Origin of the sequence: Pseudomonas sp. GD04015, from assembly GCF_029837675.1 — a bacterium.
Lineage (GTDB): Bacteria > Pseudomonadota > Gammaproteobacteria > Pseudomonadales > Pseudomonadaceae > Aquipseudomonas > Aquipseudomonas paralcaligenes.
Genome location: NZ_JAOEEE010000028.1, coordinates 1 through 56,570, shown reverse-complemented (window position 1 = coordinate 56,570; position 56,570 = coordinate 1). Strand labels below are relative to the sequence as shown.

At 68.7% G+C, this 56,570-nt stretch carries 51 protein-coding genes (1 of these 51 running past the window's edge); 24 read left to right on the top strand and 27 right to left on the bottom strand.

The window, feature by feature from the left end; all coding sequences use genetic code 11:
• From N7640_RS19615 to N7640_RS19605, 3 genes are all read right to left on the bottom strand, one after another.
• Window positions 1–349: the 5' portion of a multidrug effflux MFS transporter gene (locus N7640_RS19615; protein ID WP_279905295.1), read on the bottom strand. 839 nt of this gene lie to the left of the window's left edge; only the first 349 of its 1,188 coding nucleotides appear in the window; its start codon is at window positions 347–349; its stop codon lies off the left edge, out of view.
• Between the two features lie 72 nt (window positions 350–421).
• On the bottom strand, window positions 422–3,553 hold the full coding sequence (locus N7640_RS19610) for an efflux RND transporter permease subunit (protein WP_279905296.1): 3,132 nt from the start codon (window positions 3,551–3,553) through the stop codon (window positions 422–424).
• A gap of 13 nt (window positions 3,554–3,566) precedes the next feature.
• Complete coding sequence (locus tag N7640_RS19605; protein WP_279905298.1) at window positions 3,567–4,721, bottom strand: efflux RND transporter periplasmic adaptor subunit; 1,155 nt, start codon at window positions 4,719–4,721, stop codon at window positions 3,567–3,569.
• A gap of 147 nt (window positions 4,722–4,868) precedes the next feature.
• On the opposite strand from N7640_RS19605, the gene N7640_RS19600 reads away from it, so the two are divergent.
• Window positions 4,869–5,504, top strand: coding sequence for a TetR family transcriptional regulator (locus tag N7640_RS19600; RefSeq protein ID WP_220811713.1), 636 nt, complete (start codon window positions 4,869–4,871; stop codon window positions 5,502–5,504).
• A gap of 771 nt (window positions 5,505–6,275) precedes the next feature.
• Here N7640_RS19600 and N7640_RS19595 read toward each other — a convergent pair.
• A complete protein-coding gene (locus N7640_RS19595; RefSeq protein ID WP_279905300.1) occupies window positions 6,276–6,473 on the bottom strand; it encodes a cation transporter in 198 nt (65 codons plus the stop codon).
• Between the two features lie 129 nt (window positions 6,474–6,602).
• On the opposite strand from N7640_RS19595, the gene N7640_RS19590 reads away from it, so the two are divergent.
• The 3 genes from N7640_RS19590 to cueR all read left to right on the top strand — a co-directional run bounded on the left by N7640_RS19590 (window position 6,603) and on the right by cueR (window position 9,944).
• Window positions 6,603–7,049 (top strand): hypothetical protein, encoded by a 447-nt coding sequence (locus N7640_RS19590; protein ID WP_262880188.1) that lies wholly within the window; start codon window positions 6,603–6,605, stop codon window positions 7,047–7,049.
• Window positions 7,050–7,122: 73 nt separating this feature from the next.
• On the top strand, window positions 7,123–9,507 hold the full coding sequence (locus N7640_RS19585) for a heavy metal translocating P-type ATPase (protein ID WP_279905302.1): 2,385 nt from the start codon (window positions 7,123–7,125) through the stop codon (window positions 9,505–9,507).
• Window positions 9,504–9,944 carry a Cu(I)-responsive transcriptional regulator gene (gene cueR / locus N7640_RS19580; protein WP_279905303.1) on the top strand — a complete coding sequence of 147 codons (441 nt, stop codon included), beginning with the start codon at window positions 9,504–9,506 and terminating at the stop codon, window positions 9,942–9,944. Before N7640_RS19585 ends, cueR begins: the two co-directional genes overlap by 4 nt.
• Before the next feature lie 82 nt (window positions 9,945–10,026).
• On the opposite strand, the gene N7640_RS19575 is transcribed toward cueR, so the two are convergent.
• Window positions 10,027–12,279: a TonB-dependent siderophore receptor gene (locus N7640_RS19575; RefSeq protein WP_279905305.1), complete on the bottom strand. Its 2,253-nt coding sequence runs from the start codon at window positions 12,277–12,279 to the stop codon at window positions 10,027–10,029.
• Window positions 12,280–12,555: 276 nt separating this feature from the next.
• On the opposite strand from N7640_RS19575, the gene N7640_RS19570 reads away from it, so the two are divergent.
• From N7640_RS19570 to N7640_RS19560, 3 genes are all read left to right on the top strand, one after another.
• Window positions 12,556–13,062: a sigma-70 family RNA polymerase sigma factor gene (locus N7640_RS19570; RefSeq protein ID WP_279905306.1), complete on the top strand. Its 507-nt coding sequence runs from the start codon at window positions 12,556–12,558 to the stop codon at window positions 13,060–13,062.
• Window positions 13,059–13,988, top strand: a complete 930-nt coding sequence (locus N7640_RS19565; RefSeq protein ID WP_279905307.1) for a FecR domain-containing protein — start codon at window positions 13,059–13,061, stop codon at window positions 13,986–13,988. The genes N7640_RS19570 and N7640_RS19565 overlap by 4 nt, the downstream gene beginning before the upstream one ends.
• A 127-nt stretch (window positions 13,989–14,115) precedes the next feature.
• Window positions 14,116–16,455: a TonB-dependent siderophore receptor gene (locus tag N7640_RS19560; RefSeq protein WP_279905308.1), complete on the top strand. Its 2,340-nt coding sequence runs from the start codon at window positions 14,116–14,118 to the stop codon at window positions 16,453–16,455.
• A gap of 277 nt (window positions 16,456–16,732) precedes the next feature.
• Here N7640_RS19560 and N7640_RS19555 read toward each other — a convergent pair whose 3' ends face one another.
• Window positions 16,733–17,470, bottom strand: coding sequence for a class II aldolase/adducin family protein (locus tag N7640_RS19555; protein ID WP_279905309.1), 738 nt, complete (start codon window positions 17,468–17,470; stop codon window positions 16,733–16,735).
• A gap of 323 nt (window positions 17,471–17,793) precedes the next feature.
• Here N7640_RS19555 and N7640_RS19550 point away from each other — a divergent pair, with 323 nt between their 5' ends.
• The 7 genes from N7640_RS19550 (at window position 17,794) to N7640_RS19520 (ending at window position 25,353) form a co-directional block, all read left to right on the top strand.
• Window positions 17,794–18,954: an LLM class flavin-dependent oxidoreductase gene (locus N7640_RS19550; protein ID WP_279905310.1), complete on the top strand. Its 1,161-nt coding sequence runs from the start codon at window positions 17,794–17,796 to the stop codon at window positions 18,952–18,954.
• 655 nt (window positions 18,955–19,609) lie between these two features.
• A complete protein-coding gene (locus N7640_RS19545; protein ID WP_279905311.1) occupies window positions 19,610–20,665 on the top strand; it encodes an ABC transporter substrate-binding protein in 1,056 nt (351 codons plus the stop codon).
• A 115-nt stretch (window positions 20,666–20,780) separates the two neighbouring features.
• Window positions 20,781–21,833: an ABC transporter substrate-binding protein gene (locus tag N7640_RS19540; protein ID WP_220811694.1), complete on the top strand. Its 1,053-nt coding sequence runs from the start codon at window positions 20,781–20,783 to the stop codon at window positions 21,831–21,833.
• Window positions 21,820–23,016: an MFS transporter gene (locus N7640_RS19535; RefSeq protein ID WP_279905312.1), complete on the top strand. Its 1,197-nt coding sequence runs from the start codon at window positions 21,820–21,822 to the stop codon at window positions 23,014–23,016. The genes N7640_RS19540 and N7640_RS19535 overlap by 14 nt, the downstream gene beginning before the upstream one ends.
• Window position 23,017: 1 nt before the next feature.
• The gene (locus N7640_RS19530) at window positions 23,018–23,779 is read left to right on the top strand and encodes an ABC transporter permease (RefSeq protein WP_220811690.1); all 762 of its coding nucleotides are present in this window, start codon (window positions 23,018–23,020) and stop codon (window positions 23,777–23,779) included.
• Window positions 23,776–24,540, top strand: coding sequence for an ABC transporter permease (locus N7640_RS19525; RefSeq protein WP_220811688.1), 765 nt, complete (start codon window positions 23,776–23,778; stop codon window positions 24,538–24,540). Before N7640_RS19530 ends, N7640_RS19525 begins: the two co-directional genes overlap by 4 nt.
• Before the next feature lie 9 nt (window positions 24,541–24,549).
• The gene (locus N7640_RS19520; RefSeq protein WP_220811686.1) at window positions 24,550–25,353 is read left to right on the top strand and encodes an ABC transporter ATP-binding protein; all 804 of its coding nucleotides are present in this window, start codon (window positions 24,550–24,552) and stop codon (window positions 25,351–25,353) included.
• A gap of 1 nt (window position 25,354) precedes the next feature.
• Here N7640_RS19520 and N7640_RS19515 read toward each other — a convergent pair whose 3' ends face one another.
• From N7640_RS19515 to N7640_RS19445, 15 genes are all read right to left on the bottom strand, one after another.
• Complete coding sequence (locus N7640_RS19515) at window positions 25,355–26,689, bottom strand: LLM class flavin-dependent oxidoreductase (RefSeq protein ID WP_279905313.1); 1,335 nt, start codon at window positions 26,687–26,689, stop codon at window positions 25,355–25,357.
• A 7-nt stretch (window positions 26,690–26,696) separates the two neighbouring features.
• Complete coding sequence (locus N7640_RS19510) at window positions 26,697–29,027, bottom strand: TonB-dependent receptor (RefSeq protein ID WP_279905314.1); 2,331 nt, start codon at window positions 29,025–29,027, stop codon at window positions 26,697–26,699.
• Between the two features lie 279 nt (window positions 29,028–29,306).
• Entirely contained in the window at window positions 29,307–30,374 is a 1,068-nt protein-coding gene (locus tag N7640_RS19505; protein WP_279905315.1) for an AraC family transcriptional regulator, read from the bottom strand.
• A 10-nt stretch (window positions 30,375–30,384) separates the two neighbouring features.
• A complete protein-coding gene (locus N7640_RS19500) occupies window positions 30,385–31,005 on the bottom strand; it encodes a glutathione S-transferase N-terminal domain-containing protein (RefSeq protein ID WP_279905316.1) in 621 nt (206 codons plus the stop codon).
• Between the two features lie 524 nt (window positions 31,006–31,529).
• Window positions 31,530–31,931, bottom strand: a complete 402-nt coding sequence (locus tag N7640_RS19495) for a biopolymer transporter ExbD (RefSeq protein ID WP_220811675.1) — start codon at window positions 31,929–31,931, stop codon at window positions 31,530–31,532.
• Between the two features lies 1 nt (window position 31,932).
• A complete protein-coding gene (locus N7640_RS19490) occupies window positions 31,933–32,649 on the bottom strand; it encodes a MotA/TolQ/ExbB proton channel family protein (RefSeq protein WP_220811673.1) in 717 nt (238 codons plus the stop codon).
• Between the two features lie 84 nt (window positions 32,650–32,733).
• Window positions 32,734–33,516 carry an energy transducer TonB gene (locus N7640_RS19485; protein ID WP_279905317.1) on the bottom strand — a complete coding sequence of 261 codons (783 nt, stop codon included), beginning with the start codon at window positions 33,514–33,516 and terminating at the stop codon, window positions 32,734–32,736.
• 598 nt (window positions 33,517–34,114) lie between these two features.
• A complete protein-coding gene (gene bfr, locus N7640_RS19480; protein ID WP_279905318.1) occupies window positions 34,115–34,579 on the bottom strand; it encodes a bacterioferritin in 465 nt (154 codons plus the stop codon).
• A 254-nt stretch (window positions 34,580–34,833) separates the two neighbouring features.
• Window positions 34,834–35,595, bottom strand: a complete 762-nt coding sequence (locus N7640_RS19475; protein ID WP_220811667.1) for an ABC transporter permease — start codon at window positions 35,593–35,595, stop codon at window positions 34,834–34,836.
• The gene (locus N7640_RS19470) at window positions 35,592–36,524 is read right to left on the bottom strand and encodes an ABC transporter ATP-binding protein (protein WP_279905320.1); all 933 of its coding nucleotides are present in this window, start codon (window positions 36,522–36,524) and stop codon (window positions 35,592–35,594) included. The genes N7640_RS19475 and N7640_RS19470 overlap by 4 nt, the downstream gene beginning before the upstream one ends.
• 50 nt (window positions 36,525–36,574) lie before the next feature.
• A complete protein-coding gene (locus tag N7640_RS19465; protein WP_279905321.1) occupies window positions 36,575–37,099 on the bottom strand; it encodes an SRPBCC family protein in 525 nt (174 codons plus the stop codon).
• Window positions 37,100–37,156: 57 nt separating this feature from the next.
• Entirely contained in the window at window positions 37,157–37,585 is a 429-nt protein-coding gene (locus N7640_RS19460; protein ID WP_279905322.1) for a nuclear transport factor 2 family protein, read from the bottom strand.
• A gap of 164 nt (window positions 37,586–37,749) precedes the next feature.
• Complete coding sequence (locus tag N7640_RS19455; RefSeq protein WP_279905323.1) at window positions 37,750–38,523, bottom strand: DUF899 domain-containing protein; 774 nt, start codon at window positions 38,521–38,523, stop codon at window positions 37,750–37,752.
• A 114-nt stretch (window positions 38,524–38,637) separates the two neighbouring features.
• A complete protein-coding gene (locus N7640_RS19450) occupies window positions 38,638–38,982 on the bottom strand; it encodes a YciI family protein (protein ID WP_279905324.1) in 345 nt (114 codons plus the stop codon).
• Between the two features lie 88 nt (window positions 38,983–39,070).
• Window positions 39,071–40,297: an RNA polymerase sigma factor gene (locus N7640_RS19445; protein ID WP_279905325.1), complete on the bottom strand. Its 1,227-nt coding sequence runs from the start codon at window positions 40,295–40,297 to the stop codon at window positions 39,071–39,073.
• Between the two features lie 281 nt (window positions 40,298–40,578).
• Here N7640_RS19445 and fdhD point away from each other — a divergent pair, with 281 nt between their 5' ends.
• The 4 genes from fdhD to N7640_RS19425 all read left to right on the top strand — a co-directional run bounded on the left by fdhD (window position 40,579) and on the right by N7640_RS19425 (window position 45,639).
• Entirely contained in the window at window positions 40,579–41,346 is a 768-nt protein-coding gene (gene fdhD / locus N7640_RS19440; protein ID WP_279905340.1) for a formate dehydrogenase accessory sulfurtransferase FdhD, read from the top strand.
• Window positions 41,343–43,643 (top strand): FdhF/YdeP family oxidoreductase, encoded by a 2,301-nt coding sequence (locus N7640_RS19435; RefSeq protein WP_279905326.1) that lies wholly within the window; start codon window positions 41,343–41,345, stop codon window positions 43,641–43,643. Before fdhD ends, N7640_RS19435 begins: the two co-directional genes overlap by 4 nt.
• 300 nt (window positions 43,644–43,943) lie before the next feature.
• The gene (locus N7640_RS19430) at window positions 43,944–44,885 is read left to right on the top strand and encodes a YbhN family protein (protein ID WP_220811651.1); all 942 of its coding nucleotides are present in this window, start codon (window positions 43,944–43,946) and stop codon (window positions 44,883–44,885) included.
• A gap of 1 nt (window position 44,886) precedes the next feature.
• Window positions 44,887–45,639, top strand: a complete 753-nt coding sequence (locus N7640_RS19425) for a class I SAM-dependent methyltransferase (protein ID WP_279905327.1) — start codon at window positions 44,887–44,889, stop codon at window positions 45,637–45,639.
• Window positions 45,640–45,714: 75 nt separating this feature from the next.
• Here the strand turns inward: N7640_RS19425 and N7640_RS19420 are convergent, their stop codons facing one another.
• Both N7640_RS19420 and N7640_RS19415 read right to left on the bottom strand, forming a co-directional pair.
• Window positions 45,715–46,827, bottom strand: coding sequence for a fatty acid desaturase (locus tag N7640_RS19420; RefSeq protein WP_279905328.1), 1,113 nt, complete (start codon window positions 46,825–46,827; stop codon window positions 45,715–45,717).
• A complete protein-coding gene (locus N7640_RS19415; protein ID WP_279905329.1) occupies window positions 46,808–47,896 on the bottom strand; it encodes an iron-sulfur cluster-binding domain-containing protein in 1,089 nt (362 codons plus the stop codon). Before N7640_RS19415 ends, N7640_RS19420 begins: the two co-directional genes overlap by 20 nt.
• Before the next feature lie 136 nt (window positions 47,897–48,032).
• Here N7640_RS19415 and fabR point away from each other — a divergent pair, with 136 nt between their 5' ends.
• The gene (fabR, locus tag N7640_RS19410; protein ID WP_279905330.1) at window positions 48,033–48,668 is read left to right on the top strand and encodes an HTH-type transcriptional repressor FabR; all 636 of its coding nucleotides are present in this window, start codon (window positions 48,033–48,035) and stop codon (window positions 48,666–48,668) included.
• Here the strand turns inward: fabR and N7640_RS19405 are convergent.
• Window positions 48,622–49,305 carry a hypothetical protein gene (locus N7640_RS19405; RefSeq protein ID WP_279905332.1) on the bottom strand — a complete coding sequence of 228 codons (684 nt, stop codon included), beginning with the start codon at window positions 49,303–49,305 and terminating at the stop codon, window positions 48,622–48,624. The two genes, fabR and N7640_RS19405, sit on opposite strands and share 47 nt — an antisense overlap.
• A gap of 10 nt (window positions 49,306–49,315) precedes the next feature.
• On the opposite strand from N7640_RS19405, the gene N7640_RS19400 reads away from it, so the two are divergent.
• From N7640_RS19400 to N7640_RS19380, 5 genes are all read left to right on the top strand, one after another.
• A complete protein-coding gene (locus tag N7640_RS19400) occupies window positions 49,316–49,651 on the top strand; it encodes a hypothetical protein (protein WP_279905333.1) in 336 nt (111 codons plus the stop codon).
• 289 nt (window positions 49,652–49,940) lie between these two features.
• A complete protein-coding gene (locus N7640_RS19395) occupies window positions 49,941–50,522 on the top strand; it encodes a TIGR00730 family Rossman fold protein (RefSeq protein ID WP_279905334.1) in 582 nt (193 codons plus the stop codon).
• A 73-nt stretch (window positions 50,523–50,595) separates the two neighbouring features.
• Complete coding sequence (locus N7640_RS19390) at window positions 50,596–51,363, top strand: tetratricopeptide repeat protein (RefSeq protein WP_279905335.1); 768 nt, start codon at window positions 50,596–50,598, stop codon at window positions 51,361–51,363.
• 43 nt (window positions 51,364–51,406) lie between these two features.
• Window positions 51,407–52,468, top strand: a complete 1,062-nt coding sequence (locus N7640_RS19385) for a response regulator (protein ID WP_279905336.1) — start codon at window positions 51,407–51,409, stop codon at window positions 52,466–52,468.
• 4 nt (window positions 52,469–52,472) lie between these two features.
• Complete coding sequence (locus N7640_RS19380) at window positions 52,473–52,916, top strand: PAS domain-containing protein (protein WP_220811636.1); 444 nt, start codon at window positions 52,473–52,475, stop codon at window positions 52,914–52,916.
• Window positions 52,917–52,925: 9 nt separating this feature from the next.
• Here the strand turns inward: N7640_RS19380 and N7640_RS19375 are convergent, their stop codons facing one another.
• The 3 genes from N7640_RS19375 to N7640_RS19365 all read right to left on the bottom strand — a co-directional run bounded on the left by N7640_RS19375 (window position 52,926) and on the right by N7640_RS19365 (window position 56,467).
• A complete protein-coding gene (locus tag N7640_RS19375; protein ID WP_279905337.1) occupies window positions 52,926–54,257 on the bottom strand; it encodes a DEAD/DEAH box helicase in 1,332 nt (443 codons plus the stop codon).
• Window positions 54,258–54,289: 32 nt separating this feature from the next.
• Window positions 54,290–55,333, bottom strand: a complete 1,044-nt coding sequence (locus tag N7640_RS19370) for an AAA family ATPase (protein WP_279905338.1) — start codon at window positions 55,331–55,333, stop codon at window positions 54,290–54,292.
• Window positions 55,334–55,426: 93 nt separating this feature from the next.
• Window positions 55,427–56,467 carry an aliphatic amidase gene (locus N7640_RS19365; protein ID WP_279905339.1) on the bottom strand — a complete coding sequence of 347 codons (1,041 nt, stop codon included), beginning with the start codon at window positions 56,465–56,467 and terminating at the stop codon, window positions 55,427–55,429.
• Window positions 56,468–56,570 lie beyond the last annotated feature (103 nt).

Genomic DNA, 56,570 nt, shown 5'->3' with positions numbered 1-56,570 from the left:
CCACCGCCCGCGAGATGACCATCCCGGCGCAGCCGCCGAGGGCCTGGACGAAGCGCGCCACGATCAGCCACTCCAGGCTCTGCGCCAGCGCGCAGGCCAGCGACGCCAGGGTGAACAGCACCAGCCCGGCCAGCAGCGGCCAGCGCCGGCCATAGCGGTCGGCCAGCGGGCCGTAGACCAGCTGGCCCAGGGCGGTGCCGGCGAAATACGAGGCCAGGGACAACTGCACATGCTCGACATCGGTGCCGAAGACCAGGGCCAGGGTCGGGAAGCTAGGCAGGTAGAAGTCGATTGCCATGGGCCCGAAGGCGCTGAGGGTGCCGAGGATCAGCAGGATGCGAAAGCTCATTGATTGTCCACCGGAAAACGAAAGGCGCCCCGAGGGGCGCCTTGAGATCATACAGGCCAGTCTCTGGTCAGGTCAGTGCGGCTCCGCCGCCACCTTCTTCCTGCGACCCAGTTTCTCGCCCAGGGACTCCACCAGTAAATAGAACATCGGGATCATGAATGTCGCCAGCACCGTCGCGGCGAGCATGCCGCCGATGACGCCGGTGCCGATCGAGTGGCGGCTGGCCGAGCCGGCGCCGGAGCTGATCGCCAGTGGCAGCACGCCGAGGATGAAGGCCAGCGAGGTCATCACGATCGGGCGGAAGCGCAACTTGGCCGCCTCGAAGGCGGCGTCGAAGATGCCCTTGCCTTCGGCGCGCAGGAGCACGGCGAACTCGACGATGAGGATGGCGTTCTTCGCCGCCAGGCCGATCAGGGTGAGCAGGCCGACCTGGAAGTAGACGTCGTTCTGGATGCCGCGCAGCCACACCGCCAGGATCGCGCCGAACACCGCGAAGGGCACGGCGGTGACCACCGCCAGCGGCAGGGTCCAGCGCTCGTACTGGGCGGCCAGGATCAGGAACACCATGATCAGGCCGAACACGAAGGCGACGCTGCCCGAGCCCTGGGTCGCCAGCTCCTGGTAGGCCGAGCCGATCCAGCCCAGGGTGTACTCACTGCCGAGCACCTCGTTGGCCACCTCCTGCATGGCGGCCAGGGCCTGGCCGGAGCTGTAGCCCGGAGCCGGGCCACCGAGGATCTTGGCCGCGGGGTAGACGTTGAAGCGGGCGAAGGTGTCCGGGCCGAGGATGCGCCGCACCTTGATCAGGCTGGTCAGCGGCACCAAGTCGCCGCCGCTGGCGCGCACGTAGACCTGGGACAGGTCCTCGGGCTTGCGGCGGAACTCCGACTCCGACTGCAGGCTGACCTGCCAGGTGCGGCCGTACAGGGTGAAGTCGTTGACGTAGTAGCTGCCGAAGGTGGACTGCATGGCGGTGAACACGTCGCTGATCGACACCCCCAGGGCGCGCGCCTTGGTGCGGTCGAGATCGATGTAGTACTGCGGCACGTTGGCGCTGAAGGTGCTCTGCACGCCGGCCAGCTCGGGGCGCTTCTGGGCGGCGCCGAGGAAGGCCTGGACCTTCTCCTGCAACTGCTCGACGCTGCCGCCGGCGCGGTCCTGGATGTAGCCCTCGAAACCGCCGGTGGTGCTCATGCCGGTGATCGGCGGCGGGTTGAAGCTCATCACCACGCCGTCCTTCTCCTTCAGCCCCATGCCCATGAAGGTGCGGGTCAGGTTGCGCGCGTCGGTCTCGTCCGTGGTGCGCTCGGACCAGTCCTTGAGCGGCACGAAGGAGACGCCCGCGTTGCTGCGCAGGCCGAAGGTCAGCACGTCGAAGCCGGCGAAGGTGACCACGTCCTGCACCGCCGGGTGCTGCATCAGCTGCTCGGTGAAGTCGTGGGTCAGCGCGTCGGTGCGGTTGACCGAGGCCGCCGGCGGCAGGAAGTAGGCGTTGATCACATAGCCCTGGTCCTCGTCCGGCACCAACGAGCCGGGCACCCGGCCGAACAGCACGACGATCAGCGCGATCATCCCGCCGAACAGCAGCAGGCCGATCAGCGAGCGCCGCAGGAAGAACGCCACGCCGGCGCCGTAGCCCTCGGTCATGCGCTCGAAGAAGCGGTTGAAGACGCGGAACGGCGCGGCCGGCTCGCGGTGCTCGTCCTTCAGCAGCAGGGCGCAGAGCGCCGGCGACAGGGTCAGCGCGACGATGCCGGAGATCACCACCGACACCGCGATGGTGATCGCGAACTGCTTGTACATCTCCCCGGCCAGGCCGCCAAGGAAGCCCACCGGCACGAACACCGCGCACAGCACCAGCACGATGGCGATGATCGGCCCGGTCACTTCCTCCATCGCCTCGATGGCCGCCTCGCGGGCGCCGAGCTTCTTGGTGCGCATCACCCGTTCGACGTTCTCGATCACCACGATGGCGTCGTCCACCACGATGCCGATCGCCAGCACCATGCCGAACAGGGTCAGCAGGTTGATCGAGAAGCCCAGCAGGTACATGCCGGCGAAGGTACCGACCAGCGACACCGGGATCGCCAGCACCGGGATCAGCGTGGCGCGCCAGTTCTGCAGGAAGATGAACACCACCAGCACCACCAGCACCAGAGCCTCGAAGAAGGTGTGGATCACCTCCTCGATGGAGACCTCGACGAACTTGGTGGTGTCGTAGGGAATCTTGTAGGCGATGCCCTCGGGGAAGCGCTTGGCCAGCCGCTCCATCGCGCTGCGCACCGCCTCGGCGGTGTCCAGGGCGTTGGCGCCGGGCTGCAGGTAGACGCCGAACGCGGCGTTCTGCTGGCCGTTGAGCGAGGTCACCAGGGAATAGTCCTGGGCGCCCAGCTCGATGCGCGCCACGTCGCGCAGCAGCAGGCTGGCGCCGGTGGCGTCGGAGCGCAGGATCACGCTCTCGAATTCCTTCGGGTCCTTGAAGCGGCCCTGGGTGGTCACCGTGTAGGTGAAGTCCTGGGGCGTCTGCAGCGGCTGCTGGCCGAAGCTGCCGGCGGCGAACTGGGAGTTCTGCTCGCGGATGGCGTTGACCACGTCGGTCGGCGTCAGGTCGTACTGGGCCAGCTTGTCCGGCCGCAGCCAGATGCGCATGGAGTAGTCCTTGGAGCCGAACTGGCTGACGTCGCCGACGCCGGGCAGGCGCTTGAGTTCGTCGATGACGTTGATCAGCGCGTAGTTGGAGATGAACACCGGGTCCTTGGAGTCGTCCGGCGAGTACAGGGCGACCACCTGGAGGATGTCCGAGGACTTCTTCTCCACCTTCACGCCCTGCCGGCGCACCTCCTCCGGCAGCTTGGCCAGGGCGGCCTGCACCCGGTTGTTGACGTCGATGGTGGCCTGGTCCGGGTCGCGTCCCACCTCGAAGTACACCGACAGGCTCATGGCGCCGCTGGCCGCCGAGTTGGACAGCTGGTAGATCATGCCCTCGACGCCGTTGATCTGCTGCTCCAGCGGCGCCGCCACGGTCTCGGCGATGACCTGGGCGCTGGCGCCCGGGTAGCTGGCCGACACCGACACCTGGGGCGGCAGGATCTGCGGGTACTGGGCGATGGGCAGGGCCTTCATCGCCGCCAGGCCGGCCAGGATGATGACCACGGAAATGACGGTGGCGAACACCGGCCGATCAATGAAGAACTTCGAGATCACGGCGCTCGCTCCTCTACTGCGCGGCAGTCGTGGCGGGCTTGTCGACCACCTTCACCGGCGCGTTCGGGCGGACCTTGGGCAGGCCCTCGACGATCACCCGGTCGCCGGCGCTCACCCCGCTGTCCACCGCCCAGCGGCCGCCGGCGGTCTGCGAGGTGGTCACTGGGCGCGCCCGCGCCGTGCCCTGCTCGTCCACGATGTAGACGAAAGTGCCGCTGGGCCCCTGGGAGATCGCCCGCTCGGGCACGGTGATCGCCTCGGGCTTGCTGAGCCCCTTGACCACCACCCGCACGAACTGGCCGGGCAGCAGGCTCTGCTCCGGGTTGGGCACCACCGCGCGGACGCTGACGGTGCCGGTGCCGCGGTCGACCAGGCTGTCGGTGAAGTCGACGCGGCCCTCGGTCGGGTAGGTCGAGCCGTCGCCGAACTTCAGTTCCACCCGCATGTGCTCGCCCTCCAGCTTCAGGGTGCCGGCGGCCAGGCCGCTGCGCACCCGCTCCACCTCGCGGTCCGGGGCGGCGAAGTTGACGTAGAGCGGGTCGAGCTGGGTGATCTGGGTCAGCAGGCTGGCGTTGGGATCGCCCGCCACCATCAGGCTACCCTCGGACACCGTCTCCTTGCTGGTGATGCCGGAGATGGGCGCTTCGACGGTGGTGTAGTCGAGATCGATCTGGCGGGCCTGCACCTCGGCCCTGGCGGCCTCGATGTTGGCCTTGCTCTGCTCGAAGTTGGAGACCGCGTTGTCCAGTTCGCTCTCGCTGGCGAAGCCCTTCTTCTGCAGTTCGCGGATGCGCTTGAGGTCGCGCTCGGTCTGCCGGTAGCGCGCCTGCTCCTGCGCCAGCGCGCCCTTGGCCCGCGACAGCGCGGCCTGGTAGGGGCGCGGGTCGATGCGGAACAGCACCTGGCCACGCTTGACCTGGCTGCCCTCCTGGTAGGTGCGCTCCTGGAGGATGCCACTGACCTGGGCACGCACCTGCACCTCGCGGTAGCCGGCGGTGCGCGCCGCGTACTCCAGCTCCAGCGGCACCGACTCGGTCCTGGCCACCTCCACCACCACCTCCGGCGGCGGCATCTGCTGCTCGCCCTGCTCGGCCGCCTGCAGCAACGGGCTGAACGCCGCGCCGAGCAGCAGCATTTTCAGGACGAAGGGAAACGGGCTCGCAGGCATGGTCATCTCCGTGACGTCTTGGGCAATGGCCTGTTGGCTGCCATGGCATTTACATACATGTGCGTCTGTAAGCAACGACGACAGCCCCGAAGCCGTTACACTGTGCACTCTCCAGAACAGAGCCTAGCCCGATTCCTCCAGCCCGCCATGCGCAGAACCAAAGAGCAAGCCGAACAGACACGCGCCGCCATCCTGGCCGCGGCCGAGCAGTTGTTCCTGGAGAAAGGGGTGGCCCACAGCACACTGGACCAGATCGCCCGCGCCGCCGGGGTGACGCGCGGGGCGGTGTACTGGCACTTCCAGAACAAGGCGCATCTGTTCCACGAAATGCTCAGCGAGGTGCGCCTGCCGCCAGAGCAGATGGCCGAGCGCCTGAGCGGCGACGGCGGCGTCGATCCGCTGCTGTCGCTGCGCGACCTGTGCATCGAGGCGGTGGCCAGCATGGCCACCGACGAGCAGAAGCGGCGCATCTTCACCATCCTGCTGCACCGCTGCGAGTTCACCGACGAGTTGCGCGAGGCCGAGCAGCGCCACAACGCCTTCGTCAGCCTGTTCATCGAACTGGTGGAAAGCCTGTTCGCCCGCCCCGGGTGCCGCGAGCGCCTGCAGCCTGGCGTCACCCCACACCTGGCGTCGCGGGCAATCCACGGCCTGCTGGTCGGCCTGTTCAGCGACTGGACCCGCGACCCCGGGCTGTTTGACCCGCTGCGCGACACCGCACCGCTGATCGATGCCCAGCTGCGCGGCCTGCTGCGCGACTGGGCGCCGCCCGCCGAACGCTAGGGAAACGCTGAAAAAGCGCCTCACCGTCACGCCCGCACAGGCGAGAGTCCAGGCGCCGCGAGGTCTCCGGATTATTCCCCTTCGGGCCAGCGAGAGCGCTGTTCAGCGATACAGCTGCTGCCCCGCCTGCGCGGGAGTTACGACTATTTCAGGCCATCCCCAGGGTCTATCGACGCTTCGGCGCAGCGCCCAATCGCGCCAGGCCGGAGGTGCTCCGCTAGACGTAGGACGGCAGGGAATGGTGTTCCCTTGCCAAGTCCTGCAACGACGGAGGGGGGCTATTTGACGCTTAACCCGAAGTGACGGCCTTTTTGGGCTATGTCCCCGTTAGATGTTGTAGTGCCCTGACCCCTTCTGGATCCCCGCCTGCGCGGGGATGACGAGGTAAGGGTGGAATTTCCAATTTCTTCCGAAACCGTCATTCCCGCGCAGGCGGGAATCCAGGGGCAGGCAGCTGCAGCGTCCAGATAGAGGGGCTTGCCTGCGCAACGCGTAGGTCGGGTTAGCCGCTTGCCGACGTAACCCAACCGACGGTGCCGTAGTCGATTGCACTGGTGGGTTACGGCCTGTGGCCTAACCCACCCTACGGGGTCCTATTGATATTGCGGGCAGGCCGTTTCCGCAGGGCAGCGGTAGCGTCTGCAACACGCAACGGAGACATAGCTTTCTTACACGGAACGCCGCTGTTCAACGGCTCATTGGGGCAGCCAAATTTCGCGTCTCGCTCCGCACAAAAACTGGCGCGGTCGAGCCGAAACGCCAACAGTCCCTCTAGGCCGGTTCGGCGGCGTAGCCTTCCTCGCGGATCGCCGCCAGCACCTGCTCCAGACTCAGGCGGCTGGCCACCCGCACCTCGCCCGCGCCCAGGTCCACCTGCACCTCGGCGGCCGGGTCGCCGGCGTGGATCGCCTGGGTGATGGCACGGACGCAGTGGCCGCAGGTCATGCCCGACACTTTCAGAATCTGCATGGCGTTTTCCTCGTTAGGTTTGACTGACGCGCTCAGTGTCGAGCTTGCCATCGTGGCAAGGTCAAGGCTTGCGACTTGTCGTCACGGGCCGGCTGGACCAAGCTGGACTTCAGTTTCTGGAGGTTTGCCATGCGTCCGCTCCCCATCCTGTTCGCGCTGCTCGCCCTGCCGGCCCTGGCCGACCAGGCGCCCCCCGAATCGCCGGCCGTGCCGGCCCCGCCACCGGCGATGCCCGCCGCCGTGCCGCTGGCGCCCATGACCCTGGGCGCGCCCATCGACTACGGCGTGCTCACCGTCTCCCGCGAGCGCCTGGAAGTCTCCACCCCCTGCGACATCGGCCTGTACCTGCAGGGCAACCTGGCCGCCCGCCTGTACCAGGGCCAGTCGGTCACCCTCAACCTGCCGCCGGGCAACGTGCTGGTCCGCCTCGGCCAGCTCGGCGGCGGCCATTGCCAGCCGCGCTTCGAGCAGCTGCACAGCCAGACCCTGCGCATCAACGCCGGCGAAGTGACCAAGTACCGCATCGCCATGGAACCCGCGGGTCTGCGCCTGATCCCGGCGCCGCTCAACTACTGATGCGACAAGCCGGCGCTTGACCTTGCCCAGGTGGCAAGGTTGATTCTAGGGGCGAATCCAGTGGAGCCGCCCCATGAGCACAGCCCAGACCTTCGACCTTCCCATCCGCGGCATGACCTGCGCCAGCTGCGCCGGCCGCGTCGAGCGCGCCCTGAACAAGGTGCCCGGCGTGAGCGCCGCCAGCGTCAACCTGGCCAGCGAACGCGCCCACGTCGAGGCCGGCGCCGGCCAGCTGGGCGCGTTGCTGGATGCCGTGCAACAGGCCGGCTACGAGGTGCCGCTCGGCAGCCTGGAGCTGGCCATCGGCGGCATGACCTGCGCCAGTTGCGTCGGTCGCGTCGAGCGCGCCCTGGGCAAGGTGCCCGGCGTGCGCGGCGCCAGCGTCAACCTGGCCAGCGAGCGCGCCCGTGTCGAACTGCTGGAAGGCACCGACCCGGCCGTGCTGATCGCCGCGGTGGAACAGGCCGGCTACTCCGCCAGCCTGCTGGACGCCGCCCCCCGCACCGATCCACAGGCCGCGCTGCGCCGCGAGCGCCTGGCGGTGGTCCTAGCGCTGCTGCTGGCCGTGCCGCTGGTGCTGCCGATGTTCGCCGAGTGGGCCGGGCTGCACTGGATGCTGCCGCCCTGGGTGCAGTTCCTGCTGGCCACACCGGTGCAGTTCGTCCTCGGCGCGCGCTTCTACAAGGCGGCCTGGAAGGCGGTGCGCGCCGGCACCGGCAACATGGACCTGCTGGTGGCCCTGGGCACCAGCGCCGGCTACGGCCTCAGCCTCTACCTCTGGGCCACTGCGGGCCACCACGCGCCGCACCTGTATTTCGAGGCCTCGGCCGTGGTCATCGCCCTGGTGCTGCTGGGCAAGTACCTGGAGAGCCGCGCCAAGCGCCAGACCAGCGCCGCCATCCGCGCGCTGGAGGCGCTGCGCCCGGAACACGCCACCCGCCTGGCGGACGGCCGCGAGGAACAGGTGGCCCTGGCTGCGCTGCGCCTCGGCGACCTCGTAGTGGTGCGCCCCGGCGAACGCTTCCCGGTGGACGGCGAGGTCAGCGAGGGCCGCAGCCAGGCCGACGAGGCGCTGATCAGCGGCGAGAGCCTGCCGGTCGCCAAGGCGCCGGGCGACAGGGTCACCGGCGGCGCGATCAACGGCGAAGGCCGGCTGGTGGTGCGCACCACGGCACTCGGCGGCGAGACCGTGCTGGCGCGGATCATCCGCCTGGTGGAAGACGCCCAGGCGGCCAAGGCGCCGATCCAGAAACTGGTGGACCGGGTCAGCGGCGTGTTCGTCCCCGCCGTGCTGGTGATCGCCCTGCTCACCCTCGGCGGCTGGCTGCTGGCCGGCGCCGGGGTGGAGCAGGCGCTGATCAACGCCGTGGCGGTGCTGGTGATCGCCTGCCCCTGCGCCCTCGGCCTGGCGACCCCGGCGGCGATCATGGCCGGCACCGGCGTAGCCGCGCGCCACGGCATCCTGATCAAGGACGCCGAGGCGCTGGAGCTGGCGCACAGGGTCTCGGTGGTGGCGTTCGACAAGACCGGCACCCTCACCTCCGGCCAGCCGCGCGTCGTCCACCTGGCCGCCGCCGGCATCGAGGAGAACGAACTGCTGCGCCTGGCCGGCGCCTTGCAGCAGGGCAGCGAGCACCCGCTGGCGCGCGCCGTGCTCGACGCGGCGGGCGAGCGGGACATCCACCTGCCGGCGCTGGCCACCAGCCAGGCGCTGCCGGGACGCGGCATCCGTGGCGACGTGGAAGGCCGCACCCTGGCGCTGGGCAACCAGCGCCTGTTCGACGAACTGGCGCTGGCCAGCGACCTGCAACAGCAGGCCGGCGCCTGGGAGGCCGAGGGCCGCACCCTGTCCTGGCTGATCGAGCAAAGTGAGCCGCCCGCGGTGCTGGGCCTGCTGGCCTTCGGCGACAGCCTCAAGGAAGGCGCGGCCGAGGCCATCGCCGCGCTGCGCGAGCGCGGCATCGAGAGCCACCTGATCAGCGGCGACAACGCCGGCAGCGCCGGCGCCGTGGGCCGCGCCCTGGGCATCGACCGGGTCCACGCCCAGGTGCTGCCGGCGGACAAGGCCGCCCACGTCGCCGACCTGAAGCGAGGCGGCGCCACCGTGGCCATGGTCGGCGACGGCATCAACGACGCCCCGGCCCTGGCCGCCGCCGACGTCGGCATCGCCATGGGCGGCGGCACCGACGTGGCCATGCACGCCGCCGGCATCACCCTGATGCGCGGCGACCCACGCCTGGTGCCGGCGGCGCTGGCCATCAGCCGGCGTACCTGGAGCAAGATCCGGCAGAACCTGTTCTGGGCCTTCGTCTACAACCTGGTGGGCATCCCGCTGGCCGCCTTCGGCCTGCTCAACCCGATGCTGGCCGGCGCCGCCATGGCACTGTCCAGCGTCAGCGTGGTCAGCAACGCGCTGCTGCTCAACACCTGGAAACCGGAAGGAGAGAAACGCCCGTGAACATCGGCCAGGCAGCGAAGCACAGCGGACTCAGCGCCAAGATGATCCGCTACTACGAATCCATCGGCCTGCTCCGACCGGCCGGGCGCAGCGAGAGCGGCTACCGCCTGTACGGCCCGCAGGACCTGCACGTGCTGGCCTTCATCAAGCGCTCCCGCGACCTGGGCTTCTCCCTGGAGGAAGTCGGCAGGCTGCTGGCGCTCTGGCAGGACCGCGAGCGCGCCAGCGCCGACGTCAAGGCGCTGGCCCTGGCCCACATGGACGAGCTGAACCGCAAGATCGGGGAACTAACCGCCCTGCGCGACACCCTGGGCGAACTGGTCGGCCACTGCCAGGGCGACGACCGGCCGGACTGCCCGATCCTGCGGGATCTGGAGTCGGGCAGTCCGGCGGGCGGGCACGACTGCGGCGGCCCGGGAAAGCACTGCGCCAGGTGACGGACTGCCGGAAAGCAGAACGCCGGCCACGAGGGCCGGCGTTCCTTTCACCCGAGGCGATGCACGCCTCGCTTCAGATACCTCAGAAGCTGTACTTCGCCGATGCGGTAAAGCTGCGCGGCGCACCGTAGGTCAGGGCACCGTAGGCGTCGAAGACATCGAAGTACTTCTCGTCGGTCACGTTGTTGGCGTTCAGTTGAGCCGTGAGGTTCTCGGTGATCTCGTAGCGCGCCATCAGGTTGACCAGGGCGTAGGCGTCCTGCTCGACCTTCTCGGTGGCGCCAGTCGCACCACTGGCGTAGGTGTAGATGGAGTCCTGCCAGTTCACACCGCCACCGATGGTCAGCTTGTTGAGCACGCCCGGCAGGCGATAGGTGGTGAAGGTACGCAGCAGCTTGGTCGGATACAGCGTGTTGACTTCGTTGCCGTCGGCGTCCTCGACATCGAACTGGGTATAGCCCGCCGAGAGATTCCAGCCAGGTGCCAGTTCGCCGGAAACTTCCAGCTCGAAGCCCTTGCTGGTCGCCCCCTCGGTCGCCTCGTAGGCGTATCCCTGAGAGGCATCGGTAGGATCGATCAGAGAGCCGGTGCTCTTGCCCAGGTTGTCCTGCTTGATCTGGAAGATGGCGGCGGATGCGTTCAGACGGCCATCGAGGAACTCGGCCTTCAGGCCGGTCTCGTAGCTTTCGCCGACGATGGGATCGAGCATCTTCTTGTCGGCGTCGCGCACCGACTGCGGCAGGAATATCTCGGTGTAGCTGGCGTAGGCGGAAAGGTTCTCGGTGAGGTCGTAGACGATGCCCGCATAGGGGGTCACTTCGTTGTCCACGTCGATCTTGGAGTTGCCCTGCTCTTTCTCGTAGTTGCTGTTCCGCGCGCCGAGGATCACCTTGAGGTCGTCGGTCAGGTTCAGGCGGGTGGCGACGTACAGTCCTTCTTGGGTCGTCTCGCTGGCATCGGAATCGCTCAGGGGCTGCCAGTCCGGCTCGGGAATAGCGCCCTGGTAGTGGATGAAGTCGTAGTTGCCGAGCGGGATGTAGCCCCGGGTATCGGCGTCGAAGTCCTGCTCGCTGTGGGAGTAGCCGAGCGCCACTTCATGGCTGCGGCCGAACAGTTCCACAGGGCCGCCGACCTGCAGGTAGTAGTCATCCTGAGTGGTCTCGGTCTTGTACGAGCCGGCGTTGAAGCCCGCGAACGGCGCCATCGGCCCCGGCAGCTCCAGCGCTCCGGTCACCGGATTCGGGAAGCCGTACGGGTAGACCAGATAAGAGTCGGCCTCGCGCTTGCCACGGGTGTAACCGGCCTTGGCATGCCAGTCGTTGGCGAAGGTGTGCTCGAGGTTGGCGAAATAGGTCTCGTAGCTGGTGTCCCACTTGCTCCAGTCGGCGGACAGGGTCTTGGAACGGCTCCAGTCGGTGTCGCGGCCATCGGAGTACCAGAGCGGCAGCCCGCCCCAGGCGGGAGAATCCGATTTGTTCTCCTGATTGCTCGCACCGAACCACAGGGTGGTGTCGGGCGTCAGGTCGATGTCCATGGTGCCGTAGAAGGACTGGCGTTCGTTGGAGTGCAGGTCGATCCAGCTGTCGCCTTCGTTGTACTCGCCGACCAGGCGGGCACGCACGGTGCCGGCCTCGTTCAGGGCCAGGGACAGGTCGCCCAGGGTGCCGTAGGTGTCCCAGGTGCCGGCGCTCAGCGCCACCGAGCCCTTCAGCTCCCGACTGCTGGCGCGCTTGCGCACCATGTTGAGCGACGCGGAAGGATCGCCGGCGCCTGTCATCAAGCCATTGGCGCCGCGCACCACTTCGACGCGATCGTACATGGACAGGCTGCTGAAGATTTCGCCGGAACTCCACGGCTGCTCCCAGATAGTGGAGACGCCATCGATCATCAGCGAGTTGAGCTGGAAACCACGGGCGTTGATCTGGCCGCGGCTGGTTTCATAGCGGTTCATCGAGATACCGGTGGTGTTGTTCACCACATCGGTGATGGTCTGCATGTCCTGATCACGCATGCGCTGCTGGGTGACCACGCTGACCGACTGCGGCGTCTCGCGCAGGGACATGCTCAACGGGGTGGCGGTGCGCGCCGCCTCGGTGGTGTAGGACTGGGTGTCCTCGGTGACGGCGTTGCGTTCCCGGGTGGCGGTGTCGGTGATGGACAGCGGCGCGAGGGTGACGCCGTCCTCGGCCTGCTCGGCGGTTTCCGCCGCCTGGGCCAGGGAAGGCATGGCGATGCCGATCGCCAGCATGTGCACGGCCAGGGCCAGCGGGCGAATGGACACGGACGAGCGCTCACCTACAGCGCCCTGCTGACGCCGGGTAACGAGAAGGGACATGGGATGCTCCGAATGACTGCATGTTGTTTATGAGAATAATTATCATGGTAATTCCAAACATCATGTAGCGAAAGAGGGGCCGTAAAGAACGTAAACGCCGGCGATCGCCGGAATGGGTCGGCGAGGAGCGCCTGGCGCCATCTCAAATAAAAATATTTCTTATTTACGTTCGATTGATGCCGCCCTTATCCTTTCCGCCATCACCGCCTCCGAGCCCCGTGCCGTGCCGATCCGCCGCCATCCTCTCGACACCCTCTCACCGCCGGGATCGGCCGAATGAACTGGCTCGGCATCGACCTGCGCTGGGCCTACGGCGACCTGCTGCTCAGCCTCAGCCGGCAGACCCGCTGCGTGCAGCGCGCCTACGACGTGCTGCACGACGCCCTGCTGCGCTTCGCTCTGGCCCAGCACCAGCAGCCCATCGCCCAGCCCGACGCCTACCTGAGGCGCGTCGCGCGCTCGGTGCTGGTCGATCATTTCCGCAAGGAGAACCGCTACGGCCCGCTGCCGGACGATGACCTCGACGCCCTCGAAGCCATCGGCGACGCCTGCATGCCGTCGCCCGAGCACCTGCTCGACCTGCAGCGGCGCTTGCAGGCCCTGCAGCGCATCCTCGACTGCCTGCCGCCGCGCTGCCGCGAGGTGTTCTGGCTGGCCCGCATCGAGGGTTGCGGCCAGCGCGAGATCGCCGAGCAGCTGGGCATCAGCCTGAACATGGTGGAGCGCCACATGATGCGCGCCCTGCTCGACCTGCGCGCGGCCCGCGAGCTGCTGCAGCCGTGAGCGGCGTGCGCGAGGAGGCCGCCCGCTGGTTCGTCCGCCTGCACAGCGAGGGCGACGCGCGCCAGCGCGCGCGTTTCGAGCGCTGGCTGGCGGCCAGCCCCGAGCACGCCGCCGAGTACCAGGCCTTCGCCGAGCTGTGGGGCGAGCTGTCCTCGCCACGCGGCAGCGAGGCGCTGGCCGACGCCATGGAGCGGCGCCGCACCACGCGCCGCCGCCATCTGCTGCGCGGCACCCTGTGCGGCGCGCTGCTGGTGCTGGCGGGCTTCGCCGGCCTGCACCTGTATCGCCAGGGGCCTCAGGACCTGGCCCTGCAGACCGGCATCGCCGAACAGCGCCAGGAACGCCTACGCGACGGCAGCGCCGTGAGCCTCAACGCCGACACCCGACTGCACGTGAAATACGACGAGCACCAACGGCACGTGGCCCTGCAGCGCGGCGAGGCGGTGTTCGAGGTCGAGCGCAATCCAGACCGACCCTTCGTCGTCGATGGCGGGGTGGCGCGGGTCACCGTGCTCGGCACCCGCTTCGCCGTCGACCGCTTGCGCGACCGCCTGCGCGTCAGCGTGGACCACGGCCTGGTCCGGGTCGACAGCCTGACCGCGCCCGGCCAGAACCTGCAGCTGCGCGCCGGCGAGGTGGTGGAAGTGGACGCGGAGGGCGAGCTGCACCGGCTGTCGCTGCCGGCGGACAATGCCTTCGCCTTCCAGGCGGGACGGCTGGTGTTCGAGCAGGCCGACCTCGCCGAGATCGCCGCCAGCCTGTCGCGCTACCGCCAGCAGCCGGTGCGGGTGGTCGGCGGCGGCGGTCCGCGCATCGACGCGGTGGTCCAGCTGGGCGAGGTGGAGGACTTCCTCGACGCGCTGCCGGCGATCGCGCCGGTGCGCCTGGAACACCAGGCCAGGGCCACCCTGCTGCACCCGCGCTGAACCGCTGCCGCTTCGGCAGCGGACGACCGTTCGTCGGTGCCGCGAACGATTCGCGACAGCGACATCAGGTATTTCCCGAGCCTGCGCGTCAGGGGTGCATCTGCCAAACCTCACAGAAGGGAAATCCATGCCCACTGCATACCCCATGCGCCACCTGGTCGCCGCCATGGCGCTGTCCATTGCCGCCCAGGTCCACGCCGCGCCGGTCGACCTCGACCTGCCGGCCCAGCCGCTGGCCCTGTCCCTGCGCCAGCTCGGCGAGGCCGCCGGCCTGACCATCGCGGTCGACAGCAGCCTGACCAGCGGCCGGACCGCCCCGGCGCTGCGCGGCCAGCTCGAACCGCTCGCGGCGCTGGGCCACCTGCTCGCCGGCAGCGGGCTGCGCTACCAGCAGAGCGGCAACACCCTGGTGATCAGCCAGCCGTCGGACGCGGTCGAACTGGGCGCCACCAACATCAGCGGCCGCGCCCTCGGCACCAGCACCGAGGGCACCGGCTCCTACACCACCGGCCGCCTCACCCTGGGCAAGGGCGAACAGTCGCTGCGCGAAACGCCGCAGTCGGTCAGCGTGGTCACCCGCCAGCGCATGGACGACCAGAACCTGACCACGCTCGGCGAGGCGATGCGCTACACCACCGGCATGAAGACCACCAGCTACGGCACCGGCACCGACAACATCGAGGCCCGCGGCTACGACCTCGACAGCTACCAGCTCGACGGCGTGCCGGTGCGCGCCGGCCAGGGCTCCTGGAGCAGCGGCTTCCTCGACCTGGCGATCTTCGACCGCATCGAGGTCTGGCGCGGCCCGGCCGGCCTGCTGCAGGGCGCCGGCGAGCCGGGCGGCACGGTCAACCTGGCGCGCAAGCGCGCCCTCGGCGAGTTCGCCCTGGGCGGCAGCCTCTCCGCCGGCTCCTGGGACCGCTACCGCAGCGAGATCGACGTCACCGGCCCGCTCAGCGAGGACGGCCGCCTGCGCGGTCGCTTCGTCAACGCCTACGAGGACAGCCAGGCGTTCACCGACTACGTGTGGTGGCGCAAGAACGTCAGCTACGGCACGCTGGAGTTCGACCTGGACGACAGCACCACCCTGTCCGCCATGCTGGTCCGCCAGGACGGCAAGTCCAACCCCTTCTACGGCCTGTCCAGCTACGTCGACGGCACCCTGGCGCGCCTGGACCGCAACACCTTCATCGGCGCGGACTGGAACAACAAGACCGAGCACCTGACCTTCTACCTCACCGAGCTGGACCACCGCCTGGCCAACGGCGGCCAGGCCAAGCTGACGGTCAGCCTGCTGGACCGCGAGAGCGACGGCGAGAACAACGGCTGGAGCAGCTCCTTCATCGACCCCGCCAGCGGCGAGGTGCGCATGGTGCCCATCGCCATCCGCAGCGACGAGCGCGACATCAACCTGGACGGCTTCGTCTCCACCCCCTTCGAGGCGCTGGGCCGCGAGCACAACCTGCTGCTCGGCGCCAGCTGGCAGCGCTACAGCGGCGGCTCCGCCTACAACCGCTCGACCTACGGCATGTTCGCCACCAACCAGAACATCTTCGATCCCGACGTGCACATCCCCAAGCCGGACCTGCCGCTGGGTGACGTACCCGACGTGGAGCAGAGCCAGGCGTCGATCTACGGCCAGTTGCGCTACCGCCTGCTCGACCCGCTGACCCTGGTGCTGGGCGCGCGGGTCAGCGACTGGCGCACCGAGGATCATGACGCACACAGCGAGCAGACCGAGAGCGGCCAGGTGGTGCCCTACGGCGGCCTGATCTACGACCTCGACGAACACCTGTCGCTCTACGCCAGCTACAGCACCATCTACCTGCCGCAGACCGCCCGCGACCGCGACGACCGCTTCCTCGAACCGAGGGAGGGCCAGCAGTACGAGATCGGCATCAAGGGCGAGTACTTCGACGGCCGCCTGAACAGCCACTTCGCGCTGTTCCACATCCGCGACAAGAACCAGGCCATGCAGGACCCGGACGACCCGTTCGCCTCCATCGCCGCCGGCGAGGTGGAGAGCGAGGGCCTGGAAGCCGAGATCAGCGGCAGCCTTACCGAGCGCTGGGAGCTGACCACCGGCTACGCCTACACCCGCACCGAGTACATCGAGGCCGACGACGCCCTCAAGGGCCAGCCGTACTCCACCGGATTCCCCCGGCACAACTTCAACCTCTGGACCAAGTACCGCTTCGGCGACGGCTGGCTGGACGGCGCCAGCCTCGGCGGCGGCCTCAAACGGGTCAGCGAGAGCTCCTACGAAGTGGGCAGCTTGCGCTGGAAGCAGCCCGGCTACACCCTCGCCAGCCTGCAGCTCGGCTACCGCCTGAACCGCCACCTGGACGGCACCCTGACGGTCAACAACCTGTTCGACAAGTACTACTACGACCGCATCGGCCCGACCCGCCAGACCTACCTCGGCGAACCGCGCAGCACCACCCTCACCCTGCGCTGGAAGCTCTGAGCGGCATCCAGGTCAAGCGTTGCGAATGTGCCTAAGGCCTGCAGGAGTCGATTGTCTTCTCCCAGTCCGGAGCAGGTCATGAGCATGGTCAGGTATTTGCGCATGCAGCCAGGGCCAGCTTCTTGGGAGCCGCCACCATTCGCGGACAGGTGCCTGCCAAAGGGGCCCCGGGCCTGACGGCCCGGATCGCCAGGCACAGCACTCGCCGGGCGTCCGCCCTGCCAGGCCGGCCAGCAGTTGCCGAAGCTGTCAGGGCTTTTTCAACAGCCAGCCCCGATCAGGCCGCCACGTCCAACAACTTCTGCCCCTGCGCCCACAGCCCCGTCATCTTCCACTGCTGCTCCAGTACCCCCGGCCCGAACTCCTGGGAGCCGCCGAACAGCTCGGCCAGCCCCTGGAAGTAGGCGCCCTCCTCGATCAGCAGGATCAGCTTCGACGCCTGGATGATCCCGGTCCCCCAGAAGGTCGCGCCGCCGTTGGCCTCGAGGATCGCCGGGGTGTGCGGGTTCTCCGCGATCTTCTCGACGATGAAATCCGCCTCCTGCTGGCGGCGGTCGATGTAGATCGGCAGCTCGCGGGCCAGGGTCACGCGCTGCGACGCGGCGTAGCGGATCGGCAGTACCCGGTGGGCGCTGGCCCAGCCGCCGAGGTAGGGGGTGTGCACGTGGATCACCACGTTGACCTCCGGGCGGTTCTGGAACACCGCGGCGTAGCGCTTGCCGTTGCCGCCGGACTTGCTGCCGCTGAGCGGCGAGGTGCCTTCGACGGTCTCGTCGAGGGCCACCACGCCGTCGTAGCTGGCGACCACCGCGCGGATTTCCTCGTCGTCGGCCCACGGGCTCGGCGCGTGCAGGGCCACCACCAGTTCGCTGTCCGGCACGCGCAGGTAAGCCTGGTAAGTGTTGGTGGCGGTCAGCGTGCGGCTGTCCTTGAGCACGCGGTAGGCCTTGGCGAAGTCGCGCTTGGCCTGGTCGACGTAGGCGCGTTGCTGGGTATCGAGGCTGATGCTGGTCATCGAATCTGTCCTTCTTGAGCAGTGAACGGTCCGGGGCCCTACCCCGGCGTTACCGAGCCTTCAGCAGTTCCTGTGCCAGCGACACAAGTCGTTGATTGAAAAGGAATTACCAAAAAGAAGGAGCACCCCGCTGCTGCTCCAGAAGCAGCCCTGCTGCCCGGTCAGCAGCGATTGCTGGCCGGGTGTTGCTGGGCACGCACCCGGGCCGGCGCGCCCGCCGCGAGCCCAGCGCCGGCGCGGGCCGTGGCGCTGGCATAGCGGTTGCACCCGTCCGTGCCAGGGCCGCACACGGCGGCCATCTGCGCATCGCACTGGAGTGACCCATGAGCACCGAATTCTTCTGGCGCCTGCCGCTTGGCAGCGACGGCCCGCACATCGCCTCGGACAAGAACAACCGCGGCGTCGCCCGGCACCGCCCCGGCAACATCGCCCCCGGGCGCCTGCCCAACGGCGAGCCGGACGGCTTCACCTACATCGACTACGTCGCCCAGGTGGCCAAGGCCGCCGAGCTGGCCGGCTTCGAGGGCGCGCTGCTGCCCACCGGCCCCGAGCCGTGGATCGCCGCCGCGGCGCTGGCCCGCGAGACCCGGCGGATCAAGTTCCTGATCGCCTTCCAGGCCACCTGGACCCTGCCGGCCTACGCCGCGCAGCAGGCGGCGATCCTGCAGAACCTCAGCCGCGGCCGCCTGGAGTGGAACATCATCACCGGCGGCAACCCGGCCAGCCAGCGCGCCAACGGCGACTTCCTCGAACACGACAAGCGCTACCAGCGCACCGGCGAGTTCCTCGACATCATCCAGGGCCTCTGGGAGAACGAGCAGTTCAGCTACCAGGGCGACATCTACCAGCTGGAGAACGGCTCGCTGCCGGCCAACCTGCGCCACGAACGCAAGCCCGGGGTGTACTTCTCCGGCTTCTCCGACCCGGCGCTGGACGTGGCCGCGCGCCACGCCGACGTGTACCTGAACTGGGCCGAGCCGATCGACAAGCTCCGGCCGCACATCGAGCGCGTGCGCGAGCTGGCAGACAAGCAGGGCCGCAGCGTGCGCTTCGGCATCCGCATCGACCTGTTCGCCCGCGAGACCGAGGAGGCCGCCTGGAGCGAGCTGCGCCGCCAGTACGAGCGCATCGACGCCCGGACCGCCGCCGCCATCCAGCACTTCGCCACCGGCTCCGACTCGGTCGGCGCGGCGCGCCAGACCGCCTACCACCAGGGCAGCGAGCGCTTCGACGACCTGGTGATCGGGCCGAACCTGTGGGCCGGCTTCGGCAAGGCCAAGCCGGGGCCGACCATCGGCCTGGTCGGCAGCCACGAGAACGTCGCCGAGCGCCTGGCCGAGTACCGCGACGCCGGCTTCTCGACCTTCATCCTGGCCGCCAACCCGCACCTGGAAGAGGCCCTGCGCATCGGCCAGGAGGTGTTGCCGCTGGTCCACGCGCGCCAGCCGGCCGAGGCCCGCGAGGGGCTGAGGGCGGTGGTCTGAGCGCCCGCGCGCCCACCTCGAAGCCCCGCCCCGCGCGGGGCTTTTTTTGGGCCATGTAGCCGTTACGTGTGGCGCAATCCTGCCTCTGTAGGAATGGCTGGGCGGCATTCCGATTGGCGCGGCATTCGCGGATAAATCCGCTCCCACAAGGTATGCAGCCTTCAACGGGGACATGGCCTTTTGCGGCTATGCCCCCGTTGGGTGCCTTAGTGCCCTGGCCCCTTCTGGTTCCCCGCCTGCGCGGGGATGACGATGTAGGGGGTGGAGTTTCTTCCGAAGCCGTCATTCCCGCGCAGGCGGGAATCCAGTGGCAGGCCGCTTCCGCGGGGCAGTTGCAGCGTCTGCAACACGTCACGGGGACATAACCTCACCCACGCGCCCGCCATGCGTTGCGTGCCCGCCGCGAGGCTTCCGGCCTGACTGCCTGGAAACACGCAGGGCGCTGCTGCCAGGGTGTTGCCCCAGCAGCAACGACCCTCGGCCCGGACCCTCCCTGAACGCTCCTGAAACCCCACAACCCTTCTACCACGCGGCCCGCACAGGTTTCGCCGGGCCGTGGCATGGGGGTTGCACTTTCCCCTGGCAGCCGTCCACGGGGCGCATCCGCCGCCCGTGTTTGCCATCCGCCGTCACGTCCCATTTGGAGAGTCACCCCATGAGTCAACCGCTCGATACGCTCTGGTACACCCGCTGCCCGGTCCCGACCGGCCTCGGCATCGCCGTGCAGAAAGGCTGGCTGGAAGAAACCCTGGGCGCCCAGGGCACCAGCATCAAGTCGCTGCGCGAGTCGGACAACCAGGCGGTGCGCGAGTCGCACTTCGACCACACCCTGCAGAACTCGGTCCGCCACGGCGGCAACATCCCGGCCATCTGGGCCCGCGCCAGCGGCCGCGAGACCCGCGTGATCGGCCTGTCCTGGGCCGACGAGGTGCAACTGATCCTGACCCTGCCGGACAGCGGCATCAAGACCGTCAAGGACCTCAAGGGCCGCCGCTTCGGCCTGCCCAACTGGGCCAGCGCGCAGATCGACTTCACCCGCGCCCAGGCCATCCGCGGCCTGGAGAACGCCCTGCGCCTGGAAGGCCTGGAAGTGAAGGACGTCGAACTGGTCGACTACCTGCACGGCGGCACCTTCAGCGACGAGGCGGCACAGACCGTGGGCGGCGTCTCCACCTTCGGCGGCCGTCGTCGCGGCGGGCAGAACGCCGAGCTGGTCGGCCTGCTGCGCGGCGAGGTCGACGCGATCTTCCTCAAGGGCGCCAGCGCCGCCCAGCTGGCCCAGCAGTTCGGCCTGCACACGGTGATCGACACCGGCTCGCACCCGGAACCGCTGGTGCGCGCCAACAACGGCACCCCGCGCACCCTGAGCGTCGACCTCAACCTGCTGGACAACCACTACGACGCCGCCGTCGGCATCCTCGCCTCGGTGCTGCGCGCCGAGGAATGGGCCTGGACCCACCCAGACGACACCCGCCGCTACCTGGCCCGCGAGACCAACAGCAGCGAGTACTGGGTGACCCAGGCCTACGGCGAGGACGCCCACCAGCGCCTGCGCACCAACCTCGACGAGCGCTCCATCGTCGCCCTGCAGGACTTCACCGACTTCCTCCAGCGCTGGGCCTTCATCCCGCAGAGCTTCTCGGTGCGCGACTGGATCGACCCGCGCCCGCTGGAAACCCTGCGCAGCGCCGTCGCCAAGCAGGCGGGCTGACATCTCCCCTCTCCCCCCGGGAGAGGGGCCGGGGGTGAGGGTGATTCCGGCAACACCGGAGCCGCCCCCCCCCCTCCCGCAGGGGCACCGAGCAACCTCTGGAACCACACGCTACATGAACAAACCTCTCGATACCCTCTGGTACACCCACAGTCCGGTACCCACAGGGCTCGGCGTCGCCGTGGAGTCCGGGCGTCTGGCCCAGGCCTTCCGGCCGTTCGGCACGCGCATCCAGGCGCTGCGCGAATCTTCCGACCGCGAGGTGCGCGAGGCGCACTTCGATCATCACCTGCACAACTCGGTGCGCCACGGCGGCAACATCCCGGCGATCTGGGCCCGCGCCAGCGGCCGCGCCACCCGGGTGCTGGGCCTGTCGTGGAGCGACGAGGTGCAGCTGATCGTCACCAGCCACGACAGCCCGGTGAAGGACATCCGCGACCTGCGCAACCGCCGCTTCGGCGTGCCCAAGTGGGCCAACGTGCAGATCGACTTCACCCGCGCCCAGGCCATCCGCGGCCTGGAGAACGCCCTCAGCCTGGAAGGCCTGACGGTGGCCGACGTGGAGCTGGTCGACTACCCCTACGGCGGCACCTACAGCGACAACCCGGTGCGCCACGTGCACGGCGCCCAGGTCAGCCTCGGCGGCCGCGTGCGGCGGCGCAACAACGAGCTGATCGGCCTGCTGCGCGGCGACATCGACGCGATCTTCCTCAAGGGCGCCCACGGCCTGCACCTGGCCGACGAGTTCGGCCTGCGGGTGGTGACCGACGTCGGCTCGCACCCCGACCCGCTGATCCGTTCCAACATCGGCACGCCGCGCACCCTGACCGTGGACCAGCACCTGCTCGACGAGCACTTCGAGGCGGCAGTGCTGATCCTCGAGACCGTGCTGCGCGCCGAGCAGTGGAGCTGGGCCCACCCCGAGGAAACCCGCCGCTTCCTCGCCCGCGAGCTGAACACCAGCGAGTACTGGGTGGCGCGGGCCTACGGCGAGGACGCCCACCTGCGCCTGCAGACCAACCTGGCCGAGCGCTCCATCCACGCGCTGCAGGACCTGACCGACTTCCTCCAACGCTGGGACTTCATCCCGGCCGGCTTCGACGTGCGCCAGTGGATCGACCCGGCGCCGCTGGAGCAGCTGCTGGAGAAGGTCAATGTCGCGATCTAGGCCCGGCGCCTTCCTCGCCAGCTTCATGCTGCTGGCCGCCTTCAGCGGCGCCACCATCGGCATGGCGAAGATCGTCACCACCCTGTACGCCATCGAGATCGGCGCCAACGCCCTGCAGCTCGGCATCATCGCGGCCATGGAGTCGCTGGGCATGGTCCTGCTGACCCTGCCCGCCGGCTTCGTCATCGCCCGCTTCGGCGCACGCCGGGTGTATTTCCTCGCCAGCCTCGGGCCGATGCTGCTCAACCTGCTGATCCCGCTGTTCGGCGGCTGGCTGTGGCTGGCGGCGATCCGCCTGCTGATCGGCCTGTGCATCCCCTTCCGCATCGTCGCCATGAACAGCGCCTTCCTGCGCCAGCTGCGGCGCATCGGCAACGACAAGGCCGGCTGGTACCGCGGCTCGCTGACCCTCGGCATGGGCCTGCTCGGCCCGCTGCTGGGCAACTGGCTGAGCGGCGGCAGCTTCACCCTCGGCTTCGTGGTGATCGGCCTGTGCTTCGGCCTGATGGCGGTGTACAGCCTGGGCTTCTGGGAGGCCGAGCAGGTCGAGCCCGCCGTCGTTCCCGAGGCCGGCGCGGACGGCGGCATGCTGGCCCAGGTGCTGGCCATGCTCGGCCACGTGGAGATCGCCGAGAGCTGCCTGATCGAGCTGCTCTCCGGCGCCACCGCTGCGCTGTTCGGCACCTTCGTCATCCTCCTGGCGATGAACAGCGCCGGCCTGTCGCAGAGCCAGGCGGTGAGCCTGGTGATGGTCCAGGGCCTGGCCTCGGTGCTCGGCCTGTTCGGCCTCGGCTACCTGGTCGAGCACTTCGGCCGGCGCTTCGCCTACCTGGCCGGCCTGGTCGCCGCCGTGCTCGGCCTGCTGCTGATCGGCAGCGCCCACGGCTACGCCCTGCTGGCGGCCGGCGGCGTGCTGCTGAGCACCGCCGCGGCGCTGGTGCACCTGGTCAACATGGCCCAGCTCGGCGAGCACCCGGTGGACAAGAGCAAGATCGCCGGCCTGTTCAACCTGGCCGGCATGCTCGGCAGCTTCTCCGGCGCCCTGCTCGGCGGCGCGATCAGCCAGCTGGTGGGGCTCAACAACCTGTTCTTCGTGTGGATTCCACTGGTGCTGCTGGTGGCCACTTTCTGCTGGTTGCGCAAGGCCCGCCGCGCACCCGCCAACGTCGTCCTGGAGGGCTGAGATGCCGACCGCCACCTTCAACCGCCTGAGCTGGTTCGCCTCGCCGCTGGCCCTGCTCGCCGCCTGGGCCCTGGTCGCCCAGGCCGGCTGGTACCCGGCCCAGCTCCTGGTGCCGCCGCAGCACGTGTACGAGGCCTTCGTCGAGCTGCTCGGCAGCGGCGAGCTGCGCGAGCACCTGCAGAACAGCCTGTCGCGGCTGGCCATCGGCTTCACCCTCGGCGCCCTCGGCGGGCTGCTGTTCGGAACCGCCATGGCCCTGTCGAAGAACGTCGAGGCGTACTGCGCGCCGCTGTTCCACACCCTGCGGCAGATTCCCTCGATCGCCCTGATCCCGATGTTCATCCTGTTCTTCGGCGTCGAGGAGACCTTCAAGATCCTCATCGTGGTCAAGGCCGCCTTCTTCCCGGTGGCGCTGGCCACCAGCGAGGGCGTCAAGGGCATCCCGCGCGGCTACTTCGACGTGGCGGCGGTGTACCGCCTGCCGCTGTGGAGCCTGCTGCGCGACGTGGCCTTCCCCGCCGCCGCGCCGCCCATCGTCACCGGCCTGCGCATCAGCCTGAGCCGCGCCTGGATGGTGCTGGTGGCGGCCGAGCTGCTGGCCGCCGACAGCGGCCTCGGCCAGCTGATCGAGCTGAGCCGGCAGATGATGCGCATCGACATCGTGATGGTCGGCGTGGTGGTCACCGGCCTGGTCGGCTTCACCCTCGACCACGGCTTCCGCCTGCTGGAAAAACACCTGTTCCGCTGGAAACCCCGCTCATGAAGAAACTCCTCCTGTCGTTGCGCGGCCTGCTCCTGCCGCTGCTGCTGATCGCCGCCTGGGAGTACATGTCGCGCCAGGGCGACAGCCATGCCTACGCCTTCGTCCCGCTGAGCAAGATCGGCGAGGGCCTGGAGCAGCTGCTGGCCACCGGCGAGCTGTGGTTGAGCGTGCTGGCCAGCCTCCAGCGCACCTGCCTGGGGCTGCTCTACGGGGTGCTCGCCGGCTTCGCCGTGGGCGCGCTGATGGCCCATTCGAGGATCGCCGAGCGCCTGCTCGCGCCGCTCTACCACACCCTGCGCCAGGTGCCGATCCTCGGCCTGATCCCGCTGCTGGCCCTGTGGTTCGGCAGCGGCGAGTTCTCCAAGGTGCTGATCGTCTCGCTGGCCGCCTTCTACCCGATGGTGCTGAACAGCTTCGAGGGCTTCAGCCACGTCGAGAAGCAGTACCAGGAGGTCGGCCGCATCTACGCCCTGGGCCCGCTGCAGCGCTTCGTCCACGTGCAGCTGCCCAGCGCCCTGCCGAGCCTGTCCAATGGCCTGCTGCACGCCCTGGCCTTCGCCTGGGTCAGCTCGGTGGGCTGCGAGCTGTTCCTCTCCACCGGCATGGGCCTGGGCAACCTGATGATGAACGCCGAGACCGGCTCGCGCATGGAGGTGGTGCTGATCGCCGTCCTCTGCATCGGCCTGCTCGGCTACGCCATGAACCAACTGTTTTCGCGCCTGAGCCGGCACCTGCTGCGCTGGCGCAACCTTCGTCGCTAGGTAACCGCCATGACCGCCATCTTCGACCCGCAACTGCTCGGCAACGACCTGCGCCAACCCGGCGCCCTCGACATCCGCGGCCTGCACAAGGCCTACCGGATCGACGGCAAGGCGCTGCCGGTGCTGCACAACATCAACCTGCAGGTGCTGCCCGGCGAGTTCGTCAGCATCGTCGGCGCCAGCGGCTGCGGCAAATCCTCGCTGCTGCGCCTGATCGTCGGCCTGGAGAACGACTACCAGGGCCAGATCCGCCTGGACGGCGAGCCGGTGTCCGGCACCAGCCTGGACCGCGGCATCGTGTTCCAGGACCACCGCCTGTTCCCCTGGAAGACGGTCGAGCAGAACATCGCCCTGGCCCTGAAGAACCGCCGCCTGGGCAGCAAGGAAAAGGCCGAGCTGATCGCCGAGCACCTGGCCCTGGTCGGCCTGACCGGCTTCGAGCAGGCCTACCCGCACCAGCTCTCCGGCGGCATGGCCCAGCGCGCCGCCATCGCCCGGGCGCTGATCACCCAGCCCAAGGTGCTGCTGCTCGACGAGCCGTTCGGCGCCCTCGACGCGCTGACCCGGGTACACCTGCAGCGCGAGCTGCAGCGCATCTGGGTGCAGCAGCGCAGCACCATGATCATGGTCACCCACGACGTGGAAGAGGCGCTCTACCTGGGCGACCGGGTGATCGTCATGGACGCCCGCCCCGGGCGCATCCGCCACGAGGTGCGGGTCGACCTGCCGCACCCGCGCGAGCGGGCGTCGGCGCAGTTGCAGCGCCTCAAGGAGAAGCTGCTGGAGGAACTGACGGGGAGTGAAGCCTCCTGATTCAGGAGGCTTTCGCGGCGTAGCGGCTGGCCGGCCGTTTCAGGCCGAGGTTGTCGCGCAGGGTCCGGCCTTCGTACTCGGTGCGGAACAGGCCGCGCCGCTGCAGCTCCGGCACCACCTGGTCGACGAAGTCGTCCAGTCCGTCGGGCAGGAACGGCGGCATGATGTTGAAGCCGTCCGCCGCGCCCTGGGTGAACCATTCCTCCAGCACGTCGGCCACCTCCACCGGCGTGCCGATCACCGTGTGATGCCCGCGGGCGCTGGCGACGCGCAGGTAGAGCTGGCGGATGGTCAGGTTCTCGCGCCGGGCCAGGTCGATGAACAGGCTCTGCCGGCTCTTCATCGCATTGCTCTCCGGCAGTTCGGGCAGCGGCCCGTCCAGCGGGTACTGCGACAGGTCGAAACCGCCAGCCATGCCGGCCAGCAGGCCGAGACCCAGGCGCGGGTCGACCAGCTCCTGCAGTTCGCCGAATCTGTCCTCCGCCTCGGCCCGGGTGCGGCTGAGCACCGGCGAGATGCCGGGCATGATCTTCAGTTCGTCCGCCGTGCGCCCGTACCGGTCCAGCCGCCCCTTGAGGTCGGCGTAGAAGGCCTGGGCGCCGGCCAGGGTCTGCTGGGCGGTGAACACCACATCGGCGGTGCGCGCGGCCAGTTCCTTGCCCGGTTCGGAGGAGCCGGCCTGCACCAGCACCGGGTGGCCCTGGGGGCCGCGCGGCAGGTTGAGCGGGCCGCGCACCAGCGGGTAGTGCGAGCCACGGTGGTCCAGCACGTGCACCTTGGCCGGGTCGAAGAAGCGGCCGCTGGCCTTGTCGCGGACGAAGGCGTCGTCGTCGAAGCTGTCCCACAGGCCGGTGGCGATGTCGATGAATTCCTCGGCGCGGGCGTAGCGGTCGGCATGGTCGTCGATGCGCTCCCGGCCGAAGTTCTGCGCCTCCTGGTCGGTGGCCGAGGTCACCAGGTTCCAGCCGACCCGGCCGCCGGAGATGTGGTCCAGCGAGGCGAAGCGGCGCGACAGCAGGTAGGGGTCGTTGTAGCTGGTCGACACCGTGCTGATCAGGCCCAGGTGCTCGGTCACGCTGGCCAGGCCGGCGAGCAGGATCAGCGGGTCGAGCACGTCGCCGCCGATGGTCAGGCTGGCCAGCTCGGGTGGGCCGAGCAGGGCCAGGTTGTCGGCGAAGAAGATGGCGTCGAACCTGCCGCGCTCGGCGGTCCGCGCCACCCGCTTGAAGTGCTCGAAGTCGACCCCGCCGCCGGCCCAGGCGCGGGGGTGGCGCCAGGCCGCCAGGTGGTGCCCGCTGGCCATCAGGAAGGCGCCGAGTCTCAGTTGTCTGCTCATGTTTCCCTCAGAAGTCGTAGCGCAGGGTCAGACCGGCAGTGCGCGGCTGGCCCAGCGAGCCGGTGTAGAGGCCGTTGCCGGCGGCGCCGACGGCCAGGTAGTACTCCTTGTCGGTGGCGTTCTTCACCCACAGCGAGGCGTCGAGCTGGCCGTCGCCCAGGTCGGTGCGCAGGCCGGCGGCCAAGTTGAGCAGGCCGTAGCCATTGATCCTCGACAGGTCGGAGTTGTCCAGCGTGCCTTCGGCCTCGGAGCGGTAGGCGTAGCCGGCCGCGACGTAGGGCTGCAGGCGGTGCTCCAGCTGCCAGGCGTACTCGCCGCTGAGGTTGGCGATCCACTTCGAGGCGCCAGCCACGCGCTCGCCTGACAGGTCGCAGGTGGCGGGCGCGCCGGCCAGGGTGGCGACTTCCGCCGGGCACGGCGCGTCCTGGAAGCGCAGGTAGGTGACGTCGTTGTAGGAGCCGTTGAAGCGCAGGGTCAGGCCGCGCACCGGCAGCGCCGTGGCCTCGAACTCCAGGCCGCGCGAGCGCAGCTTGCCGGCGTTGGACAGCACCTGGTAGCCGGTCAGCGAACCGGGCGGCTGGTACCAGGTGGTGGCCTGGTAGCCGTGGATGCCGGTCCAGAACAGGTTGGCATTGAGCTGCAGGCGGTTGTTCCACAGGGTGCTCTTGAAGCCCAGCTCGGCGTCGTTGGCGCGCTCCGGGCCGACCAGCAGGGAGTCGGCGCCGGCCTGGGCCGCCGAGCCCACCGCCAGGTTGACCCCGCCGGACTTCTCGCCGTGGGACAGCGAGGCGTAGCCGAGCAGGTTGGGCCGGAACTGGTAGCTGAGGCTGAGCAGCAGCGACGGCGCGGCGTTGTACAGGCTGAGGTCGCCGGAGTCGTAGGCGCCGACCTGGCTGTCGCGGATGATCGCGGCCAGGCCGCTGGCCGGCGCGCCGCCGGTGGGGGCGAAGCGCCTGACCCGCGCCTGCTTCTCCTCGTAGGTGCCGCGCACGCCGGCGGTGAAGTCGAGCTTGTCGGTCAGGTGCCAGGTGCCCTGGGCGAACAGGGCGAAGCTGTTGGTGTCGATCTTGCCGTTGGTCTTGGTGCTGACGTCGTTCAGCGCGTCGAGGTCGAAGCCGATCAGGTTGAGGTCGGCCAGCGGGCCGAGGTCGGTGAAGATGCGGTTGCCCAGGTCCTGCTTGAAGGCATAGGCGCCGAGCACGTAGTCGAAGGCGCCGCCGCTGGGCGAGGCCAGGCGGATTTCCTGGGAGAACTGGCGGGCGCGGACTTCGTAGCCGAGGTCGTCGATCACCGCCACGTCGAGCTGGTCGGCGTCGTTGGCCGGGTTGAAGTGCCAGTAGCGGTAGGCGCTGATCGAAGTCAGGGTGTAGCCGCCGGCCAGGTTCCAGTTGGCCTCCAGGGAGTGGCCGTTCTGGTGCACGCTGACGTTCTGCCGGGCGTCGATGTTGCTGCGGCCGATCCGCGGCGAAGCGCCGACCAGGGTCGCCCGGTCCCAGAACTTCTGCGCGCCGCCGTAGATCACCGAGCTGCCGGCGCTGGAGTTCTCCTCGTTGTATTCGCTGATCCAGCGCAGGCTGAAGTCGTCGTCCGGCTGGAACAGCAACTGGCCGCGCAGGCCCTCGCGGTCGCCGCCGAGCAGGGTGCGGCCGTCGTGGTCGTTGTCCAGGTAGCCGTCCTCGCGGGTGCGGTAGAACGACAGGCGCCCGGCCAGGCTGTCGGTGAGGCCGCCGGAGACGCTGCCCTTGCCCTGGAAGTAGCCACGCTCGCCGCCGCTGATCTCCAGAGCACGCTCGGGGGTGAAGGTGGGCTTGCGGGTGCTGATGTTGAGCACGCCGGCGGTGGTGTTCTTGCCGAACAGGGTGCCCTGGGGGCCGCGCAGCAGTTCCAGCTGCTCGATGTCCAGCAGGTCGAAGGCGGCCATGCCGGGGCGGCCCAGGTAGACATTGTCCAGGTACACCCCGGCGCTGCCCTCCAGGCCGTCGCTGGCCGGGTTGTTGCCGATGCCGCGCACCGCCAGGCTGGACACCCGGGCGTGGACGTAGGCGACGTTGACGCTGGGCAGCGCCTGCTGCAAGTCCTGGATGCGGTAGACCTTCTGGCTCTCCAGGTCGGCGCCGCTGAGGGCGGTGATCGGCGTGGGCACGGCCTGGGCGTCCTCGGCTCGGCGGCGGGCGGTGACGGTGACCTTGCCGAGGGTCGGCTCGGCCTCGACGACGGCTTCGTCGGCGGGCCCCTCCTGCGCCGCCTGGAGCAGCTGCGGCAGGGCCAGCAGCAGGGCGATGCCGAGGGGTTTGAGCAGGGCGCCGGCGATGGCCGGGCGGTGGCTGATGCGGGTCATGGGGATACTCCTGGCGCACGGGCGGTTTCGCCGGCGAATCGACTGTTCGCCTGGTGAGCCGATGCTAGGGAGCGCTGGGCAACGAGGATGGGCCTGGCCGGACAAGCCGTAGTCCGCCACGGACACCAATGCCGCTCACATGAGCGGACACGATCGGCCATTGGCGAGCCCTGCCCCGTGGGAGCGGACTTGTCCGCGAACAGACCTGACGCCAAAGCTTCGCGACCAATCGGAACACCGCCCAGCCGCCCCGTACGCCCCCAGCGGACAGCCTGACACTCAGACAGCCAGCTCCAGACTCGCGCGCGGCGGTTCGCGGCGCACGCCAGGCAGGCGCGTGGCCGGTTGCAGGGCGCGCCGGCGCCACTGCCCCGGGGTCTCGCCGGTCCAGCGGCGGAACGCCCGGTTGAAGCTGCTCGGCTCGTTGAAGCCCAGCCGGTAGCACACCTCGTTGACCGAGCAGCGGGCCTGGCGCAGGTAGTCGAAGGCCAGCTGGCGGCGGGTCTCGTCGAGCAGCTCCTTGAAGCTGGTGGCGTGCTTCTGCAGGTGGCGGTGCAGGTTGCGCACGCTCATGCCCAGGGCCTCGGCCACCGCACCCTGCTGCACCTCGCCGAGCGGCAGGCTGCGCACGATCACGTCGCGCACCCGGCCCGGCAGGTCGGGCTGGGCCAGGCGCTGGAGGTACTCGACCATCACCCGGTCCAGGCCGCTGGCGACCTCGCGGTTGCCGGTGCGCAGGGCCAGGCCGAGCGGCTGGGCGACGTAGACGATGGCATTGCACGGCGCATCGAAGCGGATCGGGCAGCCGAGCAGGGCTTCCCAGCGCTGCGGGTCTGCCGGCGCCGGGCGCACCAGTTCCACGGCACTGATGAAGTCCAGCTCGGACCAGCTCTGCCGGGTCAGGCGCACCGCGCAGGCGATCAGCGCCTCGGTGGCGATCTGCTCGGCCTGCACCCCGGGCAGCGGCCGATAGAGCAGCCGGCAGCGGCTGCCCTGGTGGACCAGTTCGAGGTTGGCCGAGGTGGTCACCACCCCGGAGAAGCGCACCACCCGCTGCAGCGCCTCGGCGATGGTGGCGCTGCTCTGGATGGCGAACAGCAGGCCGTGGAAATCGGTGGGGAAGCAGTGCCGCGCCACCCGCAGGCCGAAGCAATCGTCGCCGCTGACCCGGCGCGCGGCGCGCCACAGCCGGCTCATCAGCGCCACCGGGATGCGCCGGTCGCTGTCGTTCAGCCAGGCCGGATCGATGCCCGCCTCGCCCAGCAGCGCGGCGCTGGCGAAGCCCTCGGCCTCCAGCGCGCGGCTGACGGCCAGGGCCCAGGTGGCGATGGTATGCACCTCGGCCACGGGCGCGCCCTCAGAGCAGGCCTTCGGCCCGCAGTGCCCGCTGCACGGCGGGGCGCGCGGCCCACTGCTCGCGCACCCGGGCCACCGCCCGCAGCTCGTCGAACGGCGCGCCGAGGCGCAGCAGCCAGCTGGCGAATACGCCGAGGTAGGCGTCGGCCAGGGTGTAGCGTTCGCCGACCAGCCACTGGCGATCCTGCAGGTGTTTGTCGATGTGTTCGAAGGCCTTGTACAGCTGGCTGCGGGCCTGGGCGCGGATGCCCGGGTGCGCCGCCTCGTCCGCCGAGTAGCGCTCGGGGCGGTTGAGCGGGCGGAAGGCGGCGGTGTGGATTTCCGCCGCCAGGTAGCCCAGCCAGCTCTGGAGCTGCGCCCGCTCGGCGCTGCCGGCCGGGGCGAACAGCGGCGTGCCGGGCGCCTGGTCGGCCAGGTACGGCAGGATGGCGCTGTTCTCGGTGATCAGGGTGCCGTCGTCCAGTTGCAGGGCCGGCACGCGGCCCAGCGGGTTGATGGCGTGGATGGGTGAGTCCGGGGTGCGCAGGGCGACCTTTTCGACCTGGATCGGCAGGTCCAGCTCGTGCACGGCGATGTGCGAGGCCAGCGAGCAGGCGCCCGGGGCGATGTACAGGGTGGTCATGGTGGCTCCTCGTGAAGAAAAGTGATGCCGCAATCAACGGCTGCACGTACTCGTAGGGTGCGCCGTGCGCACCGGGGGCCGTGCACCGGCCTGTCGGGGCGCGGCCGTAGCCCGGATGAAATCCGGGGATGCGGTTTCTGGCCGATTACCGAGTGTTCGGACACTTCTGGTTTCGCCCCCTCCGGGCGACTCACTTTTCTTTGTTTGCGCAAAGAAAAGTAAGCAAAAGAAAGCGCCCCCCGGCATCCGGGTCCGGGCTACGCCCGGACTTCCCTCCCTCCGGTTCCGCTCCGGGGGCACGGCATACACGGGCCGTCCATGGCCCGTTATGCCTCTCGCCGCGTCCCTGCGGCTCGTCCCCCTGCGCAACACCTCCACTCGGCCTCCTGACGGGGACTCCGGCTCCGCGTTGCTTGGTGGTTTCTTTCTGCCGCTGCGCGGACTTGGGTTCCTGTTTCTTTCCAACTACTGAATAAAAAAAGGACCGTCCCCCTGCCTGGTAAGAACGGTCCTCGAGAAAGGGTCTAGCGGGCGGTGATCACCGCGAGTTTGGTGATGCCGGCGCGTTCGATGCTGGCCATGGCCTTGGCCACCACGCCGTAGTCCACGGTGTCGTCGGCCTGCAGCTGTACCTTGATCTCGGCGTCCTTGGCCTTGGCTTCGGCCAGGCTGCTCTCCAGCAGTTCGGGCTGGATCTCGTCCTTGTTGATGTACAGCTTGCCGTCGCCGTCGATGCTCACCACCAGCGGGTCCTTCTGGTCCGCCGGGGCCACGGCCTCGGTCTTCGGCAGGTTGATCGGGATGGAGTTGGTCAGCAGCGGCGCGGTGACGATGAACACCACCAGCAGCACCAGCATGACGTCCACCAGCGGGGTGACGTTGATCTCGGAGAGGACTTCGTCGCTGTCCTGGGTGGAGAAGGCCATGTCAGACGGCCTCCTTCACGTTCTGCGGCTGCTGCGGCTTGCGCGCGCCGGGGTGGCTGATGACCTTGAACGCGCTCTTCTGCGCCAGGCTGTAGAAGTCGTGGGCGAAGTCGTCGAGGTCGGCGGCGGTCAGCTTGAGGCGGCGCAGGAAGTAGTTGTAGACCAGCACCGCCGGCACGGCGACGGCGATGCCCACGCCGGTGGCGACCAGCGCCGCGCCGATGGGGCCGGCCACGGTTTCCAGGCTGGCGTTGCCCGCCGCGCTGATGCCTTTGAGCGCTTCCATGATGCCCCACACGGTGCCGAACAGGCCGATGAAGGGCGAGGTCGAGCCGATCGAGGCGAGCACCGCCAGGCCGGACTCCAGGGAGCGGCGCTCGCGCTGGATCTGCTGACGCAGGGAGCGCTCCAGGCGGTCCTGGTGGTTGATCGACTGGGCCAGGTCATGGGCGTGGCCGTCCTGCACCTGGATGGCGGCGAAGCCGGCCTGGGCCAGGCGGGCGACCGCGCCGCTCTGCTGCTGGCCCTGCTCGGCGGCCGATTCCAGGCTGGTGGCGGCCCAGAACTGCTTGTGGAAGCGGCGGTCCTGGTAGCGCTGGCGGGCGAACTGGATGCCCTTGATCAGGGCCAGGCCCCAGGTGATGACGGAGAAGCCGATCAGCAGCCAGATGACGCTGTGTTCGACCGATTGGAAGGGGGAGTCGGTAAGCAGGTTCATGTCGCGTTCCTCGTGGATCGTATTGCAGTCTGTTCAGGTGCGGCGCCGGCGGGCGCCGCTTCGGTCGGTCGGTTCAAGCGGCTGTTAATTCAAACGAAAGTCCAGCGGTACGGTCACCCAGCCGGCGATGGTCTCGTCGCCGCGCTTGGCGGGCACGAAGCTCCAGCGCTTGACCGCGCGCACCGCGGCCTCGTCGAGGGCGTCGCGGCCGCTGCTCTTCTGCACCTGGATTTCGCTCGGCTTGCCGTTGGCCTGGACGTGCACCCGCAGCAGCACGGTGCCTTCCCAGCCACGGCGCTGGGCCAGGCTCGGGTATTCCGGCGCCGGGTTCTTCAGGTACGCGGCGTTGGCCGAGGGCGGCGTTTCCACCGGGGCCGGCGGCGGCGGAGTCGGAGCCGGCGGGGTTGGCGGCGTCTCGGCCTTGGGCGGCGCGGGCGGTGGCTCGACCGGCGTGGGCACCGGCTTCGGCTTGGGCTTCGGCGGCTGGGGCTTCGGCTTGGGCGGCGGCTCGGGGGGCGGCGGCTTGACCGCCAGCTCCTCGACCACCGGCGGTGGCGGCGGCTCGATGATCGGCTCGGGCGGTGGCGGCGGAGCGGCGAACTCGATGGTCATCGGCGGTATCTGCACCGGCACTTCCGGCAGCACCGGCTCGGTACGCTGGCTCAGCCAGTAGATGACGGCGCCGTGCAGGGTCAGGGCGAACAACCCCAGCAGCACGGCCTCGCGCCGGCCCAGCACCGGCCGCTGCCGCGACGGGACGTGGCGCTGCAGACCCAGGGCCTGGCGCAGCGAGACACCGAGGTCGAGGACGTCGGCATCGCGGCGGAACACTTCGCCGATCTGGTCGGCCTTGAGGACATTGCCCATCGGCAAGACTCCCTGATTCATGGCTTTCGCTGGCGAACCGTGCAAAGCCTCGGGGCAGAGCGGTTCGTTCGTGGGAGGCATGATTGGCGAGCCTGCTTATCCCTTAAAGTAATTTTTAATAACTTTTAAATATCTTTAAGGAATATATTACGATTAAGTTATTGAATTTATTGATTATTAAAAATTCGATGCCTTTAAGGCATGGAAAAATTGCCTGATAGGCATAGGCGGCATCCACACCGAAGCAGCGTCTTGCCACTTATCGAGCAATTGAAGGCTTCAGGGTAGATGCGGGTGGCTTCCATCACGATCCAGACAGGCCTGCGGCTTGGCGTGCTTGAAACCATCAGCAGCCCCTCGAACCCGCCTGAACGTTGGATAGATTGGCTTTCGTACGGTGCTTGCCGTTGCTCGGCAGGGTCACGATATCGAATGAGTGCTTGGCGACGTCAGCACCGACAACAATGGTGCTGATGCAAGCTCGTGGCTCAAGATACCGTTCGGATTTGCTGGAGGAGTGCGGAGGAGTGGCAGCGCCAGCCACGAAACAAGCTAGAAAATTAAAGGGTGCGCCATGCGCACCCTCGGACCGACGCGCTCAGCACTGCGATTGCAGGTAGTTCTGCAGGCCGACGCGGTCGATCAGGCCGAGCTGCTGCTCCAGCCAGTAGGCGTGGTCTTCCTCGGTGTCGTTGAGCTGCAGCACCAGGATGTCGCGGCTCATGAAGTCGCCATGCTGCTCGCACAGCTCGATGCCCTTGGCCAGCGCGGCGCGGACTTCGTATTCCAGCTTGAGGTCCGAGCGCAGCATTTCCGGCACGGTGGCGCCGGGGTGGATGGCCTTGGGCGTCATATCGGGGGTGGCTTCGAGGAACAGGATGCGCTGCAGCAATGCGTCGGCGTGCTGGGTCTCCTCCTCCATCTCGTGGTTGATCCGCTCGTAGAGCTTGGTGAAGCCCCAGTCCTGGTACATCCGCGAATGGAGGAAATACTGATCGCGCGCGGCCAGCTCGCCACGCAGCAGATCCCTCAGATAATCGACGACTTCGGTCGCGCCCTTCATGACTCGGCTCCCACAAAAAAGATCACTCAAGGGCGGCAGCTTCGGCTCTTGAACGGCAATGGTCAAGCAGCAAAATGCCGCGCCCGCCGGAGCGATTCGCATTAGCGCAAAGCCGCATGATTGCTGGGCTGCAGGGAATTCTAGCAATAACGAAAATCACTGCGCCCGCGGGCTTTTCCCAAGCGAAAACCGCATGCAAAAAGCCACTCGCAAGAGCGGCTCGGCAGCCTCCCCCAGAGCCGGGAATCCGCGCCTCACTGCCTCAGCCGGTAGCCGGTCTTGAAGATCCAGCTCACCACCAGCACGCAGGCCAGCAGGAAGCCGAGGATCATCCCGACGCTCAGGCCCAGGTTGACGTCGGCCACACCGAAGAACGCCCAGCGGAACGCGCTGATCAGGTACACCACCGGGTTGAACAGGGTCAGCTTCTGCCACAGCTCCGGCAACATGCTGATCGAGTAGAAGCTGCCGCCGAGGAAGGCCAGCGGCGTGACGATCAGCGCCGGCACGATCTGCAGCTTCTCCCAGCCGTCGGCCCACACGCCGATGATGAAGCCGAACAGGCAGAAGGTGATCGCCGTCAGCACCAGGAACGCCAACGCCCAGAACGGGTGGGCCAGTTCGAAATCGACGAACAGCCGCGAGGTGGCGAAGATGATCAGGCCGAGCACCACCGACTTGGTGGCCGCCGCGCCGACGTAGCCGACCAGGATCTCGAAGAACGACACCGGCGCCGACAGCAACTCGTAGATGGTGCCCGAGTACTTCGGCATGTAGATGCCGAACGAGGCGTTGCCGATGCTTTCGGTGAGCAGCGCCAGCATGATCAGGCCAGGCACGATGAAGGCGCCGTAGCTCACGCCGTGCACCTCGGTCATGCTCGAACCGATGGCCGAGCCGAACACCACGAAGTACAGCGAGGTGCTGATCACCGGGGTGGCGATGCTCTGCAGCAGGGTGCGCCAGGTGCGGTGCAGCTCGAACAGGTAGATGGATTTGATGGCTTGCAGGTTCATGCGCGCTCCTTTTCGTGGACCAGGCTGACGAAGATGTCTTCCAGCGAGCTTTCGCTGGACTGCAGGTCCTTGAAGTCGAGGCCGTGCTGGGCCATGTCCTTGAGCAGCTCGGCGATGCCGGTGTGCTCGCGCTGGGCGTCGAAGGTGAACACCAGCGCGTGGCCCTCGTCGGCCAGCTCCAGGCCGTAGTGCGCCAGCTCGGCCGGCACGTCGGCCAGCGGGTGCTTGAGCTGCACGGTGAGCTGCTTCTTGCCGAGCTTGTGCATCAGCGCGTCCTTGTCCTCCACCAGGATGATCTCGCCCTTGCGGATCACCCCGATGCGGTCGGCCATCTCTTCGGCCTCCTCGATGTAGTGGGTGGTGAGGATGATGGTCACGCCGCGCTCGCGCAGGCGCCGCACCATGTTCCACATGTCGCGGCGCAGCTCCACGTCGACCCCGGCAGTAGGCTCGTCGAGGAACAGGATCGACGGCTCGTGGGAGAGCGCCTTGGCGATCATCACCCGCCGCTTCATGCCGCCGGAGAGTTCGAAGATCTTGGCTTCGCGCTTGTCCCACAGCGACAGGTCCTTGAGCAGCCGCTCCAGGTACTCCGGGTCCGGCTTCTTGCCGAACAGGCCACGGCTGAACTTGACGGTCGCCCAGACCGTCTCGAACACGTCGTTGACCAGCTCCTGGGGCACCAGGCCGATGGCCGCGCGCGCCGCGCGGTACTCGGCCTTGATGTCGTGGCCGGCGACGCGCACCTTGCCCTCGCCCGGGTTGACGATGCCGCAGATGATGCTGATCAGGGTGGTCTTGCCGGCCCCGTTGGGGCCCAGCAGGGCGAAGATCTCGCCCTTGCGGATGTCCAGGTTGATGTTGTTCAGCGCCGGATGGCCGGACTTGTAGGTCTTGCTCAGGTTCTCGACGGAAATCACCGATTCCACGGTTACTCCTTAGCCAGGCGGTATAAAGCAAAGGCGCGATTGTACGCCGATCAGCTCTCCTCCACCCGCATGCGTAGCTGTTGCAGACCCTGCTCGAAGTCGCCGCCGACCCGCCCATCCACATCGCACACCAGCGAGATGGCCTTGCCGATGAAGCCGTTGTTCCCGGTCATGCTCCAGCTCACCCGGGTGCCGGCGCCCTCCGGGGTGAAGCGGAACTCGGCCAGGCTGGTAGCGCGAAACGGCTCGATGAACTCCAGCAGCACCTGCACCCGCTCGCCCGGCACGCTGTCGACGATGGTCGCGCTGCCGACACCCACGTCCTTGTTGCCCATCCAGCGCTGGATGGCGCCGACGCCCCGCTCCGGGCCCTCGTAGTCCACCTTCATCGCCGGGTCGCGCCTGGCCCAGGGCGACCAGTGCGGCCACTGATGAAAATCCTCGATCTGCGCCTGCAGCGCGGCGGGCGGCGCCTGGATCAGCGCCGAACGCTCGACGCGGAACTGAGCCGGGCGCGTGGCGATAAACACGACCAGCCCGGCGACCAGCAGGACAACGACGATCAGAATGCTCATGCTTGCCTTCCTTGCGATATGGGCGGAAGGACCATCCACGGACGGCCCTTGTCGGACTCAGGGCTGCAGTTCGAACAACGCCTGGCCGCTCTCCGGATCGAAGGGTGCGGAGAAGTGGTCATGCACGATGCGCCACTGGCCGCCGATCCGCCGGTAGCCCTGGGTCACGCGCATCCAGCAGTTGTGCGTATTGCCCTCGTTGTCGGTGCCGCCGCAGTGGCAGAGGAAATGGCCAAAGCCGACATCGCCCTCGCCCCACTGCTGCAGTTGGTGTACCTCGAAGGTCATCGGTCCCTGGCACATCTCCAGGCAGTTTTTCCAGTGCGCCTTGTAGACCTCGCGGCCCTTGAACTGCAGTTGCAGGATGGCATCGAAGGCGACCAGATCATCGGCGTAGTGGCCGAGGATGGCGTCGACGTCGCGGGCCTGGTTGGCCGCTTCCCAGCTGTCGGTCAGGGCTTTCAGTTCGCTGTTTGCAGTGCTCATGAATTCTCTCCTCGTTTAGAAGCTGTTTGCGATCTTTTGAGCTAGAGCCAGGCAAGGCGAAATTGGACGAGGGCGCGGAGTTTACAAACAGTAAATGAGCAGCCCGAGAAGCCGCGTCCCGGTCCGATTTCACCGCAGCATGGCCGACGATCAAGAGATCGCTCTCAGGCGCAGCAGTCGTGTTTGGCAGCAGTCGCGCCGTCGTATTGGTCGTGCAGACGGGTCCAGTTCAGCCCCTTGCCGTCCACATCGGCCATGCCGCCCCAGCCCTCGCCACGGCCGAACGGCGTGAGGTCGAGGTAGTGGTAGGCGTTCATCAGCATGTCCAGGCCACGGGCGTAGGTGGAATAGGTGTGGAACACCTGGGCGCCGTCGCGCAGGAACACGCTGGCGCCGGGCAACTCACCCTTGATCATGTCCAGCTGCCCCATACGCTTTAGCTCGGCCTCATCCTGGTAGTTGTATTCGACCGGCGCCTGGCTGGCGTCGATGGTGACGTGGAAGTCGTAGTTGAAGCGGCTGCCGAACGACGAGTACCAGGGCAGGTTCCAGCCCATGCGCTTCCTGAAGGCTTCCAGCTCGGCCAACGGCGCGTTGGAGACCAGCACCAGGCTGGTGTCGCGGGCATGCAGGTGGGCCAGGTGACCGATGTTGTCGGCCAGGAAGGAGCAGCCCGGACAGCCCTCGCCTTTGTCGCGGTGGAACATGAAGTGATAGACGATCAGCTGGCTGCGCCCGGCGAACAGATCGACCAGGCCGACCTCGCCTTCCGGCCCAGTGAAGCGGTAGTCGGTGTCGATCGCCACCATCGGCAAGGCACGGCGCTGGGCGTTGAGCGCGTCGCGCTGGTGGGTCAGGGCCTTCTCCTGCTCCAGCAGCTGCAAGCGGGCGGCCAGCCATTCTTCGCGGCTGGCGACTTTCGGGTAATCAGGATTCATCTCGATGCCTCTCGGTTCAAACCATGGATGAATGCTTGGCGAGACAGCAGGCCAAAACATGGCCTCAGGCGTGCACGAATAGCCCCCTCTCCCCCAGGGAGAGGGTAGGAAATCTCAGATTTGCAACTCGCGCACCGGCCGCACCTCGACGCTGCCGACCCGCGCGGCGGGGATGCCGCCGGCGATCTGCAGCGCCTCGTTGAGGTCGCGCGCTTCGATCAGGTAGAAGCCGGCGAGCTGCTCCTTGGTCTCGGCGAAGGGACCGTCGGTGATGCTCAGCTTGCCGCCGCGCACGCGCACGGTGGTGGCGGTGGCGACCGGCTCCAGCGGTTCGGCAGCAAGCATGCGGCCGCTCTGCTGCACGGTCTGCGCGTAGTCCAGGCACTCCGCATCGCGCGGGCTGTCCGGCGAGTCGTGCAGGACTTTCTCGTCGCTGTAGATCAGGCACAGGTATTTCATCGCGTTCCTCCCTGGCAGCGGTTTTCGCTGCTGTCACCTACTGGTCGAGCGGCGCCATGGAAATTCGACAGAGCCGCGCAAAAAAACTTCAGGCCCCTGGCAACTCGGCCAGACGGCGCTCGAGAAACAGGCGGTCGGCGCCCTGCTGGCTCAGCTGCAAAGCGCGCTGATAGGCGCTACGTGCCGCGCCCCAGCGGCCCAGGCGGCGGTTGAGGTCGGCGCGTGCGGCGTGGGCTAGGTGGTAGTCGCCCAGCTCGCCGCGTTCGAGTATGGCCTCCACCTGGCGCAGGCCCGCCTCGGCGCCGTCGCGCATGGCCAGGGCCACGGCGCGGTTGAGTTCGATCACCGGCGAGGGCGAGGCGCCCAGCAGCACGTCGTAGAGACCGACGATCTGCGCCCAGTCGGTGGCCTCGACGCTCGGCGCCTCGGCATGCACCGCGGCGATGGCGGCCTGCAGGCAGTAGGGGCCGATCTCGCCGGAGGCGAAGGCGGCCTGGACCTGCGCCTCGCCCTCGGCAATCAGCTGGCGGTCCCACAGGCCGCGATCCTGTTCCTCCAGCAGCACCGGTCGGCCCTCGGCGTCGCTGCGCGCGGCGCGGCGCGACTCCTGCAGCAGCATCAGCGCCAGCAGGCCGCGCACTTCCGCCTCCGGCAGCAGTTCCAGCAGCAGACGGCCGAGGCGGATGGCCTCGGCGCACAGGTGCTGGCGGGTCAGGCTCTCGCCGCTGCTGGCGAAGTAGCCCTCGTTGAACACCAGGTAGACCACCCGCAGCACCGCCTCCAGGCGCTCCGGCAGCTCGCGCCGGCCTGGCACCTCGTAGGGGATGCGCGCGTCGCGGATCTTGTGCTTGGCCCGCACGATGCGCTGGGCGATGGTCGGCGGCGTGGCCAGGAAGGCGCTGGCGATCTCCTCGGTGGTCAGGTCGCAGACCTCGCGCAGGGTCAGCGCCACCTGGGCGTCCGCCGCCAGGGCCGGGTGGCAGCAGGTGAAGACCAGGCGCAGGCGGTCGTCCTGCAGATGCTCGCCGTCCCAGGCCTCGCCGCCGGCCGGCTCGTCCACCTCGTCCAGGGCCTGGAAGCGCGCCTGGCGGCGCAGCTGGTCGATGGCCTTGAAACGCCCGGCGGACACCAGCCAGGCGCGCGGACTCTCCGGCACGCCCTGTTCGGGCCACTGCTCCAGGGCGGCGCGGAAAGCCTCGTGCAGGGCCTCCTCGGCCAGGTCGAAATCGCCCAGCAGGCGGATCAGGGTGGCCAGCACCCGACGGGATTCCTCGCGGTACAGGCGGGCCAGCAGCCCCTCGATGTCGTCGTTCATGGCGTACTCGTGCGACCCTCTGGCGAGCAGGAAAGGTAGGCCCATCGGGGTCGATGCTCCAGCAGGATCGCAGCTGATCGCGGCCTGCGACACGAAATCGACGGGCGGCAAAGGGCCTTCGACACAGAGTGATAGACAGCATCGATCAGACCATCGGCAAGGGCGATTAGACGCCCGCCGCGCAAGGGCCTAGGCTGGGCCCATTCCCTCATGAGAAGGGTTGCCTCATGCCTGCCGTGTCTCCCCCGCCATGCGCGCCGCATGGCTACGCCTATGCCGAAATGGGGCCCGCCTCCCGCCTCGCCGAGACCCGGCTGGCCGAAGAATGCGCCCTGGCCATCGACTACAACGGCCTCAACCACGCCGTGATGATGGTCTCGCCCACCGATCTGGAAGATTTCATCCGCGGCTTCAGCCTGAGCAATGGCCTGGTGGAGTCCATCGAAGAAATCTATGACATCGCCCTCGACGGCGCCGGCGACGCGCGCCGGGCCGAGGTACAGGTCAGCGCCCGCGCGTTCTGGGCGCTCAAGCGCCAGCGCCGCCAGCTGTCCGGCACCAGCGGCTGCGGCCTGTGCGGGGTCGAGGCGCTGGAGCAGGCCCTGCCCGGCCTCGCGCCCCTGCCCGCGCGCGCGCTGCCGCCGGCCGCGCACCTCGACGACCTGCGCGCGCGCATCGCCGAGGCCCAGCAGCGCGCCCGCGGCACCGGCGCGCTGCACGCCGCCCTGTTCGTCGACGAACGCGGCGAACTGCGCCTGTGCCGCGAGGACATCGGCCGGCACAACGCCCTGGACAAGCTGATCGGCGCGCTCGCCGCCGAGCGGCTGCCGGCCCACGCCGGCTTCGCCGTGGTCACCAGCCGCTGCAGCCTGGAGCTGCTGCACAAGGCGGTGCGCGCCGGCTTCGCCACCCTGGTCAGCCTCTCCGCCCCCACCGCGCTCACCGTGGACTGGGCGCGGCGCCACCGGCTGAACCTGATCCACCTGCCCCACCACAGCGCGCCACGGGTCTACAGCCCGGCGCCGAGCTTCGAGGAGCACCGCCCATGAGCGCCGAGCCCCGCTACCAACCCTATACCGGCCCCGCCGCCGGCTGGGGCGCCCTGCGCGCCGTCACCCACTTCTGGCTGGACAGCAAGCAACCGATCAAGAACCTACGCGCCCTGCTTAGGACCAACCAGGACAAGGGCTTCGACTGCCCCGGCTGCGCCTGGGGCGACTCGCCCGACCACCACCTGGTGAAATTCTGCGAGAACGGCGCCAAGGCGGTGAACTGGGAAGCCACCCGGCGCGGCGTGGGCCGCGACTTCTTCGCCCGCTACAGCGTCGCCCAGCTGCGTGAGCAGAGCGACTACTGGCTGGAGCACCAGGGCCGGCTGATCGAGCCGCTGCGCTACGACGCCGCCAGCGACCGCTACGTGCCGATCGACTGGGACGCCGCCTTCGCCCTGATCGCCGACACCCTGCGCGGGCTGGAGAGTCCGCACCAGGCGGAGTTCTACACCTCCGGGCGGGCCAGCAACGAGGCCGCCTACCTGTACCAGCTGATGGTGCGCACCTTCGGCACCAACAACTTCCCCGACTGCTCGAACATGTGCCACGAGGCCAGCGGCGTGGCCCTCGGCGAAAGCGTGGGAGTCGGCAAGGGCACGGTGACCTTCGCCGACTTCGAGCACGCCGACGCCATCTTCGTGTTCGGCCAGAACCCCGGCACCAACCACCCGCGCATGCTCGAACCGCTGCGCGAGGCGGTGGCGCGCGGCGCCAGCGTGGTCTGCTTCAACCCGCTGAAGGAGCGCGGCCTGGAGCGCTTCCAGCATCCGCAGCACCCGCTGGAGATGCTCGGCAACGGCTCTAGGCCGACCAGCAGCGCCTACTTCCGCCCGCGCCTGGGCGGCGACATGGCCGCCGTGCGCGGCATGGCCAAGTACCTGCTGCAGTGGGAGCGCGAGCAACCGGGCACGGTGTTCGACCAGGCCTTCATCGACCAGCACACCGACGGCCTGGCCGCCTGGCTGGCAGCGGTGGACGCCACCGACTGGACACAGATCGAGGCGCAGTCCGGCCTGGCCCGTGGCGAGATCGAGCACGCCGCGCGCCTGTACCGCGACGCCGAGCGGGTCATCGCCTGCTGGGCGATGGGCATCACCCAGCACCGCCATTCGGTGGCGATCATCCAGGAAATCGCCAACCTGATGCTGCTGCGCGGCAACATCGGCAGGCCCGGCGCCGGCCTGTGCCCGGTGCGCGGCCACAGCAACGTGCAGGGCGACCGCACCATGGGCATCGACGAACGGCCGCCGGCCAGGCTGCTCGACGCCCTGCAGCACCGCTTCGGCATCGACGTGCCGCGCGAGCAGGGGCACAACACGGTGGAAGCCATCGCCGCCATGCTCGACGGCCGCAGCAAGGTGTTCATCGGCCTCGGCGGCAACTTCGCCCAGGCCACCCCGGACAGCCCGCGCACCCACGCCGCCCTGCGGCGCTGCGAGCTGACCGTGCAGATCAGCACCAAGCTCAACCGCAGCCACCTCACCCACGGCCGCCAGGCGCTGATCCTGCCGTGCCTGGGGCGCACCGACCTCGACCTGCGCGCCACCGGCCCGCAGGCGGTAACGGTGGAGGACTCGTTCAGCATGGTCCACGCCTCCCACGGGCAGCTCGCCCCGCTGTCGCGGGAGATGCGTTCGGAGCCGGCGATCATCGCCGGCATCGCCAACGCCCTGCTCGGCCCGCGCCCGGTGGACTGGCTGTACCTGGTCGAGGACTACGGACGCATCCGCGAGCTGATCGCCGACACCATCCCCGGTTTCGCCGACTTCAACGCCCGCCTCGCCCACCCCGGCGGCTTCTACCTGGGCAATGCCGCCGGCAGCCGGCGCTGGAACACCGCCACCGGCCGCGCCCGCTTCGTCGCCCACGCCCTGCCCGACGACCTGCTGCCGATCCAGGTGCGCAACCAGGCCGAGGCGCCGCACCTGGTGCTGCAGACCCTGCGTTCCCACGACCAGTACAACACCACCCTGTACGGTCTGGACGACCGCTACCGCGGCGTGTACGGCATGCGCGAAGTGCTGTTCGCCAACGAACAGGACATCCGCCGCCTCGGCTTCGCCCCGGGGCAGCAGGTGGACATGGTGTCGCTGTGGGACGACGGCATCGAGCGGCGGGTGCGCGGCTTCACCCTGATCGCCTACGACACCCCGCCCGGCCAGGCCGCCGCCTACTACCCGGAGACCAACCCGCTGGTGCCGCTGGAGAGCGTCGGCGAAGGCAGCCACACGCCCACCTCCAAGTTCATCGCCATCCGCCTGGAGCCGAGCACGGCCCAGGCGCGCATCGCCTGAGAACCCGTTCACGAAGGCCGGGGAAAGGAGGTCTCGGAGCAATGGATGAGCATTCCGGGACGGGCGCGCCCCGCTTCGTTTCCACGCCTCTCGAACGGCACGCGGCGGAACGTGAACGGGTTCCGCTGCCGTCGCGCTCTGTAACAGCCAGTTACGCCCGTTGAAAACGCGCGGCTTGAGCCAAGCGCCCGGCTCCGTGATACTGCACGCCGATTTACGCAGCGCCTGACCATTCATCCGGCGAATGCGCCCAATGGCCAATGGATTGCCTTACAGCGAAAAGACGGGGAGCCATCGTCGATGATGAAAAGAAGCGACTGGATCTGGACCCTCATCGGTCTGGCCGCAGTCGTATTTTCCTGCTATCTGCTCTACAAGGAGATTCGCACGATCTCCCTGGACGAATTGCAGGACAGCCTCCATGCCATCTCCCTGCACAACTGGCTGATGGCCGCCGGCGCCACCTTTGGCGCCTACGTCGCGCTGGCCTGGTACGACCGCATCGCCATCGCCCACCTGGGCAAGAAAATCTCCTGGTGGTTCATCACCCTCTGCTCGTTCACCACCTACGCCCTGGCCCACAACATAGGCGCCTCGGTGTTCTCGGGAGCGGTGGTGCGCTACCGCGCCTACACCAGCAAGGGGCTGCTGCCGTCCGAGATCGGCGTGCTGATCGTCTTCTGCTCCTTCACCTTCGCCCTCGGCGTGCTCCTGTCCGGCGGCGCCGTGCTGGTCTGCCAGCCCGACCTGATCAAGCGCGTGGCCGACGTCAGCCCCTGGCTGTCGGTGTGCATCGGCCTGCTCCTGCTGGGGCTGGTGGCGCTCTACGTGCTGGGCTCCTGGCGCCACTTCAAGCCGTGGACCCTGGGCAAGCTGCACGTCGAGTACCCGCGCCTGGGCATCGTCGGCCGCCAGCTGCTGGCCGGGCCGCTGGAGCTGGCCTGCGCCGCCGCGATCATCTACTTCGCCCTGCCGGCGGAATCCAACCCCGGCTACCTGGTGGTGCTGGGCGTGTTCCTCGCTTCCTTCTCCCTGGCGCTGCTGTCCCACGCACCGGGCGGGCTGGGCGTGCTGGAGGTGACCTTCCTGGCCGCCATGCCCGAGCTGCCCAAGGCCGACGTGCTGGCGGCGCTGATCGTGTTCCGCATGTTCTACTTGCTGCTGCCGTTCGCCCTGTCCCTGCTGGTGGTGCTCGGTTTCGAGTGGAACCAGTGGAGCGATAGGCGGCAAAGGCGTAGCTGACATGAGCGACGGCACGGCGGTGGGCATGCACAGCATCGAGCGGATCTATCCGCCCGACCTCGACCCCGCCAGCCCCAGCGACCAGGCCACCCTGCACATCCACCTCGAACGCTACGAGTTCGCCGCCCGCCACCTGGGCGGCGCCCGCGTGCTGGACATGGCCTGCGGCTGCGGCTACGGCACCGCCCTGCTGGCCGAGCGGCACCCGGACAAGCAGGTGACCGGCGTCGACATCGACCCGGAAGCCATCGCCTACGCCCAGCGCCACTACCAGCTGCCGAACCTGCGCTACGTGTGCGCCGACGCCGAGCGCTTCGACGAAGGCCAGGGCTTCGACAGCATCGTCAGCCTGGAGACCATCGAGCACCTGCCCGATCCGGTGCGCCTGGTGGCCAACTACGCGCGGCTGCTGACAGCGGGCGGCCGGGTGATCGCCTCGGTGCCGATCACCCCGACCCTGGACGGCAACCCGCACCACCTGCACGACTTCAGCCGTCGCTCGTTCCTCGCCCTGTTCCGCCGCCATCGCCTGCGCCCGAGCGAACAGGAGCTGGAGCAGATCCAGTGGTGGCAGTTCCGCGGCCTGTTCTCGCGCCGCCCGGACCACGCCAAGCGCCACCGCTCGGAAGGGGTCGGCAACGCGGTGCTCGGCTACTACCGACGCCACCCCACCTACCTGTTCTCCCGCCTCGCGGCGATGCTGCGCTACGGCTTCAGCAACCGCTACCTGACCTGCCTGTTCGTCGCCGAATAGGCCGAATCCACGTTCGGCCCCGTAGGGTGCGCCGCGCGCACCGATCCTCCGTGCAGGAGGTGCGCATGGCGCACCCTACAGATCAGCCTGCATCGGCGACGGCAACCGATAGATCCAGATGCGCCTGAGCACGCTGCCGAACTGCGCCGACAGCCGCCCGCTGTTGTAGACCTGGCCGTAGCGGGCGGCGATCTCGCGCACTCGCGGTGCCAGTTCGGCATAGCGCCGCGCCGGCAGGTCGGGGAACAGGTGGTGCTCGATCTGGTGGCTGAGGTTGCCGGTGAGGATGTGGAACAGCCTGCCGCCCTCCAGATTGCTGGAGCCGCGCAGCTGGCGCAGGTACCAGTGGCCGCGGCTCTCGCCTTCCACCGACTCCTTGGGGAACACCGCGGCGCGCTCGGTGAAGTGGCCGCAGAAGATCACCAGGAAGGTCCACAGGTTGCGCAGCAGGTTGGCCAGCAGGTTGCCGGCCAGCACCGCCAGGGCGTTGGCGCCGCAGACCAGGGCCAGCAGCGGGAAGAAGGCATAGTCCTTGACCCACTGGCGCAGCACCTTGGCGCCGAAGCGGCGGGCCAGCGGGCGCACCTCGTCACCGCTTATCTTGCCCTTGTACCACTTGTCCAGGCGCAGGTGCTGGATGCCGACCGCGTACTGAAACAGCATCGCCTGCAAGGTCACCCACAGCGGCTGCCAGCGATAGAACGGCCGCCAGCGCTGCTCGGGGAACAGCCGCACCACGCCGTAGCCGACGTCGTCGTCCATGCCCAGCACGTTGGTCCAGGTGTGGTGCACGTGGTTGTGGGTGTGCCGCCAGAAGTCGCCGGGGCCGACGATGTCCCACTCGTAGGCGCGGCCGGCCAGTTCGGGATCGTTCATCCAGTCGTACTGGCCGTGCATCACGTTGTGGCCCAGCTCCATGTTCTCGAGAATCTTGCCCAGCCCCAGCAGCAGGCTGCCGAGCAGCCAGGTGGGCGGGAACCAGCCCAGCATCAGCAACGCCCGCCCGCTCCAGCAGCAGAAGCGCACGGCGGTGCGCACCCGGCGGATGTAGCGGGCGTCGGCCTCGCCCAGGTCGGCCAGGGTCGTCCGGCGCAACTGGTCCAGTTCGGCGGCGAAGGTGTCCAGTTCGGCGGGGGTCAGTTCACGGTCCGTGCGCATCGCGGCACTCCTACAGATCGATTCGTACATCGCCCAGCGGGGCGCTGACACAGGGGCGGATCGGTTGCCCCGGCTCGGCGAACACCTCGCCGCTGCGCAGGTCGCGCACGGCGCCGCCGAGCAGCAGGCAGGTACAGCTGGCGCAGATGCCCTGGCGGCAGCCGTGGGCTGGACGCAGGCCGTGTTCCTCGGCCTGCTCCAGCAGGCTGCGGGCGCTGTCGCCGCTCGCCTCCAGGCGGCTGCGGAAGAAATCCAGGCGCACCGCCTGGCCGGGTTCGAGCACGCGGCGCAGCGGGCTGAAGGCCTCGCTCTGCAGCACACCGTCCCAGCCGTTGCGCACCGCCTCGACGAAGCCCGCCGGGCCGCAGGCGAGCAGATCGAAGCCGCTCATGCCGAGCAGGTGGCCGGGCTGGAAGCGCCCGCCCTGGGCATCGGCCGGCGCATCCGGGCCGGTCAGTAGCCAGCGCACCTGCAGGTTGGGATGGCGCCGCATCAGTTGCTGCAGCTCCCCTTGGTAGGCGCGCTGGCCGGCCTCGCGCACGTAGTGCAGCAGCGTCACCGGCGCCGCGTAGCCGCGCGCGAGCGCCTCGCGCATCAGGCCGAGCAGCGCCGTGATGCCGCTGCCCGCCGCCAGCAGGCCGACTCCGGCCGCCCGCTCCGGCCAATGCAGTTCGCCCGCGGCCTGGCCCAGCTCCACCACCGCGCCCACCGGCAGATGGTCGAGCACATGGTTGGAGAAGCGTCCGCCCGGTTGGCGGCGGATGCCCAGTTCGACGCAGCCGTCCGGGTCGACCCGGGTCAGGCTGTAGCTGCGCCCATGGCGCACGCCGTCCAGCTCCAGGTGCAGCTGGACGTGCTGACCGGGCCGCCAGCCGTGGGCGTTGCCATTGCAGCGCAGACGCAGCGCCAGCAGGTCGTCGCTGACCCACTCGCGCCCGATCACCCGGGCGAACACACGGTTCAGGCGCCAGGCCGGGTGCAGCCAGCCCAGCACGGCGTCCACCTCCGCCTCGCGCAGCCAGGCGCGCGCGGCCAGCAGTCGCAGGGGCTCCAGCCAGGGCGCGGAGCGACGGACGAGGGAAAGGGTCAGGACGGACATACGGCAATTCCAGTGAACAAGTGTTCACAAAAATACCAGAATCCTCATATCTCAGTAAACACTTGTTCACTCACTGTGATTCGCCGGCGACAAGATGCTAGAGTGCCCCGCTAAGCCGTCATCGTCCCTGAACGCCATGTCGCCACGCGCAGAACAGAAACAGCAGACCCGCCACGCCCTGATGGATGCCGCGCGCAGCCTGATGGATAGCGGCCGCGGCTTCGGCAGCCTGAGCCTGCGCGAAGTCAGCCGCACCGCCGGCATCGTGCCGACCGGCTTCTACCGGCACTTCCAGGACATGGACGAACTGGGCCTGGCGCTGGTCGCCGAGGTCGACGCCACCTTCCGCAGCACCCTGCGCGAGGTGCGCCGCAGCCAGTTCGAGATGGGCAGCATCATCGAGGCCAGCGCGCGCATCTTCCTCGACGCGGTGAGCGACAACCGCAGCCAGTTCCTGTTCCTGGCCCGCGAGCAGTACGGCGGCTCGCAGCCGGTGCGCCAGGCCATCGGCCACCTGCGCCAGCGGATCACCGACGACCTGGCCGCCGACCTCAAGCTGATGAACCGCACGCCGCACCTGGACGAGCCCGCGCTGGACATCGTTTCCGACCTGGTGGTGAAGACCGTGTTCGCCACCCTGCCCGAGCTGATCGACCCACCCGCCGAGGCGCTGCCCGCGCACCTCACGCCGGAAGCCAAGATGATCCAGCAGCTGCGCTTCATCTTCATCGGCGCCAAGCACTGGCGCGGTATCGGCCAGGGCGGCGACTGAGGACCGCCGCCGCGATGCGCCACCGAGACGGGGCGCACGGGCAGCTCCTTCCCGCCTTGCTAGACTGGCCCCGCCCTTCGCCGAAGTTTCCCGCATGCCCGCTCGCCTCGTCCCCCTGCTGCTCGTCCTGCTGACGCTGTCCCTGCCGGTGCGCGGCGAAACGGCGCAGCCGCTGGACGTGACCTGGAACATGAGCCCCTGGCCCGGCCTGATCAACGAGCGCGACAACCAGCCGGACGGCGGCATCATGGTCGAGCTGCTGCAGCAGATCGTCGAGCGCCTCCCGGAATACCGCCACCACTACCGCCTGAACAACCTCACCCGCGGCCTGGAACAGCTCAAGCGCGAGCCGCTGAGCTGCTTCCTGCCGACCTTCCGCACCCCCGAGCGCGACCGCCACGGCTACTACGTCGGCCTGTTCGTCGCCATGCCGCACCAGTTGGTGGTGCGCAGCGAGGACATGCAGCGCTTCGCCGCCGGCCGGGACGAGGTGTCGCTGCGCGAGCTGCTGCGCGACAAGCGCCTGCGCGGCGGGCTGGTCCGCGACCGCAGCTACGGGCCGGTGCTCGACCCGCTGCTGCAGGCCCCCGAGGCGCAGCCCCAGCTGCAGCGCATACGCCAGCAGCGCCGGCAGCAACCTCTACGGCATGCTCGAACGCGGGCGCATCGACTACCTGCTGGACTACGCCGAGGTGGTGCAGTACGTGCAGCGCCAGCAGGGCCTGGCGCGGGGCCTGAGCCTGCTGCCGCTGGCCGAGGTCGGCTCGCCCTACCTCAGCGGCATCTACTGCAGCCGCAACGCCGAGGGCGCCGAGCTGGTGCGCCGGATCGACGAGATCGCCCGCCGCCCCGAGGTCATCGCCCTGTTCATCGAGGCGCAGCAGATATACATCCCGCCGCGCACCCTGGCCCACTACCAGCCCTGGCTGGAGAGCTTCTTCGCCGAGCGCCCGCACAAGGACCTGACCTCGCTGCCACGCTGAGAGTCTTTTTTGCCTTGCATAGCGCCAGCTCGCGCGATGTTGAACGGACGCCGAGGCCAGCGGCCCGGCTATTTGCCTGATCGAAACAATCAACGGGAAGCCCCGCCGCCCCGAGCGTAGTCTGGCCGCCAGACCATCCCGGAGAACCCGCCATGTCCACCCCGCATTTCCTGCACGCCCTGCTGGCCGCGTATGCCGCCGGCGCCAGCGGTACCTGCCCGGAACAACTCGCCTGACCGATTGGACAGGGTTACCCTGTGCGCCCCTCACGACCACGGGAGCCCCCTGCATGAACCTGAAGTCCGTCTGCGTGTTCTGTGGCGCCAGCCCCGGCGCCCGCCCGATCTACCGCGAAGCCGCCGAGAACCTCGGCCGCAGCCTGGCCGAGCGCGGCCTGACCCTGGTCTACGGCGGCGGCGCGGTCGGCCTGATGGGCGTGGTCGCCGACGCCGCCCTGGCCGCGGGCGGCGAGGTGATCGGCATCATCCCGCAGAGCCTGGAACGCGCCGAGATCGGCCACAAGGGGCTGACCCGCCTGGAAGTGGTCGACGGCATGCACGCGCGCAAGGCGCGCATGGCCGAGCTGGCCGACGCCTTCATCTCCCTGCCCGGCGGCCTGGGCACCCTGGAAGAACTGTTCGAGGTCTGGACCTGGGGCCAGCTCGGCTACCACGCCAAGCCGCTCGGCCTGCTCGAAGTGGACGGCTTCTACTCGCGCCTGACCGAGTTCCTCGACCACCTGGTGGCCCAGCGCTTCGTCCGCGAACAGCACCGCGCCATCCTCCAGGTCAGCGAGTCGCCGGGCGAACTGCTCGACCTGATGGACGCCTGGCAGCCGACCGCCGCGCCGAAGTGGGTGGACCGCACATAAGCCGGAGCGGCGCGGTGACAATGGCACGGCGCCGTGCTACACAAGGCGCCCACCCGCCAAGGATGCCCCGCCCATGCCCCTGCTCGCTGTGTTGCTCATCGCCTGCCAGGTCGCCTGCGGTCTGCACGTGGTCCGCAGCGGCCAGGAGCGCTACTGGCTGTACCTGATCATCGCCCTGCCGGGCCTCGGCTGCCTCATCTACTTCCTCGGCATCATGGCCCCGGACCTGCTGCGCAGCCGGCGTGGGCGCCGCACCCTCAACCAGCTGCACGACCGCCTCGACCCCGAGCGCCACCTGCGCGCCCTGTTCGATGCGCTGGAGCAGAGCGACACCCGCGAGACGCGGGTGCAGCTGGCCGACGAGCTGCTGCGCCTGGAGCGGGCCGCGGAAGCCGCCGAGCACTACCGCGCGGCCCTGCGCGGCGTCCACAGCCACGCGCCGGACATCATGCTCGGCCTCGCCCGGGCGCAGTTCGCCCAGCACGACGCCGCCGGCTGCCGCGACACCCTGGACCAACTGATCCAGCACAATCCGCAATACCGCTCCAGCGATGGCCACCTGCTCTACGCCAGGGCCCTGACCGCACTCGGCGAACTGGCCAGGGCCGAAGAAGAATTCCACGCCCTGCTCGGCCACTTCGCCGGCCCCGAGGCCCGCTACCACTACGCCCTGCTGCTGCGCCGGGCCGGCCGCGACGCCGAGGCCCGCGGCCAGCTGGAGCAGATCGAGCAGTATGCGCGGCGCGCGCCGAGGCACTATCGCAACCTGCACCAGGCCTGCCTGGCCGAGGTGCGCCAGGAGCTGAAGGCGCTGGACGCCCCGCAGCAGCAGAACGCCTAGCGGCCCGAACCGCCGCCGAAAACACCTCAAGACACGCATAACGATGCGACCAACGCGCGGCGCCGAGGTCTATGCTTGCGCTATCGATCTTCTTGCAGGTGTCCACGTGCTCCCACTGCTGGTCTGCGACGACTCCACCATGGCGCGCAAGCAACTGATCCGCGCCCTGCCCCCCGAGTGGCCGGTGTCCATCACCCAGGCCAGCCAGGGCGAGGAAGCCATGGCCGCGATCCGCCAGGGCCTGGGCCAGGTGGTGCTGCTGGACCTGACCATGCCGGTGATGGACGGCTACCAGGTACTGGCCAAGGTCCGCGAGGAAGGCCACGCCTGCCGCATCGTGGTGGTCTCCGGCGACATCCAGGAGGAAGCCCAGCGGCGGGTCGCCGAACTCGGCGCCCTGGGCTTCATCCGCAAGCCGGCACCGGCCGACGAGCTGCGCGAGACCCTGCGCAGCCTCGGCCTGTTCCAGCCGCCGGCCACCGAGGAGCCGCCTCCGGCACGCCGAGAACTGGCCTTCAAGGTCGGCTTCCGCGACGCCCTGCGCGAGGTCAGCAACGTCGCCATGGGCCGCGCCGCCGCGCTGCTGGCCGAGGAGCTGGGAGTGTTCGTGCGCCTGCCGATCCCGGCGGTCAACCTGTTCGAGGTCAGCGAGCTGCACATGGCCCTGGAAGACGCCCGCCGCGGCGAGCACCTCAGCGCCGTGTGCCAGGGCTTCATCGGCGAGGCCATCGCCGGCGAGGCGCTGCTGCTGTTCCACGATTCGGAGGTGGCCGACATCGCCCGCCTGCTCGGCTGGCAGCCGGACAACGAAAACGACACCTCGGAGATGCTGCTGGACCTGGCCAGCATCCTGATCGGCGCCTGCCTGTCAGGCATCGCCGAGCAGCTGGACATCCGTTTCTCCCAGGGCCATCCGCAGCTGCTCGGCCAGCACGCCCGGGTCGGCGAGCTGATCCAGCTCAACCGCGAGCGCTGGCGCCAGACCCTGGCGGTGGAAATCAGCTACGGCCTGGAGAACCACGCCGTGCACTTCGATCTGCTGTTGCTGTTCACCGAGGACTCGGTGCCACGGCTGACCGGCAAGATCCAGCACCTGATGGAGTGAGCCGATGGGCGAACGCGCACAGATCGACCTGCAGGAACTGCACTGGCTGCTCGACATCGTCCAGTGCCTGGACGTGGGCGTGCTGGTGCTGGACCGCGAGTACCGGGTCGAGGTGTGGAACAGCTTCATGGAGAACCACTCGGGCCTGGGCGCCGACCAGGCCCAGGGCCGGGTGCTGTTCGAGCTGTTCCCGGAGATCGACCGGCCCTGGCTGGAGCGCAAGGTCGGCACCGTGCTGCGCCTGGGCACCCGCGCCTTCAGCCTGTGGCAGCAGCGGCCCTACCTGATGCGTTTCAAGAGCTACCGGCCGATCACCGGCCAGGCCGACTTCATGTACCAGAACCTGACCATCCTGCCGCTGGCCGCCGCCCAGGGCCGCATCGAGCACCTGTGCCTGGTGATCTACGACATGACCGACGCGGCGGTCGGCCAGCTGCGCCAGGATTGAGCGCGGGGCCTACTTCTTCTTCGGCCGCGGCTTCTCGCCGAACTTGGGCACCGCGCGCACGGCCTTGGCCTTCGGCTTGTCGTCATCGGCCTCGAACCAGTTGCCCATGTGGATCTTGCCCTTGCCGGCACCGGGGATCACCTTGACCTTGGGCTTCTTCGGCTTCTTCAGTACCGCACCGCCGGGGGCGGTCTGCGGTACGCGGTGATCCGGCTCGAAGCCCGGCTCGTCCTCGCGGCGGATGATCTGGCCGATCAGTGTCTCGATGGCCGCCAGCAGCTCGACTTCATCGGCGCAGACCAGCGATACCGCCTCGCCGGTAGCACCGGCGCGGCCGGTACGGCCGATGCGGTGCACGTAGTCCTCGGCGACGATCGGCAGGTCGAGGTTGACCACCCGCGGCAGCTCGCTGATATCCAGGCCACGCGCGGCCACGTCGGTAGCGGCCAGCACGCGGACTTCACCAGCCTTGAAGCGCTGCAGGGCGCGCAGGCGCGACGGTTGCGGCTTGTCGCCATGGATCGAGTCGGCGGCGATGCCCTCAGACAGCAGCAGTTGCTCCAGCTCGTCGACACCCTTGCGGGTCTTGGCGAACACCAGCAGCTGGTCCCAGCCACGCTCGCGATACAGGTGCAGCAGCAGCTCGCTCTTGCGCTTCTTGTCCACCGTCACCAGCCACTGCTTGACGCTCTTGGCCGCCGCGTTGCGCGGGCTGACCTCGATGGACAGCGGGTCGCGCAGCAGCTCCTTGGCCATCAGGCGGATGGCGTCGGAGAAGGTGGCGGAGAACAGCAGGGTCTGGCGCTTGCGCGGCAGTGCGGAAAACAGCTCGTCCAGCTCCTTGGCGAAACCGAGGTCGAGCATGCGGTCGGCCTCGTCCAGCACCAGCGCCTGCAGCTGATCGAAGCGCACCGCGTTCTGCCGGTACAGGTCGAGCAAGCGACCGGGGGTGGCCACCAGCAGGTCGATGCCCTTGCGCAGCTTCATCATCTGCGGGTTGATGCTGACCCCGCCATACACCGTGTAGGTGCGCAGCGGCAGGTTCTGCGCGTACTGCTGCACCGCCTGCGCCACCTGCTCGGCCAGTTCGCGGGTCGGCACCAGCACCAGCGCGCGCACCGAGTTGGCCGCCACTTGCGAACCTTCCATGGTCAGTTTCTGCAGCAGCGGCAGGGCGAAGCCGGCGGTCTTGCCGGTGCCGGTCTGCGCCGCGGCGAGCACGTCGCGCCCCTTGAGTACGGCGGGAATGGCCTGCTTCTGCACCGGCGTGGGCTCGCGGTAGTCGAGCGCCTCCAGGGTACGCAGCAGGGGTTCGATCAGGCCGAGGGGTTCGAAGGACATGGAGGAGCAACCAGAAACGGAAAGACGCCAGTTTAACCGTTCGACCGGTCGTGCTCGACCACCACGCGCAATCCGTCATCACCGGCTTGCGCGCGCAGGCGAATCGCCGCCGGGTCCTGCAGCACGCAGTCGGCGATGGCCGGCTCCAGCTCGGTACGTACCCGCCGCGCCAGGGCGCGGGCGCCGTAGCGCGCGTCGTGGGCGCGGCATAGCCATTCGACCGCGCCCTCCTCCAGCCACAGCGAGCGGCCCTGGCGACCCAGGCGCTGGTTGAGCTTCGTCAGCTCGATCTCCAGCAGTGCTTCCAGCCAGTCGTCGTCGAGGGGCTGGAAGTCGAGGATGCGGTCGATGCGGTTGAGGAATTCCGGGTCGAAGCTGCGCGTGAGCGCCCGCTCGCGCTCGCCGGCCTCGTCGGCGCGCAGGCCCAGCCAGCTGCGCCAGCCACGGGCGAAGCGCTCGCGCAGGCGCTGCACCGGCTGGGCGCCGACGTTGCTGGTCATGAAGATCAGGCTGTTGCGGAAATCCAGGGTACGGCTGCCGGCGGCCAGGGTTAGGCGGCCGTTCTCCAGCACGCCGAGCAGGCTGCGCAGCACCTCGGGACTGGCCTTCTCCAGTTCGTCGAACAGCACGATGCCGGGCCGGCCGAATGTGCCGGCGATGGCCTCGGCGTCGAACAGGGTGGTGCCCTCCTTGCTGCCGACATAGCCCGGCGGCGCGCCGGTCAGCGCGGCGGCGTAGTGTTCCTGGGCCAGGGTATGCATGTCGATGCGGCAGAAGGCGTCGGCACGGCCGTGGATGGCCTGCGCCAGCAGGCGCACCACCTCGGTCTTGCCGACGCCGGTCGGGCCCATGAACAGGTTGACCGACAGCGGCCGCTCACGCTCGCCGATATCGGCCTTAACCACCTTGAGCAGCGCCTCGACCTGCTCCAGCACCGCGTCCTGGCCGACGATACGCTCGCGCAGCAGGGCCATGACCTTGCCCGGCTCGAACAGGAAGCGTGACTGCAATCGGGCAGCCGGCACTTCGTCCAGCTGCTGGCGGTTGTGTTCGATCAGGTCGTTGACGAAAGGCATGGGACAGTCACCGGTAGGGTGCCGCGGGGCCGCCTAGGCCATGCGCACCGCAAGCTCTCATGGTGCGCACAGCCTAGGCGGCCCCGCGACACCCTACGCGAAACGCTCCTTGCCCGGATGGGGTAGTTCGCCCACCGGGCAATCGGCCACGCCGATGGTCGAGCGGGTCAGTTTCTCCACATCCTCCTGGGCCTTCTGCGCGTCCAGCACCCAGGTGCGGTAGAACTCGAACGGGCAGTCGGCCACGCCCTTGTCGCCGTCGCCGGAGTTGTACACGCCGGTGTAGCCGCGATGGAGCAGCTTGAACAGATGGTTCTGCGACTGGTCGTTGGCCCGCGCGTCGCGAATCTGCGAGACCGACAGCTGGGCGTATTGGATGCCCATCTCCTCCTCGCCGCATTCGCCGAGGGTGCGGCCGTCGAAGCCGATCAGCGCGGAGTGGCCGAAGTAGCTGTACACGCCGTCGAAGCCGGCGGCGTTGGCCACCGCCACGTAGCAGTTGTTGGCCCAGGCCATGGTCTTGGCCATCAGCACCTGCTGGTCCTTGGCCGGGTACATGTAGCCCTGGCAGCGCACGATCAGCTCGGCGCCCTTCATCGCGCAGTCGCGCCAGATTTCCGGGTAGTTGCCGTCATCGCAGATGATCAGGCTGATCTTCATGCCCTTGGGGCCTTCGGAGACATAGGTGCGATCACCCGGATACCAGCCCTCGATCGGGCACCAGGGGATGCACTTGCGGTACTTCTGCACGATCTCGCCCTGGTCGTTGATCAGGATGAGGGTGTTGTACGGCGCCTTGTGCGGGTGTTCCTCGTGGCGCTCGCCGGTGAGCGAGAAGATGCCCCAGGTCTTCGCCTCGCGGCAGGCGGCGGAGAAGATCGCGGTCTCCTCGCCGGGCACCGTGGCGGCGGTGGCCATCATCTCGTCCTTGTCGTACATGATGCCCATGGTGCTGTACTCGGGGAACACCACCAGGTCCATGCCCGGCAGACCGAGCTTCATGCCCTTGATCATCTCGGCGATCTTGCGCGCGTTGTCGAGCACTTCGGCCTTGCTGTGCAGGCGCGGCATCTTGTAGTTGACGACGGCGACGCCGACGGTATCGGGACTGCTGGAAATATCGCCGTGGCGCATAAATGACTCCTCGCTTCGTAGGGTGGAAAAGCGCGAAGCGTCTTCCACCGGGGATCAGGTTGTGCCGGGCAATGCCGCAGCGCTGTGCCTCTGGGTTCCCGCC

Bases quoted from the DNA above. Each gene is read 5' to 3' on its own strand.
- N7640_RS19495 (WP_220811675.1), bottom strand. From the start codon at position 31,931: ATGGCCTTCTCCACCCAGGACAGCGACGAAGTCCTCTCCGAGATCAAC.
- N7640_RS19600 (WP_220811713.1), top strand. From the start codon at position 4,869: ATGCGCAGAACCAAAGAGCAAGCCGAACAGACACGCGCCGCCATCCTG.
- N7640_RS19515 (WP_279905313.1), bottom strand. From the start codon at position 26,689: ATGAGCAGACAACTGAGACTCGGCGCCTTCCTGATGGCCAGCGGGCAC.
- N7640_RS19385 (WP_279905336.1), top strand. From the start codon at position 51,407: ATGCGACCAACGCGCGGCGCCGAGGTCTATGCTTGCGCTATCGATCTT.
- N7640_RS19425 (WP_279905327.1), top strand. From the start codon at position 44,887: ATGAGCGACGGCACGGCGGTGGGCATGCACAGCATCGAGCGGATCTAT.
- N7640_RS19475 (WP_220811667.1), bottom strand. From the start codon at position 35,595: ATGAACCTGCAAGCCATCAAATCCATCTACCTGTTCGAGCTGCACCGC.
- N7640_RS19455 (WP_279905323.1), bottom strand. From the start codon at position 38,523: ATGAATCCTGATTACCCGAAAGTCGCCAGCCGCGAAGAATGGCTGGCC.
- N7640_RS19560 (WP_279905308.1), top strand. From the start codon at position 14,116: ATGCCCACTGCATACCCCATGCGCCACCTGGTCGCCGCCATGGCGCTG.
- N7640_RS19510 (WP_279905314.1), bottom strand. From the start codon at position 29,027: ATGACCCGCATCAGCCACCGCCCGGCCATCGCCGGCGCCCTGCTCAAA.
- N7640_RS19540 (WP_220811694.1), top strand. From the start codon at position 20,781: ATGAACAAACCTCTCGATACCCTCTGGTACACCCACAGTCCGGTACCC.
- fdhD (WP_279905340.1), top strand. From the start codon at position 40,579: ATGGGGCCCGCCTCCCGCCTCGCCGAGACCCGGCTGGCCGAAGAATGC.
- N7640_RS19520 (WP_220811686.1), top strand. From the start codon at position 24,550: ATGACCGCCATCTTCGACCCGCAACTGCTCGGCAACGACCTGCGCCAA.
- N7640_RS19555 (WP_279905309.1), bottom strand. From the start codon at position 17,470: ATGACCAGCATCAGCCTCGATACCCAGCAACGCGCCTACGTCGACCAG.
- N7640_RS19400 (WP_279905333.1), top strand. From the start codon at position 49,316: ATGCTCGAACGCGGGCGCATCGACTACCTGCTGGACTACGCCGAGGTG.
- N7640_RS19390 (WP_279905335.1), top strand. From the start codon at position 50,596: ATGCCCCTGCTCGCTGTGTTGCTCATCGCCTGCCAGGTCGCCTGCGGT.
- N7640_RS19365 (WP_279905339.1), bottom strand. From the start codon at position 56,467: ATGCGCCACGGCGATATTTCCAGCAGTCCCGATACCGTCGGCGTCGCC.
- N7640_RS19500 (WP_279905316.1), bottom strand. From the start codon at position 31,005: ATGACCACCCTGTACATCGCCCCGGGCGCCTGCTCGCTGGCCTCGCAC.
- N7640_RS19605 (WP_279905298.1), bottom strand. From the start codon at position 4,721: ATGCCTGCGAGCCCGTTTCCCTTCGTCCTGAAAATGCTGCTGCTCGGC.
- N7640_RS19380 (WP_220811636.1), top strand. From the start codon at position 52,473: ATGGGCGAACGCGCACAGATCGACCTGCAGGAACTGCACTGGCTGCTC.
- N7640_RS19430 (WP_220811651.1), top strand. From the start codon at position 43,944: ATGATGAAAAGAAGCGACTGGATCTGGACCCTCATCGGTCTGGCCGCA.
- fabR (WP_279905330.1), top strand. From the start codon at position 48,033: ATGTCGCCACGCGCAGAACAGAAACAGCAGACCCGCCACGCCCTGATG.
- bfr (WP_279905318.1), bottom strand. From the start codon at position 34,579: ATGAAGGGCGCGACCGAAGTCGTCGATTATCTGAGGGATCTGCTGCGT.
- N7640_RS19595 (WP_279905300.1), bottom strand. From the start codon at position 6,473: ATGCAGATTCTGAAAGTGTCGGGCATGACCTGCGGCCACTGCGTCCGT.
- N7640_RS19395 (WP_279905334.1), top strand. From the start codon at position 49,941: ATGAACCTGAAGTCCGTCTGCGTGTTCTGTGGCGCCAGCCCCGGCGCC.
- N7640_RS19535 (WP_279905312.1), top strand. From the start codon at position 21,820: ATGTCGCGATCTAGGCCCGGCGCCTTCCTCGCCAGCTTCATGCTGCTG.
- N7640_RS19490 (WP_220811673.1), bottom strand. From the start codon at position 32,649: ATGAACCTGCTTACCGACTCCCCCTTCCAATCGGTCGAACACAGCGTC.
- N7640_RS19450 (WP_279905324.1), bottom strand. From the start codon at position 38,982: ATGAAATACCTGTGCCTGATCTACAGCGACGAGAAAGTCCTGCACGAC.
- N7640_RS19570 (WP_279905306.1), top strand. From the start codon at position 12,556: ATGAACTGGCTCGGCATCGACCTGCGCTGGGCCTACGGCGACCTGCTG.
- N7640_RS19590 (WP_262880188.1), top strand. From the start codon at position 6,603: ATGCGTCCGCTCCCCATCCTGTTCGCGCTGCTCGCCCTGCCGGCCCTG.
- N7640_RS19420 (WP_279905328.1), bottom strand. From the start codon at position 46,827: ATGTACGAATCGATCTGTAGGAGTGCCGCGATGCGCACGGACCGTGAA.
- N7640_RS19460 (WP_279905322.1), bottom strand. From the start codon at position 37,585: ATGAGCACTGCAAACAGCGAACTGAAAGCCCTGACCGACAGCTGGGAA.
- N7640_RS19465 (WP_279905321.1), bottom strand. From the start codon at position 37,099: ATGAGCATTCTGATCGTCGTTGTCCTGCTGGTCGCCGGGCTGGTCGTG.
- N7640_RS19575 (WP_279905305.1), bottom strand. From the start codon at position 12,279: ATGTCCCTTCTCGTTACCCGGCGTCAGCAGGGCGCTGTAGGTGAGCGC.
- N7640_RS19585 (WP_279905302.1), top strand. From the start codon at position 7,123: ATGAGCACAGCCCAGACCTTCGACCTTCCCATCCGCGGCATGACCTGC.
- N7640_RS19530 (WP_220811690.1), top strand. From the start codon at position 23,018: ATGCCGACCGCCACCTTCAACCGCCTGAGCTGGTTCGCCTCGCCGCTG.
- N7640_RS19370 (WP_279905338.1), bottom strand. From the start codon at position 55,333: ATGCCTTTCGTCAACGACCTGATCGAACACAACCGCCAGCAGCTGGAC.
- N7640_RS19375 (WP_279905337.1), bottom strand. From the start codon at position 54,257: ATGTCCTTCGAACCCCTCGGCCTGATCGAACCCCTGCTGCGTACCCTG.
- N7640_RS19435 (WP_279905326.1), top strand. From the start codon at position 41,343: ATGAGCGCCGAGCCCCGCTACCAACCCTATACCGGCCCCGCCGCCGGC.
- N7640_RS19550 (WP_279905310.1), top strand. From the start codon at position 17,794: ATGAGCACCGAATTCTTCTGGCGCCTGCCGCTTGGCAGCGACGGCCCG.
- N7640_RS19415 (WP_279905329.1), bottom strand. From the start codon at position 47,896: ATGTCCGTCCTGACCCTTTCCCTCGTCCGTCGCTCCGCGCCCTGGCTG.
- N7640_RS19545 (WP_279905311.1), top strand. From the start codon at position 19,610: ATGAGTCAACCGCTCGATACGCTCTGGTACACCCGCTGCCCGGTCCCG.
- N7640_RS19445 (WP_279905325.1), bottom strand. From the start codon at position 40,297: ATGAACGACGACATCGAGGGGCTGCTGGCCCGCCTGTACCGCGAGGAA.
- N7640_RS19485 (WP_279905317.1), bottom strand. From the start codon at position 33,516: ATGGGCAATGTCCTCAAGGCCGACCAGATCGGCGAAGTGTTCCGCCGC.
- N7640_RS19525 (WP_220811688.1), top strand. From the start codon at position 23,776: ATGAAGAAACTCCTCCTGTCGTTGCGCGGCCTGCTCCTGCCGCTGCTG.